The sequence below is a fragment of the Pseudomonas sp. CFBP2511 genome (assembly GCF_030209255.1).
Classification (GTDB): Bacteria; Pseudomonadota; Gammaproteobacteria; order Pseudomonadales; family Pseudomonadaceae; genus Aquipseudomonas; species Aquipseudomonas avellanae.
Window position 1 is genome coordinate 112,765 of sequence record NZ_JARVSI010000023.1, and the last position, 54,908, is coordinate 167,672.

Consider the following 54,908-nt stretch of genomic DNA (forward strand, 5'->3'; position numbering starts at 1 on the left):
CAAATCCGACAAAGGCATCGAAGCCCGCAAGGCGATCAACGCCAATACGTCGATCAGCCCCACCAAACCGCAGGCCGTCCCCAAAGGAGGACTGATGCAAAGCTTCCAGAACCAGAGCAACGCCATGAACCCTAACCAGCGCCCCGGCACCCACGTCGAGACCTTGAACATCAATACCTCCAAGCCGATGACCCCGCTGGAGCTGGAAAACATGATGGCCATGGCGGTGGGCGGCTGATGAGTGAATACGTTGATCTGTTGATCATGAACAACGACCTGGTACTCGATCCGGCCCGCCAGCCCCTGCTGGTGGATGACCGCGCCTCGATCGCCCAGGACATCGCGCACCTGATCCGCGAAAGCGGCCTGCTGATCACCCTGGTGGCCGAGCGCGACCGGCTGCGTCAGCGTGACTGCATTCAGCAGATGGAGCTGCTCGTCGAGGATGATGAACGCCTGGTACCAGGTACTGCGCAGATCGAGCAGACCCAGCCGGGTGTGTACCTGGTGACCGCCACGACCGTGAAGTTCGGCCAGGTGGAGATCACCCTATGACCGTCGACTTCAAAAAGGCGCTGGGTGATTCCGGCATTCCAACCACTGAGGCGCAGCTCAAACAGGCCTGGGAAAAGCTGGCCGTCGAGCAGGGCAGCACGCTGACCAATACCAGCGCGTACAGCCCTTTCTGGCGGATCATCACGGCGCTGGTCACCAAGCCGGTGCTGTGGCTGCTGGAGTTCGTCAGCGGTACGGTGCTGCCGAATTTCTTCGTCAAGACAGCCGGTGCGCATTGGCTGGACATGCTGGCCTGGGCGGTGAACATCGAGCGCAAGGCCGCGACGGTGGCCGTTGGTGAACTGCTCTTTACCCGCGCCAATACCGGTGGCGAGCTGGAAGTGCCGATCGGCACTGTCGTTCAGTCACCGACCCTCAATGGTCATATCTATCAGTTGGTGACCACCGAACCGCGCAGCTTTGAAGAGGGCCAGAGTCAGCTGGTGGTACCGGTTAAGGCCGTGGGAGCCGGCAGCGGCTACAATCTGGCACCTGGTTATTACGCCGTGCTGCCTCAGTCGGTACCGGGCGTTGTCCAGGTTGTGAACAATACCGACTGGCTGCAGACGCCTGGCGCGGATTCCGAGCATGACGACCAGTTGCGCCTGCGCGTGCGCAACCAGTTTTCGGCGGTCAACCAATGGCACACCGACGCGGTGTATCGGGCGATCATCACCGGGTTTCCTGGGGTTGCCGCTGACGGCGTGTACTTTGAACACGGCGCACCGCGTGGACCAGGCAGCGCCAATGCCTTCGTACTGTTCGACGCCGGCGTGCCCGCCGATACCTTCCTCGAGCAGATCAACACGCATATCCGCGACGGCGGTAACCATGGCCACGGCGACGATCTGCTGGCCATGGCCATGCCTGAAACCCTGCACGCGATCAGCGTCAACGTCTGGCCGGTGGCCAACCTCACCGTGCTGCAGCTGCAGACGCTGCAGGCCGAGATCGGGTTGTTCATCCGCGCCGCTTTTCGTGAAAGCACCCAGAGCGACTACGCACCGACCCGCACGTTCCCCCAGTCGCGTTTCAGTTTCAGCCGTCTGACCGAAGAGCTGCACATCCAGTTTCCGGACATCAGTTCGTTGCGGTTCGCCAACAGCGACATCGTCTCGGCCTTGGACATCCCGCGCATCAGCACCCTGGCGGTGGTCCTGCAATGATCAAGCTCAAGCTGCCGTTCTGGCTCGAAGGGCTGGAGCTGACCAAGCTGGTCACCACCGCCCAGCTCTGGTGGGAACAGGCCACCGAATGGCTGCGCTGGCCTTATCTGCAGTTCGACGCGGACACCTGCCACCTGTCCATTCTGGAGCTGTGGGCCTGGCAGCGCGACGTGACAAGGTTTCCCGCCGAACCGGAAAGCCTGTTCAGGTTGCGGGTCAAGTACGCCTTTATCAACTCCGTGGACGCCGGCAGCACTGCCGGTTTGAAACGCATCCTGGAGCGCCTGGGCGTCGGCTACGTCGAGATCCAGGAGCGTATGCCCGAGCGCGACTGGGACGTCGTGCTGCTCACTCTGAGCGATTCCCAACTGTCCGAGAACCCCGACCTGTTGCGCGTGCTTATCCGTCAGTACGGGCGCACGTGTCGCCGGTATGACTTCGTAACCATCACCCCGGTGCGGCTTGCTGTTGCCCTGGTGGATTTCAATGACGATCAGCAAACGCTGGTCGCCAGCCTTTAGGAGCCCTCATGGCTGCAAGTATCACCCTCGCCGGCGAGAAACTGATCGCCCAGAAACAAGCGGCCAACCTGCCGCTGACCGTGGCCCGCTTCGTGCTGGCCAACGTGCCCGGCCTAAATGTGAGCGGCCCGGTCAATCGCGCAGGCGTGAAGCCGCCAGCGGCCCAGATCGTCTACACCGCAAACATAAGCCAGCAGGGTTACGTGAACCCTAACCAGGTGGTGTACAGCCTGCTGATGGGCACCGATATCGGTGACTTCGACTGGAACTGGATCGGCATGGAGACCAGCGACGACGTGCTGCTGTCGGTCGCCTACGTTCCGGTGCAACAGAAGCGCAAGAACATCCTGCCCGACCAGATCGGCAACAACGTCACGCGCAACTTCCTGGTGGTGTTCGACGGTGCTCAGCAACTGACTGGCATCAAGATCGACGCCAGTACCTGGCAGTTCGATTACACCGCGCGCATGAAAGGCATCGATGAGCGCGAGCGCATCAGCAACCGGGACATGTTCGGGCGCGCCTGCTTTTTCGGCGCAGGCCTGCAGCTGCAGAAGGTGGGCAATGCCTACCAGCTCAATCCGGGCGTGGCTTATGTCGAAGGCGTTCGCCTGCAGCTCGATGCGGTGCTGCCTGTGACCGTGCCGGCAGTGCCGACCAAAGCGTGGCTGGATGTGGTGCTGCAGCGCGAGCTGAACGATGTCGTGGCCGCGTTCAAAGTTGTGTTCGGCCAGGAAGTGAAGGTCGACTACACCGACAGCGCCTCGGCCAGGCACTACCTGGTGCCGTTGGCCGACATCACCGGTACCAGCAGCTTGGTCGACCTGCGCCCGATCGAGGCGATCGACAGCGAGTTGGTGAAGCACTTCGCTGCTCGGGTTGGGGACTATCCAGATCTGCGCGCCCGTGCCACGACCAAGGAAGACGTGGACTTGGGCAACCTGCCCAACGCGATCAGCGACGATCCGAACAGCAACAGCAGTGCCGTGCTGGCCACCACCAGAATGGTCAATGCCGTGCGCACGGCAATCAACCAGGCGATCGCGTCAATTGTTGACGGCTCGACTACCGTTGGCAGGGCCGTGCGTCTTGTTACGCCGCGAGCCTTTCGATTCAACGGCGCAGCCAGCGGCATAGGGACCTATGACGGCGCGAGTGATACCAATATCACCCTGACGCTGGCCGATAGCGGTGTAGCGGCAGGTACGTACACAAAAGTAGCCGTCAACCTGAAAGGCCTAGTCACCAGCGGCAGTAACCCGACAACTTTGGCCGGCTACGGCATCACCGATGCCTACAGCAAGGATGACGCGAACAAAAGTTTCGTGAAGCAAGGCGGTGGGCCTGACCAGAAGGGCAATCAGATCAACATCGGCTGGACCGGCGCGACGCTCAAAGCGAGCGTCGACGGCAACGATCTGGGCAGGATCTGGACGGAAACCTCATTCAACCCCAACGACAAGGCCAACAAGGCTAATACGCTGGCCGGCTACGGTATCGGCGATGCCTACACCACCACTCAGGTCAACGACCTGGTGGGCAGACGGGTACTGGCCGACTCCATTGTTCACGCCGGTTTTGCCAGCAACAACACTGACTATCCGTATTTCCGTCGCATCTCTGATGACAAGGTCTATTACCTGCAGCCGCAGATCGGTTACACGCCATTGCAGCAGGGTGGTGGTGCCGGCCAGAAGACCAACAAGGTTTATATCGGTTGGTCAGACGTCGGTCTGAAATTGACGGTCGACGCCACAGATATGGGCCGAATCTGGACGGAACAGTCGTTCAACCCCAACGACAAGGCCAACAAGTCCAACTCGATCGCAGGCTATGGCATCACGGACTGTTACACGGTCACTCAGGTTAACTCTCTCGTGAACCAGCGCGTCGCAGGGGATGCCATCCAGACCGCCGGTTTCGCCAGTGACAACCCGGAGTTTCCCTATTTCCGTCGTACCTCTACCGGTGGCATTCATTACCTGCAGAACCGCCTGGGGTTCACGCCCGTGCAGCAAGGCGGCGGAGCCAACCAAGCCAGCAACCAACTGCGTCTGGGCTGGGCTACCAATGGCGCGGGTGTTAGGGCGCAAGTAGACGCTTCCGACCTGGGGCTTCTGTGGGGCGAACAGAATTTCTACCGCCCTGACAACAACAACTTTCTGGCGGTATCCATCACTGCGACTGAAGTGCGACTGCCCGCTGGCGGCACTTGGTGCTATTCGCTGATGCACTACTACTCGGGCGGTGCCGGCGTGATCGGTCGAAGTGGCCAGGCAGCTGGCGGCACCGTTATTTCATTCAGCGGCGGAAGCACCATTTACGGTTTCGCCTGGAGGTACGCAGCATGACAGACGTGAAACTTGAAACCCCTGAAGAGGTCCTGCCGCCGATTTTCGCGGCTCCCGAAGAGCCAGTGGCTTTGGGCGTGTCCTTCTCCGATGTGGCCACTAAAAACGATGGCTCGTTCGTGATAACCGTTGCTGGCAACCGTTGTCATGTTACCCAGGACTACAACCCGCCGCTTTACCAGGCTGTTGTCGACTATCTGGACGCCGGTGGCCACGCTACCGAGTACGCCGAGGACATCGTTGTCCAGGCCGACCCGGCGTTGCTGGCCAAGCTCTGGGTGGAGCTGCGTTTGAAAGTCTCGGACAACTTGGTATCGCAGTACCGCGATGCTCGCGATCTGGGCGGTGAACTGCCGATCACACCCGAGCAGTTCACCCAGTTGCTGACCTGGCGGCAGGCAGTGCGTGAATGGCCGCAGGTGCCTGGCTACCCAAAGGAAACCACGCAGCCGGTTACACCGGACTGGATCGAAGCGGTCTTGCTCGATGGCGAATGAATGGGCACCGATCAAACTGCAATGGCCGGTGCAGGCCACACAGTGGATGGATCAGATGGCGGACGCTCGGGAGTTGATCCAGAGTGAAATGGTCATCACCGGCCAGCGCGTATCGACGCTGGCCGATATCGCCAAGACCAGCCCTGGTCTGATAGCGGGTGCCGCGAAATCGGCGATCAGCGCCGGACGCGATGCGTTGGTCGCGCAGTTTGAAAACGTCCCGTCCTGCATCGTCGTGACGCCGTTTCAGCACGGTGTAGGGCAGGGCAGCGGTGGCCATCAGCGCTTTTTGTCTGCGCCGAACCTGCTGCAGCTGCTGGCCGACAAGCTGACTGACACCACCGACGCTGTGCGGCCCCAAGGTCAGCAAAGCGCCCTGGTACTGATATTCCTCGCCACACGACTGGACCAGCTCGCGGCGACGTTGGGTCGGTTCAACGTGGTGTTGCCTATGCCTGACCTGGTGCGCGCCGAGCGCCGTGCCGAACACCTGGCCAAGCTGGAAGTGGAAAAGTGGGTGATGCCGATCGCCGGGCAAATGCCGCTCTGGAGCCAGTTGCCGCTGCAGCGCTGCCCGATCACCAAGCTGGCCAGCCAGTCCATGGCCGGTCAACTGGCAGTACTTGAGGGCTATGCCGCCGACAGTTCGCCGATGGCGGACCTGGCCGATCTGCAGGCCCGAAAGAAGGCACAGGTACAGGAGCGCGAGCAGCAGCTGGCCGACCTGAAAGCCCAGTTCACCAACAGTGCCGACGATGTATCGATCCAGTCGAGGATGCTAGGACCGGGTGATGTGGGCCAACTGCGCCGCGAACTGCTCGAGGGCGAAGCACCAGGTCATGAGTGGCCGCTCTGTGCCGGCGCACTGTTGGTGGGCTCTGCAGAGAGCCTGAGCTTTGTTCAGGAACTGGTGGGCCTATGACGCTGCTACTCAACGGCGAACAGATCATTGGCCACCGGATGAAGCTCACGGCCAACCTCAAGATCGAGGCCGACGAGCTGGGCGGTCAAACATCGGGCACCGACAAGTCTCACAAGGGCTTCAAGCCCAAGACGCTGACTGTAGCGCTGACGATCCCCTACAAATCGCTCGAAAATCTGCGCACCATCATGCGTCTGGCCGAGGCGACTGCAGGCGGTGGCCAGCTGCAGACGTACCGGATCGTCAACGACACGGCCAAGGCCTTTGGCATCCGGCAGGTGACGTTCTCTGATGGGGTCAGCGCCCGTGAAGACGACACGCTGGCCCAATGGATCGTCCAGTTCACCCTGAGCGAGAAGCTATCCAACCCGGAGAAGGTCGAGAACCGTCGCGCCGGCAACGGCGTGACATCTCAGTCAGCGCCTGGCGATGGTGTGGCGGGCAGTGGGTCCGGATCGGGCGCAGCCGAAGAGCTGACCGGCTTTGAGGCCGTGCTCAAGAAAGTGGACACCTACCTGGGCGGCACGCCATGAGCATGAAACTGCACAAAGTGCTGACAATCGACGGCGTGGCTACGCCGCTTATCAATGACGATGTTCGACTGGACCTTAAGAGTCCGGGCCGCGCCACGTTCACGATCAAGACCGGCGCTACTGTCAAAGGTTTGGTCACGTTCGATATCGGCTACAACGAAGCGGTCCTGCAGCGTCATTTCATTGGCTATGTCGAACGATGCACTGCCACCAACGGCATCGAGCAGGTGGTGCTGTGCCGCGAGTTAGCCGCGGTGCTGGCCAACCCTTTGCCCATGAACCTGCGTCATGTGGATCTGCGCGCGGTGCTGGCCGATATCGGCAGCAAAACCGGGCTGCGTTTCCGGGTCCCGGATCAGGCCTACACACACATAAAGACGCCGTTTTTCTACAACCTGGCCGCTGGATACCAGGCGCTAGACAGCATGGCGCGGGTGTTCGGCATCAAGGACTTTATCTGGCAGCAACAGGGTGACGGCGAGATCTACGTCGGTGCCTGGGCTGACAGTTTCTTCGGCGCTCGGTCGCCGTTGCAGTTGCCGGTGAACCTCTTCGACGGTTACCAGGGCAGCCAGAGCGCAATGATCGCGGCCTTGCCAGGCCTGCGACCAGGCGTATCAATTAACCAAGGCGAGCGGATCACGAACGTGACGCTGGCCGGCACACAGATGGCCATCAAATGGACGACGCAATCAAGCGCAGCGTAGAACGACAATTCCCTGAACTCACCGGCGGCTATCACTTGCCGCGCTTCGCCAAGGTGGTGGCCGTGGCGGATGCGCCGGCCAGCGCCGGGCTGTGTGACGACTTCCGGCCGCGCTTCTCGGTCGACCTGCAGGTGATGGGGCCTGATGGCGAGATCGACACGACGTTGCCGGTACTGGCCGGCGTGCCGCTGCCCATGCCGGTGGGGGGCGATGAGATGGGCTTCTTTGCCTTTCCGGAGGAGGGCACCAGCGTGGTGGTGTGCTTCGCTTATGGCCTGCCGCACAAGCCCTACATCCAGACCATCCTGCCGCATGGCCTGACATTGCCGAAGGTGCCCAAGGGTGACCAGGTGTGGCAGCACAGTGACGCCGTGCAACAGCGCGTCGACGCGGACGGCAACTGGCTGCGCAAAACCGACGGCAAGATCCAGGACCAGGCGATCGAGCGCGAAGTCGACGCCATGACCAACACCGAAAGCTTTCAGAGCCACACCAGGACGGTGGACGACCATTCGACTGAATCAGTGGGTGGCGTGAAGAAGATCGAGGCCCTGGGCGCGCTCAAGCTGCTGTCAGGCGGATCCGCGAGCCTGGCGGCAGTGGACGACCTGCACCAGGCCACCGGGCGTGACCTGAACCTGGTGGTCGGACAGAAGCACAACGCCACGGTGGGTGGCGACATGCACGAACGGATTCAGGGGCTTCGTGAGAGCATCACCAGTAAGAGCCAGCGTTTGCAGGCTCCGAAAAACTGGGTTGGGTCGGGCGGTGTGAACATCTTTCAGGTGGTGTGCGACTTGCTGGATCTGGTCCAGGATATGAACACCCAGCTCGCTGCACACACTCATGGGCCGACGCCGGTGCCCGGCAACGCGGGTGCGTTTACAGCGGATGCGACCAAAGCAGAGTTATTGTCAGCTAAGCTCAAGCCAGTAACGCTCTGATCGATACATCACCCCTATGGTTTAGGATCTCGGGAAAGTTACTCAGATCCGTCATCATCTTTTTCTTCTCCCCAAACGACTTGCGATAAAACTGAAACTTAAAATCTTTGCAGGTTACAGCTATGTTCTGAATTTACGAAGAGCTTTAGCTGCCCCTTCGACAAGAAATGCTGATGGTACAAGCATTACGAATACTATCGTCGTGAGAACCATAAACTCTCCGTCCTCGCTACCGATTATGCCCAGGGCATTTGCAGCCGAAGCATAAGTATCTAGGCCTGTTTCAGTTTGAAGTAACCAGCCCATCAGGCCTAACGCAACAAGCCATTTAGTGAGTAGCGCAGCCAGCACTAAACTTAATACACCCTTTGAGATGGTCTTCGTTATTTTCTTCATTTTTTTTCGCTATTCACTAGAAGCAGATACATCAATTACACCATAATACCTTAAATTCGTTCCCGGGAGATTTTCGCCACGCTGACTGCGAAGGTGTTTCTTAAGCTCATCGAATCCAATCTGAGAGGTAAGGGTGATACATCCTTGGCTTATACCGCGTGGCCCAACGGGGTGGAGCCTAAAAGCGCCACGCCTGATGTTATCAATGGTTGTCTGATCATCCACCTCGCCATCATCTCTGTAAAGACCAAACCACTCCCCCCTATCCGTACCAGCTAAAAAGTCCTGTATGGGTTCTTTAATCCACCCAAGGGTACCCCCGCTCTGCCGATCGACAATAAAATATCGACCAGTTGGAATTGCACCCTTGCTTTCAACAGACTGATACTTCGGGCTGTTAATAAAAGGGGCGTCCATACCCGAAAACGCTTCATAGCTAGCTTGCCCGCAACGCAAATTGCTCACAGGTTTACTATTTAACGAAAAACTACAGTACGCAATATTAGGGTTGTTAGTGTTTTCAGACATGCCGCGCCCGTCCTTGGCCAAGATTAAGCGTAGATTTTATTTTTTATACCGTCCCACCCACCTGCAATTTGTCCGCCACCTTGACCGTCGGAGCGTTTCTGCTGTGTATAGAGAATTTTAATGCGCCCATAGTTAAGACGTACAGTTTCAGTCGGGAAACTATTTTCCATCGAGCCATTGCCGTTGAGGGATACTGATGAAATTATAACTTCTTCAAGCTTGATCTCTAGATATTTTATTTTGTCAGTTCCTGCACGATTTACCGCAATAGTAACCTCTTTAAAATGCTTCCCGCTACAGCAAGCCTCATGAAGTTTAGGTGTGGATTTATCCACCGTTTTGCGAAAGAAAAAATCACTCATGCTGGCTCGCCCGCTACATGCTCCGCCGGCACTTGTTGCAGTTGCTGATGCTGACTGGCTCGCACCAACATCAAAATCTAAAATTTCAATCCAATCTTTAAATAGTGCATCAAGAGACTCGCCTGGAATACCCTCAATCTGCATATAAGTGTCAAACGCCATAGTGTAAATCCCTTTCTAAAACGTAGGAAGCACTATGGTAGCTGAATTTTTAGTGTTGATGTATAGGAATCTTAATAACCTCTATGACGGCAGCAACGCTCCGCCGCTGAAGAAGATTGAGGTGCTGGGCGGGCTCAAGCTGCTGTTAGGCGGATCCGCGAGCTTGGCCGCTGTTGACGATCTGCGCCAAGCGACCGGGCGTGATCTGCACCTGATGGTCGGCCAGAAGCACAACGCCACAGTGGGTGGCGACATGGTGGAGAGGATTTGTCGCGCCCAAATTAACTTCGGAATAAAAAAGCTGAAAGAAAAGCACTTATCCCCCTCCCGCCGACGGGCTTCGCGTCCGTTTTTTTTGCAAATCTCGATGCAGTGCAATAGCCCTTCAAGCCCAAGCGGGCCGTGGGCCTCTGCGGCTGATCAGCCATTTCACAGAGTGCAAAGTTTTGCAGAGGAATGCAGTGGGATTGCACTGTGGACCTTGGAAAGGCATTCAGGAGCTCTGTGCAGAAGCCCCCGGTTTCTCTGGGTGAAAAACTAAAAAATACCCTGAGACCAGGGTTTTCGAAATCAGAGTCGATCAAATCGCACACCGATTTCGGTCATAGCCTCGTTCGTAGTGGATGGGCTGGAAGCCCTGAGCGACAAGGCTCGTAGGTCAGTTTGGAGATTTCACTGCGTTACACAGTTACTCACGGGCTTGAAAAACCATGCACCTGACTGTTTTCTTCAATAAAACACTGGCCACGTTCTTGTTGGCCTCGACGAATTTCGGCTTAACGGACTCGGTTAGAAATCTGCGGAGAGATGAGTCGATCTGTAGCCCGCAACCATGCTTGTCCAGACGTGATTGCAGATCTTTGAAGTTGATCGCGAGCAACGACTCGGGTGCCGCCGAATGGTTGTACTGTTCGCCTTTGCCATCCAGTAGGTCGAGTGCTGACCAGAAGGGAATCAATGCGTCCTCAGCTGATTGTTCGGGCAAGCCAATGGTATCGAGGGCAGGTATCGGTATGCAGAGCAGCGCAGAAAAATGGGCGAGCTGGTCATAGATCGCCGAACGAAGCGCCATGCTCCTGGTTCGATTCAACTCCCTCAGGAGGAAAACTCGATGGCGAGACAACGCGATCTGGTCAGTGACGCATAAATCCTCGGACATGTTGATCTCCTATGCCCCGACCGGGTCGATGGCGCTGAAACGTGACCGGAACGTGGGATTTCGTTCTGAAAATAGGGGTGGGGTAAAAAAAATAGCGATATTAGCTAGATGTGAGGAAAAAGGGGTTGGTGGCCCCGGTTTTGCTGGGTCCTTCATATAGCAGGGGATAGCGATATGGTAGCTATATGAATAGCGATATTTTACCAAACCCCCGGAATCATTGGGTTTTAAGGAAGGTAAATATTACTGTTCATAAAGGTAATATTATCGCCTTCATATCGCTTCAATATCGCTATTTCCCGAAAACGCTGAGAGCCTTGATTTACAAGGGCTGTAGCCGTTTCCAGCAACGCATATTACTAATATCGCTCTTTTTTTCTGCCCCAACAAATTTTGAGACGCTGCCCTTGGGTGGGCTGCTTGGGGAGGTGCGGACGTGTGTTGGCGTGTGCGCTTTTGCCGGCGCGAGTAATCACGTCTAAGGCCTGGTCAGGCGCAGTGAAAAGATGGCTTGTTACGTGGCTTGTTACGTGTACCGCAAAAAACAAGGGCCTGCATCGCTGCAAGCCCTTGATTTATATGGTGCCGGCACCAGGAGTCGAACCCGGGACCTACTGATTACAAGTCAGTTGCTCTACCAACTGAGCTATACCGGCGTAATGGGCTGCGAGTATATAGCTTCTGATGCGCTTGTAAACCCTAGCTGTCTGATTCAGTTGAAAAAAATTGACCGTTGGTGCTCCAGGTGGGATGTGGGCGGGTGGTGGTGCAGGACGTTTCCTTCGGTTTAGGGGGATTGGTCTGTTTGATGTGTGTGAGCTCTGCGCTTCTGGAGGCTGATTTTGCTTCTGCTGCGGGCGGCTTGAGCGTCAAGGAAGGCCGGATTTTTAACCTGGCCTTGCAAACCGATGCTTCCAGCGTTGATGGCTATCTGGCGCATGAAAAGGCGCTGAGCGGGGCTGGTGGTTTTGGGGGTGTTGCAGGGCGGGGGGGCTTTGCATAGGCTTGTTCTCAACGGCCCAGGCTACTGAGTCAGCAGCACAGGCCGTTAGCTTTTCAGCCATGCAGACAAAGGATTGTCTGGTGAGTGATGCGATGGATCGTAACCGGGCTTGGGGTGTTGTGTGCCGCAGGCGGGTCATTCGCTGAGGAGTTGTTGAAGAATAGGTGTCATTGCGTCTGGCCTGTTGGGTCTTGCGCAAGGTGGGGCCGAGGATTGCTGTCTGAATCGCATGAATGTGCGTCTGGATGGTGGCGAAGGTTTCATCGATGTTTCAAGAAATGCCCGAATCCTCTGGATTCGGGCATTTTCTTGTGGGCTGGTTCCTGTTGCGCGGCATTTGCACTGGAGCTATGGGCTTTTTGGCCGATATAGCTGTATCGAAAATGGCAGTCGGCCATGGACAGCAAGTGCAATGCAGAGAACGCCCACGCATTACGAGCTGCTGAGTGTTGCTCGCGATGCCTCTCCTGAGCAGATCAAGAAGGCTTATCGCAAGCTGGCGCAGAAGCTGCACCCGGACAGGAATCCCGATCCTTATGCCTCGGACATGATGGGCGTGGTCAACGCGTCTCATGATGTGCTGGCTGACCCCGGACGGCGGGCGGCTTATGACGCGCAGTTGGCTGCCGATGAGCACAAGGCCCGTATCGAGGCGCAGCGTCGCAAGCAGGCGCATGCGGCGAAAGGGCAGGCGGTTCATGTTTATGCTGCAACCTCTGCCGCTGCGACTGTGACGCCTGCTCGGGCGGCTCAGGCAGGCCCGGCTCCCAAGGCTTCTCCTTCCCCTGCTTCGCCTTCCAGTGGCAAGCGGCGTCGCAATGCGTGGCGCTGGGCGCTGGTGTTTGTGGTGTTCTGCGCAGGCGGGGCGTGGATGGGGTATGACCCGGAGGCGGGCAAGGCGTTTGTGCCGGCTGAACCGGTGCCTGTGGCGCAGACGTGGGCCAAGCCTGCGCCCGCCGCACCGGTTGAAGAGCCTGTGGTCAGCCAGGCAAAGCCTGTTGAGGCGGCGCCGTCGGAGTGTGAGGTGCCCGCGCTGGACCCGATGGGCGCGCCGTGGTCGGACAAGGCGGGGTATGTGAAGGACATGCCGTTGCTCAAGGACAATGGCTGGTCGCAGATCACTGTGGATAACTCGGCGGGTGAGTCGGCGGTGTATGCCAAGGTCACGGATGCGGTTGGGCGCAGGGCGTTTCGGCATGCGTTCGTGCCGGCCGGGGCGGTGTTCAGTTTCGCCAAGATGGACCCGGGGCTGTATCTGCTCAAGTACAAGATGCTCAATACCGGCTGCGCCTTTGCATCGGGGCGTATTTTGCTGGAGGAGACGCCGATGGGCAGTCAGATCAAGTCGAGTGCTTACAAGCTGACGTTGCGTAAGCTGCAGAATCGCAGCGTGCCGTTTACGCGGTTGAAGGATGATCAGTTTTAGAGGGCATTGTCTGTTTGTGGTCTGATGGCCGGAATCTGACGTAGAGTCACGGTGCTCCTATTTTGCTGTCGGTTCCCGACAGATCGTGGACAAGTCCACTCCCACTGCCTTCGGCCAGAATCCCAGGCATCGTGTGTGCCGGTATCATCTCCCACGGCCTTTGGTCAGCATCAAGAGCTGTGTACACGGAGATCATCTTTTGCAACGCTTTCAGGCCGGTTTTTGCAGGCATGGTCTCTTTCTTTTGAAGGACATTTCCGAGAGAATCCCCGACCGCTTGCGTCCCTCGATTTGTGCTTCTACTCTCCGCCCGTCGCTGCCCATCAGCGATCGGGTTTAGTAGCCCGCAGTGAGTTAAGGCGCAACACAGCCGTGTTTCATCAGGTTTTGTCCCGATGCTATGGCGACTGTGCGCTTGGCACCTTCGGGTGCGCCGGTTCTTAGCTCACCGGTCTACTAACTTGCGTACAGTTGCCGCCTTTCGTTTAGTAGCGAACAGGCAGCTACTTCATAGAAGGAGCTAAAACATGGTCAAAGTAACCCCCGATCCACCCAACACCACTCCGGTCTTCGACAAGGCCGTCGTCAAACGCGCCATGGCGTGCTACCTGCCAGTCCCTCGGTCTCCCCGAGAACCCCACGACAGCAAGTTCGACTTCATCAGCCTGGAAGCGACGTTGGTGCATGCGCTGGATTTCCTGCGTTGCGCATCGGCCACCGCTTACGAGCTCGGCGATGAATTGACCGGCTCACAACGCGATCTGGCCTTCGCCTCCATGCACATGGTGGAGATGGCCAAAGTGATGATCGAGCGCTCGGTGGAGTGTGTCGAAGAGGTCTGAAAACGCGCATCAGACAGGTCGTGCACAGGCAACTGCGTGTGCACGATCAAGACGTGTAAAAGGCTTGTGCCAGAGCCTTTACCAAATCTTTATGCACAATTTCGGAATAAAGAATTGCCCGCGTGACCAGATATGTGCAGTCAGGCGCATTGTGCCGCAAAGCACTGTTTTTAAGGGTTTAAGGACGTCTGGCGAGAAAAAATAAGGGGCTTCGTTAACTGGCGCGCCAAGCTTTAACGCACTCATCCACATTTTCATCAACAGACTTATCCACAGGTTGCTCTATTGTTTTGCGTCACGATTTTCGGGCCAGAATCAGCAGGTTGCGCGGTGTAAGCTGGCTCTCGCAAAAAGTACCGACGCTGACGCGATAACCCTGCTCTTGCACATACATCGCCCGGTCGAGCACCAGCCATACTTCCAGTGCGCGACGAAAAAGATTGCGCACCAGTTCCAGATTGCGAACGTGCGCCAGTCTTTCCCAGCCAGCGGCTTCAAGTGCTGCCCAGTCCTGCTTGCCCGGTGCAGGAAGACTCTTTAGTTTCGCCAGATGACAGCAATAGTCAGCGTAGGGTGCGTCCAGCCAGGACGTCGGCAGCGAAGGCGTGGGCAAGTAATCGTCAATGCCGCGCAGATTGCGCTGTAACAGATCGAAGCCAAGGCGCCGGGCCATCGACGTATCGCGCTGCCGGCGCACACGAGCGCCAGCGGTGACGGTTTCGCTCAGCGGCAGCCCGAGTTCGTCCCGCGAAAGCTTCAGGCCGGATGCCTTGCCTTCGCTGGACAACGGCTGGTAGTTGTCGTGGCGGGTGCGGTTGTAACAGCACGGCGCAACGGCCATGTGCTGGCAGCCGGTCTGGCTGGCCAATTCCATCAATTGAATGTGCAGATCGCCGCACGCGTGCAGCGCCACGGGCGTGTGCTGTGCCTGCAGACAGCGCCAGGCGTCATCGGCCATCACGTCCTGCTGCACATGCCGCGCCTCAATGCTTTGCCGGGCGCTGAGGGCCAGGCCCGCTTCGATCAGCGCCGGATCGTGCTCCAGGCAGGTCAGGCTTTGGCCACGCGCCGTCAGCCGACGGCCCAGATGGCCTTTGCCTGCGCACCAGTCCAGCCAGTGAGTGGTGCTGTCGCGCATGTCCAGATGAGCCGCAAAGGCTTCGATCTGCTGCCATTTACGCCCCGGCACATCGACGCTCATGCGCGCATCGACGGGCGCCAGAGGGAAGGCGGGCAGTTCGGCAACGTGGCTTAGCGCTACGGCTTCGGCAGCCAGTTGTGTGAAGGGGAAGGGCGCGTCGAGGTGTTGCGGGTGATTGTGTGCCGCTTCGGCCTGCTCCAGCGTACGGTGCCGAAGCCAGTGCGACAGCTGCGGGTATGTGTCTTCCCATGGCAGGTGCAGGTGGGTGAACGGCTTGGGCCGCCACAAGGCCTGATGCGCGAACAGAAAGCTGTCCAGTGCACGAAAGTGGCTGCCGAGGTGTGCGTCCTGCAAGCAGGGTTCAGAGGGCATATCGACGGCCTCGGTTGACTGGGTGCTGACTGGATCGACGCCAGCACCCTTCATATCAGCGCCCCTGACTTGCGTCTACACGCAGCAGCTTTTCCAGCAGACGGAAGCCTTGCACCAGCACGAACGTCATCACCAGGTAGAACATGCCGGCGGCGAAGAAGATCTCCACCGGCAAGTAAGTGCGGGCGATGATCGTACGCGCCATGCCGGTCAGTTCCAGCAGGGTAACGGTGCTGGCCAGCGCGCTGGCCTTGAGCATCAGGATCACTTCGTTGCTGTAGGCGGGCAGGCCGATGCGCGCGGCGCGCGGCAGGACGATGTAGAACAGCGCTTTCCATTTCGACATGCCCAGCGCCCGCGCAGCCTCGACTTCACCGACCGGCACGGCCTGAATTGCGCCGCGCAGGATTTCCGCGATATAGGCGGCGGTGTGCAGGGTCATGGTGACAACCGCACACCAGAACGGGTCGCGCAGGTACGGCCACAGCGGCCCCTGACGCACGGCATCGAACTGCGCCAGGCCGTAATAGACCAGAAACAACTGCACCAGCAGCGGCGTGCCACGGAAGAAAAAGATGTAGGCGTAAGGCAGGGCGCGCACTGGCCAGTGCCGCGACGCGCGAGCGATGCCCATCGGGATGGCGAGGATCAGACCGGCGATGACGGCAATGGCCACCAGCTCCAGGGTCAGGGTCGCGCCCTGCGCCAGTCGCGGCAACCATTTGATGATGACTTCCCAGTTCATGACGCGCTCCTCAGAAAGCCGCGGCCGGCATGTTTTTCAAGGAAATACATGCCGATCATGGCCAGCACGGTCAGGCCCAGGTACATGATGGCCGCGACCATGTAGAACGTGAACGCCTCTTTGGTGAAGCCCACGGCGATCTGCGCGTGGCGCATGATTTCTTCCAGGCCGATCACCGAGACCAGCGCGGTGTCTTTCATCAAAATCATGAACAGGTTGCCCAGGCCGGGCAGGGCGATGCGCCACATCTGCGGCAGCACCAGTTTGAACAGGATGCGCGACCGCGACATGCCCAGCGCCAGTCCGGCTTCGCGATGGCCTTTGGGAATAGCGAGAATTGCGCCGCGAAACACCTCGGTGGCGTACGCGCCAAAGCACAGCCCCAAGGCGATAACCCCGGCGGCGAAGGCGCTCAGGGCCAGGTTGGGAATACCGAGCAGTTCGCCCAAAGCGTGCATGCCGTTGACAGTGCCGAAGTAAATCAGCAGCACCCAGAGCAGTTCGGGAATGCCGCGTACCAGCGTCGAGTAGGTGCCGCCCAGCCATTGCAGTGGCTTGTAGGGCGAGGTCTTGGCCAAGGCGCCGAGCAGTCCGAGCACCAGCCCCAGGCACAGGGCCGAGAGCGCAAGCTGAACCGTCATCAGCGCGCCAGCCGCAAGGGCCGGGCCGAATCCGTGGAGATCAATGTTCATGGGCAGGCTTTGTCAGGACCAGTCGCCGCGCCTGGGTTCAAGGCAGCGGCGACGTGGTCGGGTGAATCAGAGAATGCTGAAAGGGAAATACTTGTCGTTGATCTTTTTATAGGTGCCGTCAGCGATGACTTCTTTCAGGGCAACGTTCAGACGCTCGCGCAACGGGTCGTCGCCTTTGCGCACGGCGATACCGATCCTGTCGTTTTCCACAACAGGCTCGCCCTTGAACTCGAAGTTTTGCCCGGCCTCGCTTTTCAGCCACTCGTAGCTGACGTACTTGTCGGCCAGCATGGCGTCAACGCGACCGGAGAGCAGATCAAGAAAAGCGTTTTCCTGAGTGTCGTAGAGCTTGGCGTCCATGATCTCGAGTTTGTCTTCCAGCCAGGTGGCGGCCAGTGTCGAGCGCTGTGCGCCCACTGATTTGCCGGTCAGGCTTTCCTTGGCTTTTTCAATGGACGAAACATCAATGGAGGATGTCTTCGGCGCCAGAAACTGCAGCTTGTTCGAGTAGTACGGGTCGGTGAAATCAACCACCTGCTTGCGCTCGTCGGTGATCGACAGCGACGAGATCAGGAAGTCGAACTTCTGCGCGTTGAGCGCCGGGATGATGCCGTCCCAGTCGGAGGTCACCACTTCGCATTCGACTTTCATCTTGGCGCACAGGGCCTGCCCGATTTCATAGTCGAAGCCGACCACCTGGCCGCTCGCATCCTTGTTATTGAACGGCGGATAAGCCCCTTCAATACCCATTTTCAGCTTTTCGGCAAAGGCACCGCTGCTAAACGCCAGCGTGGCCGCCGCAACCAGCAAGATCTTCTTATACGTCTTCATGGGGTGTTGCTCCGTTAGCGGTGACTCGACATGAATTGTTTGCACCTTGCCGACAGCGGGTTTTCGAACACTTGCTGTGGTGTGCCCTGTTCTTCGACCATTCCCTGATGCAAAAACACCACTTCACTTGATACCTGACGTGCAAAATTCATTTCGTGGGTCACCAGCAGCATGGTCCGGCCTTCTTCGGCCAGGGCGCGAATGACCCCGAGTACTTCCTGGACCATCTCCGGGTCGAGCGCCGAGGTTGGCTCGTCGAACAGAATGACCTTCGGCTGCATGGCCAGCGTACGCGCAATGGCGGCGCGTTGCTGTTGGCCACCGGAAAGCTGGGCGGGGTACGCGTGACGCTTGTCAGCGATACCGACTTTTGCCAGCAGCGCTTCGGCCACTTCAATGGCTTGGGCCTTGCTCTGGCCAAGAACACGACGCGGGGCTTCGATGATGTTATCGAGCACGCTCATGTGCGGCCACAGGTTGAAGTTCTGGAATACAAAGCCGATCTGGCTGCGCAGACGGTTGATCTGCCGGTTATCGGCGGCAATCAGGTCGCCGTTGCGCGCCGCCTTGAGTTTCAGTTCTTCACCGGCCACCAGGATCTGACCCTGATGCGGGTTTTCCAGCAGGTTGATGCAGCGCAGCAAGGTGGACTTGCCGGAGCCGGAAGAGCCGAGGATCGAAATGACGTCGCCATCGCGCGCGGTCAGCGAGATGCCTTTGAGCACCTCAAGCTGATCGTAGCGCTTGTGCAGGTTACGGATTTCCAGGGCGGGCGTGGCCTCAGCCATGTGGGGTCCTCATAAAAGTGTGCGCTCTTGCTGCCGGCGAACGCCAAGCTAGCACAGCGTTTGAAGGACAACCATCAGCGTTGAGCGCTCAATGTGACAGCGTTCGCCGGGTTGTCGCATCGCGGTAGCAGGCTGTCGCTGGAAGGCAAGCATGATGCCTGTTTCAGGCGAGCGTGCGCGAAAAAGGCGCGATGTTGCCAGCTTTGAACGGGTGTTGGAAGCAGCTTTTAGCGACCGGCGACCAAGAGCTTGCACTGTTTTTGCGCCTCTCGCTGGGTACGGGGCTTTTTTGGTGCGCGCGTGTAGGCGATTCTGAGGCGTTCGGTAACAAATCCTACAGACGGCGTAAACGATTCAACGTCCTGCACGCCCCGCAGACTATGCCACACGCCTTGCAATCTCTAAGCGACGTCGTTTTTGAAATATTTTGGCGTAATTCTTGCGTCAATAATAAAGAACGGCACCGTAGCTTTCTTTTTACGTGACGCTTCGGTGTGCCTCGCTCGTCTTGCACAGGTGGTTTTATGAGCAGTACCGCTAACTCTTCCGAGCTCGAACAAGGGCTGAAACCTCGACACATTACGATGCTGTCGATTGCCGGCGTCATTGGCGCTGGTCTGTTCGTCGGCTCCGGCCACGCGATTGCCGAGGCCGGGCCAGCAGTGCTGTTGGCCTACGCCGCAGCGGGTACGCTGGTGGTGCTGGTCATGCGCATGCTGGCCGAAATGGCCGTTGCCTCGCCGGATACCGGCTCGTTTTCGACCTACGCCGACCGGGCCATCGGGCATTGGGCCGGTTTTACCATCGGCTGGCTGTACTGGTGGTTCTGGGTGTTGGTGATTCCGCTGGAAGCCAACGCCGCTGCGACCATTCTGCACGCCTGGTTCCCCGACATCGCCATATGGATGTTCACCCTGGTCATCACATTGCTGCTGACCGCGACCAACCTGTTCAGCGTGAAGAACTACGGCGAATTCGAGTTCTGGTTTGCGCTCATCAAGGTTGTGGCGATTATCGCCTTCGTGGTGCTGGGTGTTGCGGCGATCTTTGGTTTGCTGCCGACCAGTAGCGTGAGTGGCGTCAGTCATTTGTTCGACACTGGTGGGTTCCTGCCTAACGGCATGGGCGCGGTGCTGGCGGCGATGCTGACTACCATGTTCTCGTTCATGGGCACCGAGATCGTGACCATTGCGGCAGCCGAGTCCAGGAACCCTGGCAAGCAGATCACCAAGGCCACCAATTCAGTGATCTGGAGGATCTTCCTGTTCTATCTGGTTTCGATCTTCATCGTTGTGTCGCTGGTGCCGTGGAATGATCCGCGCCTGGCCGAGGTGGGTTCGTATCAGACCGTGCTGGATGCGATGGGCATTCCGAACGCCAAGCTGATTGTCGATCTGGTGGTGTTGGTTGCCGTGACCAGTTGCCTGAACTCGGCGCTGTATACCGCTTCGCGCATGCTCTTCTCGCTCGGCAAGCGCGGCGATGCACCGGCGTTGTCCAAGCGCACCAGCAAGGGCGGTACGCCATACTGGGCGGTGATCATGTCGACTGCGGCAGCGTTCCTGACCGTATTCGCCAACTACGTCGCACCCGCTGCCGTGTTTGACTTCCTGCTCGCCAGCTCCGGTGCCATTGCGCTGCTGGTGTATCTGGTGATTGCCGTTTCGCAACTGCGGATGCGCCAGAAGCGCATTGCTGCAGGCGAGACCATCGACTTCAAGATGTGGCTGTTCCCATGGCTGACCTGGGCGGCGATTGCGTTCATCGTTGCCGTGCTGACCATCATGTTGATCCAGCAAGAGCACCGCGTCGAAATCATCGCCACCGGCGTGCTCAGCCTGCTGGTGATTGGCGCCGGCCTGATCGTCTCTCGTCGCCGCAAGTCCGGGCCCGTGGGCGCTGCTGCACTGGGCTGACTGGCCACTCGCTCCCGTGCTGACGCTCTGCGTCAGCACGTTCTCGATCAACGCAACGTCTTGCTGTCTCTTCGGGTCAGCAGATCCGACGCCAGCGTGTAATCCTTCTGGAACGCAGGGCTCTCTATCCATTCGATAGCGGTGTCTTCGTCTTCATCGTGGTACATGGCGCGGTACACGATCAGCAAGCCCATCATGAAGTCCGTGGCCGGGTCTTCGTCTTCTTCGGAAACCACCAGCGCCAGCACCGGGTATTGCAGGAAGACGACGCACAGCGCGAGCTGACTGATGTTTTCGGCGGCTTTCATGGCCACGAACAGGTCGTCATAGTCAGCCGGGTCGAAGCCGTTTTCCACGATGTCGTTGAAGTCGAACGTGTTGAGATCAAGTTCGACGTCATCAAATGGCAGATTGACCAGTGCCGAGGCAAACACCGGGTGCACGAGGCTGGTTGTACCCTTGCCCGAGCGGTTCTGTTTAGCCTTGATCTTTGCGCGCTTGGCGCGTTTTTGCTGCTTGTCTGGCGAGGCCATGGGCGGTCCTTTGGCTGGCGTGAGGTGCGAAGGCCGCTATTGAAGCGCAGACATGGCAAATAACCAAGGTTTTGCCAGGGTGGGTCTCACTCAGAATCGCTGCACTTACGCCGAACGCTGCTTTCATTTCGTGTTTCGAAGGGCCGGGTTGTCCGGGTCATAGCCATTGGCAGACAGTGATAGCTTCAATCTGGCCAGAAATGGCATCCCGTCCATCCTCAAGGCATCGCTGATCACTTCCGCTCGCGACATCCCATGGCCTCTGGTGTCGCCCAGGATGCTTTCTGCATAGGACAGACCTTTACTCAGGGATTGCATGCTCAAAGGGGTGTGCTCAACGAACGCATCCAGAGGAATGCCGCTCATCTGTTTCAGTTTCTCGCCCAGCTTTTCTGCTTTTGCAACATCACCGTTGATATACAAAACTGCCGAATCGGTCATTTGGCCGTGGCAGGCGGGGCCTATTACTTTGCCATGCGTGATTGCACTTTCTTTCCCTATCAGGGTTGCCATGGCGCGGGTCAGCTGTGCTGCATATTCGGGTTGCACGCCAATGGTCAATCGCCCTTGATGCTCATCTTCTCGGCGCTCATGTTTGGGGATAATTCGATAGAAAAACCTCTTTGCATTCGGGCTCTCTGCGATGTACTTGTCCAGGTTGCGGTCTTTTTTATTTCTGACGCTGTCGTGGTCCTGAGTGCGCACCTCAATGCCGTTTTTGCCATTCAATGCCTTTAGCGTGTGCAGGAACTCTTCTTGCTGCTCGTCGCTCATGGGGTGTGAGTGAGGTGCATCTTGTTTATAGATCTTGTAGATATCCATTCGAGACGGGTTTCGCATCGCCTCTGCCTGTTTGGCCCACTCATGAAAGCTGTTAAAAGTACTTTGCGCAGCCTGTTTGGCAGTGGGTTTGATGGCTGTTGTGGCTGAGCTGCTTTCGCCCCGCTCAAGGGTGTCCAAGCGTCCGCCCGTCACAGCGCCCTGGTGCAATACAGTGCGTGCCGATACGACTTTCTCGTTGAGCGCCTGGGCAATCTGCGCGCGCTGGCTGCTGCCACCTATCAACTGAGAAGCGCCCTTGAAAAAACTTTTCGCCTTGGACTGTTGCTCCGGTCGAAGGACCGAAATTGTTCCGTCATCGGCTGCACGAATCTCGTACCTCTTGCCGTCGACCTCCAGTTGGCCATTGGCTTTGAGCGCCGGAATATCAACGTTGGATCGTCTGAGCTCTTGCACACTGGAGAAGCGTGACTGAATGGGGTTCATGGGTTATTTCTCATGTAAAAAGTGCATCGAGAGTCTTAAGGCGTCTATTGGCTTGCTTCGCGCCAGCCCCTCATCCACTCCAGCAGACCTGCCATTTCGCGTTTGAGCGTCGGCACGCTGAGTTTTTCTCGAGGGATGCTTTGATACGCGTGATACAGGCCGCTTTTCTCATCCAGGCCAAGGCCTGGGCCTGCATTGAGGAGCGGATTGAGAGCGCCAGCCAAAAGGCACTGCTGAGGTGTGTCCTTGTGCGGCTCAAGCAAGCCGATCAACAGCAGGCGCTCGCGCGCGTAATCGCATGACAGTGTCAGCGCGAACGTATTGTCGATGATCATGTTGCACGTCCCGTGATCATCAAATACCAACGGTTGCATCTCGAGGGATCTGGAGAAGTCATCAAGCAGGGTTTTGTAGAAAAGGTTGCTCATCAGCCTGCTCATCAACGGGGGTTTTTCAATGAGTGGAGCCTCTGCTCGAGGCGGTTCCATGCATGCATAAAAAATGCTCAAGCGTTCCCGTGCCGAGCAAGCAACACAATGCAGGGCAATAAAAAACCCGCAGGGCGCGGGTTTTGATTTGCGGGTGTTACCAGACCGTCATCGCTTGCCCGGTTTTGCAAACGCTTCAGCTTCGTCCATGCGCGTGGCGAACATGTTAACGGCCTCGACGGCATCGCTCGCGCCGTCACGGATCTGCACGATGACCTGTCCGGCCTGATCGGCCAGTGTCACACCACGAATGGCACCTTCCTGTGTGGCACTCATGCTGGCCACGGCTTCGCGTGTTTCGGCGAGGATCTTGCCAATCATCTCGGCAATCTCGGTGGTAGAGCCGCTGGTACGGCCCGCCAGTTGCCGCACTTCGTCGGCTACCACGGCAAACCCGCGACCCTGATCACCGGCACGCGCTGCTTCGATGGCGGCGTTAAGCGCCAGCAGGTTGGTCTGGTCGGCGATGCCGCGGATGGTGTTGACGATGGCAGTGATCTGCTCGGAGCGATCCCCGAGTTGCCCCACCAGCTTCGCTGAGGCACCAATATTTTCGGCGATCTGACGCATTTCCCGCGCGGTTTCCTGAATCACCAGCGTGCCCTGTTCGGCCACTTTCTCGGTTTCCGCCGAGATGTGGTAAGCGCGTGAGGCACCGTGTGCGTCGGCCTCCTGCTTTTCGACCCGAGCGGTAATGTCGCTGGCGAACTTGACGATTTTGTAGAGCTTGCCGTCGACATCGAAGACCGGGTTGTAGGTGGCTTCAAGCCAGACGACCCGGCCATGCTTGCCAAGGCGCTTGAACTGATCGCCAATGAACTCGCCGTTGTTCAGCTTGCGCCAGAACTCGGAATACTCCGGGCTGTTGACCAGTGACGGTTCGCAGAACGACCTGTGATGCTTGCCTTTGATCTCGGCCAGCGCATAACCCATGACGTGCAGGAAGTTGGCGTTGGCGGTGATCACATTGCCGTTGGGCTCGAACTCGCAGACCGCCATGGCCCGGTCTACTGCAGCGAGCTTGCTGTTGGTCTCGTTCTCCAGCATCACGCGCCGTGTGACGTCCAGTGCGTACTTGACCACCTTGACGACTTTGCCCTGAGTGTCGGTCACCGGGTTGTAGCTGGCTTCAAGCCAGACACTGTGGCCGTTCTTGTTGATGCGCTTGAATGTCCCGGAGATGAACTTGCCGGCCTTGAGCGCTGCCCACAGATCAGCGTACTCACGGCTACGGAGTACTTCCGGTTCGCAGAAGTCGCGGTGCGTCTTGCTGGTCAGCTCATCGGCCCGGTAGCCCATCGTGGCGAGAAAGTTATCGTTGGCCCGAAGGATCTTGCCGTCGAGACCAAGCTCGACCACAGCCATTGATTTTTCCAGTGCGCTTGTCAGTCCTTTGAGTCCATCTACCTCGGCCTTCATGGCTGTCAGTTCAGCTTTGTTCTTGTTTCCGAACATAACCTGCCCCTTGGTGTGTTAGTGGACTTGCGTGATAAGGGTATCGACATGAAAGGCTGCGACATTAATTTGTCAGGATGAACGGTATCCGATAAACCAGACGGTTTATCAGCGTCAAAAATTTGCTTTTCCGCGAAGGGGTCAACTGTTCGATGGCGAATGCCGAGGACTGCCCCATACACACTGTTATCGGCCAAATTGCGGACAAAGAAAAGCCCGCGATGGGGGAGCGGGCTTAAGGATTCACACTTGGGAGCAGCTCTACAATGACCTGTCGGCTGTGAAAAGTTTGTGAAGGGTTTTCACTGTTTTCACTTTTTTTCCGGCTGAATGGTTTTGGTCACTTCGGAGGTCGGCACGAAGGTTTTCGACTCTTCAGCAGCGGCTTCTTTGGACGCAGCTTTGTCCTTGGCGGCTTCAGTGTTTTCTTTGGCAGCCTCGTTCACCTTGTCCTGAGCAGATTCCATCTTTTCCTGGGATTTTTCCTGATGAGCCTGAGCATCCTGTGCTTTCTGTTCGGACTTGCTGTCGCAGGCAGCCAGACCCAGCGTGGCGACGATGATGAGGGCGGAGGCGGTAAACTTGAGCACGGAATTTTCCTTGTGGAAGCAAATGTATGGCTTCGAGGGCGGGCGGGGAAAATTAGTTCAATGGGATGGAGGGGCTCATAGCTCTGGATGGCGCGTCTTGATGCCGAATTTAGTCTCGATCAGAGGCCCAATGGCTGTTCGGAAAGCATGTGGATTCAAACGATGGTGGTGTGAGGTTAGGCGTGCATGGCGCTGTCATGCGTGACCAGAGTAAGACCCTCTGCAAGAGCCTGAGCAACCATAATTCGGTCAAATGGATCGCGATGATGGTTTGGCAGGCTGGCAACGGCCAGTCCGTGAGTCGAGGTGATGGGTAGCTCCAGATAACCTGCATCTGTCAGTTCCTTGCGCAGCAGTGCGGGGTTCACGCCTGTGCGCTCTGCACCTTTTATCGTCAGTTCCAATATGCTCGCTGCACTGAAATGAAGGTGTTGGCCTCATCGTCAATAAGTTGGGCTGCCGCCGCGGGGAGCTTGGTATCGCCGGTTGCAGCCCATAATAGAATGTGCGTATCGAGCAGCAGCTTCATTCCTTGCCCTCAAAAAGCTCTGTAATTTCTGCGTCCATGGCATCCGAGGCTTCTGCGTCAAACATCACGTGGCTCAACATTCCTCTGCGCTTGGGTGCAGAAATGGGCACCAGCTTGGCAACCGGTATGCCTGCTTTGGCGATAATAATCGTTTCGCCACCCGCCGCTGCGTCGACCAGCTGCGAGAAGTGGGTTTTGGCTGCGTGGATGTTGTGGGTTTGCATGGTATAGCCTCCCGTTTAAGTAAGGTCTTATCTTGGTCCAGTGGGTGGACTAAGTAACGAGCGTTACATCCGAAGGCGATGGATTTATCGACTGGGGCCGGTCGCGTCAAGGAAGATTGCAGGGCTTAGCTCCAGACAACAAAAAGCCCGCACGAGGCGGGCTTCTTGTGTGCTTTCAGGTGTGCTTGGCATCACCTGAAAACGAAAGGTGGTGCCCAGAGACGGAATCGAACCGCCGACACGGGGATTTTCAATCCCCTGCTCTACCGACTGAGCTATCTGGGCAACGGGGCGCATTAAACGTGTTTTTCAGGAGGTCGTCAAGCGTGTTTTTTAAAAAAATTGAATTATTACCGACGCTTACGACCTTCACTGCGTGAAACGCTTTATTTTTCGGGGGGAACGTAGCCTTCGGCCTGAGCGTATTCTTCGCCGGAAAGGAACTTGTCCATCTCGGTCTGGAGGAATTTGCGGTCTTCGGCGTTCATCATGTTCAGGCGACGCTCGTTGATCAGCAGGGTCTGGTGTTTCTGCCAGTCGGCCCAGGCTTTCTGCGAGACGTGGTTGAAGATGTCTTCGCCCTTGGCGCCAGGGTACGGGGCGCGTTCCAGGCCGGGCAGTTCTTCTTTATATTTGCGGCACATTACGGTGCGGGTCATGACGACTCTCCTGCGTTCAATACGTCAGCTGCGCGTTTGAGCAGCTTTTTCACCGGGGCCGCAAGGCCCAGGCGTGGCGGGGTGGCGAGGTTATACCAGAGCCAGTCGGCCTCGGCCACGTGATCGGCGGACTCCTGGACCTTGACCAGCCAGGGTTCGATGCTCAACTGAAAGTGGCTGAAGGTGTGTACCAGCCCCGGCAGTTCGTGATGCTCGCCCAGTTGCAGCGCATGTTGCGTGGCCAAGTGTTGCAGGTCATCGAAGTCATCCAGCTCCGGCAGGCTCCACAAACCACCCCACAAGCCGCTGGAGGGGCGACGATAAAGCAGAATCGCGCCGTCTTCGTTGGCAAGCATGGGCATGAGCGTGCGTTTCTGTGGCACGGTCTTGCGCGGTTTGGGGATCGGGTAGCGGGTTTCCAGGCCCAGCATGTGCGCCTCGCAGGCTCGTTCCAGCGGGCAGAGCAGGCAACTGGGTTTGCTGCGGGTGCAGAGCGTGGCGCCGAGGTCCATCATCGCCTGGGTGTAGTGGTTGACCCGGCTGTGCGGCGTGAAGCGCTCGGCAGTGGCCCATAGCTGTTTGGCGACCTTGGGTTCGCCGGGGTAGCCCTCTTGCGCGGTAAAGCGCGCCAGCACGCGTTTGACGTTGCCGTCGAGGATCGGCGCGCGAAGGCCCATGCTCAGGCTGGCAATCGCGCCGGCGGTGGACAGGCCGATACCTGGCAGCAAAATCAGTTTTTCGACGTCGCGGGGAAACTCGCCATCGTGATCGGCGACCACGATTCTGGCGGTCTTCTGCAGGTTGCGGGCGCGGGTGTAGTAACCCAGCCCGGTCCACAGGTGCAGCACTTCGTCTTCCGGGGCTTCGGCGAGCGCCTGCACGGTCGGCAAGGCTTCCATGAAGCGGTCGAAGTAATTCAGGACGGTGCTGACCTGAGTCTGCTGCAGCATGATTTCCGATACCCAGACCCGGTAAGGCGTAATGCCTTGTTGCCAGGGCAGGTCATGCCGACCATGACGGTCGTACCAGTCCAGCACGGCGCTGGAGAATTGTTCGGGTTGCATGGCCGGGTGGGCTCTCATAGTCGGGATGTGAAAAGTTTTTTGCCAGTGCAGGAGCGCCAAAGAATGGCGCTCCTGTGCTGCGCCTCAGCGCTTGAACAATCCCTTGAGCGCGTCCTTGAGTTCAGGGCTGACCTTGTCGCCCAGTTTCTCGTCCAGCTTGCCCTCGAGCTTCTCGCTGATCCGGTCGCCGGCCAGCTTCGCGGCGATCTGGCCAACGCCTTCCTTGTCCAGACGGCAGGCCTTGGCTCCCAGTTCCAGGGGGCCACGGCACTGCACCGGCCACTCGATGCCGACAAAGCGCGGGTTGATCTCGCAGGCCGGGTCCGGCATGTCGCTTTTGTCGCCTTCGACGATGATGCCGACGCGGTAGTTCATGCCCAGTACGCGCAGGTCTACGTCACCGTTGCCGTTGACGGTCATGCCCGGAATGCGCATTTTCAGGTCGGGGTTGCTGGCGACGCCGTTGCGCATGACCAGCGTGCCATTGAGTTGCTGGAACGGTGTGTCCTTGGCGCGCGGTTCGCCGCTGAGCGTTTTACGGTTGAGGATCGAAATGCCTCTGCACAGTTGCTGCTCCAGGTTGGCATTGACCAGCACGCCGTTGTTGAGTGCAAAGCTGGCGGTGCCATTGAGGCTGTCGATCAGGGCTTTTTCGCTGTTGCCCTTGCCGGTCATGCTGCTGTCGAGGGTCAGCAGGCCGCGTACGGGAGGTGTCTGGCCCTGGCTTTCGAGAACGCGCTCGATCGGCACCTTGGCAACACGCGTTTGTACACTCGCAACCGGCACATCCGGACGTGCATCCAGGTCACCCTTGACCTCGAAGTTGCCGTTGTAGAGATCGCCACTCAAGGTGTCGAGCTTGATCACGCCACCGCTGGCCTGAGTCCTGAGCGCAGCATTGCCGATGGGCAGCTTGTTCAGGGTGAGTTTGCCGAAACTCAGGTCTGCCACGACATCCAGCGTGCGCAGACGCTCCAGTGGCAGCAGTTTTGCGCTGCTCCAGGCCGCCTTGGTCGGTTGCTCGGGCAGCGGCGAGTCGCCTGCAATGGCGGCGGCTTCGCCCGATTGCACTTCGGATTTGCGCGCAGCCTTGGCGCCTTTGCTTTCTTCGCTTTCAGCCGGGCGATAGCGGTCGGCGTCGAAGGTGTCAGCCTTGAGCTGGACGCGCAGCGCCTGTCTGGCGAAGTCGTCTACAGCAATGCGCCCGGTGAAGGTGCTGTCATCAACTTTCAGGTTGAGGTTTTCCAACGCAAGGCTGGTGGGCGTGCCGCTGAGGCGCGTGACCATTTCAACCTTGCTCAGCGCACCTTCTGCCATTGCTGGCAGCGGCTGACCGATGTTTTCGAAGAATGCGCGCAGATCAAGCGAGGCTATGGAGAGGCCGCCGCTGATCTGCGGGGTTTTGTCCAGGTCGCGGGCGCGCAATTCGCCCAGCGCGCGCAATTGGTTGGCCGAGATTTTGAGGCTGTTCCATTCGGCGATGTTCGCGGTGAGGTCCACCAGCAGTTGTCCCTGGGCCGAGAACGTTACCAATTTGCCCTGCAGCGGCTCGCCTGCGACTTCGCCGGACAGGCGCATGTCTTCGAACTGATAGCGCTTGAGCACGCGATCCATGCGCAACTGGCCGACCAGCTCGGTCTTGGTGCGCACAACCGGCTGGTTTGTGCTCAGGAACGCTGTCAGTTTGATCGGGATATCGGACGCTTCACGAATCGGCCCGGTGCTCAACTGGATACTCTCGGCCGTGAAGGTTCGGCCCTTTCGGGCGTCGCTGTAATCAACGCGAGCGTTATTGACGGTCAGGCTGTCGATGTCCAGCCTGATGGGCTGAGAAGGGCGATCGGGTTTTGCCGCGTCCGGCGCTGGCGCTGGCGCTGGCGCAGGGGTCGCTTCGCCGGGTGTGCCGGTGGTTGCGACAGCAGGCTTGCCGATGTCTTCCCAGTTGCCATGGCCATTTTCATCGCGGTGCAGCGTCAGGTTCAGACCTTCGACACGGATGTCGCTCATCTGTACCTGGCGGCGCAGCAGTGGCAGAACACGAACGGACAGGCCAAGCATCTGCACATCGGCAAACGGCTGATCGGGTGCGGTCAGGGTGGCGACATGGGCCTCGTGCAATTCCAGGCCGAGCCAGGGGAACAGGCTCCAGCCGATATCGCCGTCAAGCGTCAGCTCGACGTTTGCCTTGTCGCGTGCCAGCTGTCGAATCTCGTCTTTGTAGTCGTTGGGATCAAACAGGTGGGTCAGGGCGAAGCCCAGAGCCACGATGATCAGCAACAACCCGAGAATAAACAGCCCCAGGATTTTGCCGAACGCTTTCATGGGCGAGTCCTTGTGTCGATGTTCAAAAATAGCCCACGAGTATACCGCTCTGACGCACGGACCGGGCTGCGGATGCCGTTATTGCTCGTGGGTGTTCAGCTTGAACGGGTTGCGGTCCTCGATTCAGGTCCGGAGTGGACGAAAAACGAGGGGACGCTGTACGTGCCGCACTATCTTTCGAGCATCTTCCAGGGGTTAAGCAGACCCCAAAGTTAGTAGTCCGACTCAGCGCAGAACAGGGATTTTGATATTACTTAATTGAGTACATCTATGGGCTCATAGAGGGCGCGGATTAACCTTTTGATATTGATAATAAAAAGCCTGCAACAAGATGCTTATTTGCCATCAGACAGTGATAGTCTCCGTTTTTGCTGGGGTAGGGTGCGTCTTTTTGTCACGTATCCAGATCACCTGCCGATAAAACAGACATGGCCGCACGGCATGGAGTCTGTGGCGGACCAGCGGACCATCTGCGAGCTTCACACATTGGGGTAATTATAATGAGCACAAGTACAGCCTTGGGCGGCGAAGCCGCTCAGCCTGCGTTCTTGTCCAAAGAGCGCATTATCGCCAAGCCCGGTTTCAACCGTTGGCTTGTTCCACCAGCAGCATTGGCAATCCATCTTTGCATCGGCATGGCTTATGGCTTCTCGGTGTTCTGGTTGCCACTGTCGAAGGCAGTCGGTGTAACTGCACCTGTTGCTTGCACTCCGGACATGGGTTTCTTCGCGCAGATGTTCGCGTCGACCTGTGACTGGCAGATCTCCATGCTGGGCTGGATCTACACGCTGTTCTTCATCTTCCTGGGCTGCTCGGCTGCCATCTGGGGTGGCTGGCTGGAGCACGCAGGTCCACGCAAGGCAGGTGTTGTTTCGGCACTGTGCTGGTGTGGCGGTCTGCTGATTTCCGCGCTGGGTATCTACACGCACCAGATCTGGCTGATGTGGCTGGGCTCGGGCGTGATCGGCGGTATCGGTCTGGGGTTGGGCTATATCTCCCCGGTATCCACCCTGATCAAGTGGTTCCCGGACAAACGCGGCATGGCGACCGGCATGGCGATCATGGGCTTTGGTGGCGGCGCGATGGTGGGCGCACCCCTGGCCACTGCGTTGATGGGCCACTTCGCTTCGGCTGAGGGCGTGGGCGTCTGGCAGAGCTTCGTGGTGATGGCGGTGATTTACTTCATCTTCATGATCGGCGGCGCGCTGGGCTATCGTGTTCCGCCAACTGGCTGGAAACCTGAGGGCTGGACTGCTCCGGCTGCCAAGGCCAAGAACTCGATGATCACCAACCGTCACGTGCACGTCAGCGTGGCCTGGAAAACACCGCAATTCCGTCTGGTCTGGCTGGTGCTGTGCCTTAACGTGTCGGCCGGTATCGGTATCCTGGGCATGGCTTCGCCACTGTTGCAGGAAGTGTTCGCCGGCAAACTGCTGGGCAACGATCTGACATTCAGCGAACTCAATGCTGATCAACTGAAGGCCATTGCTGCCATTGCAGCCGGCTTCACCGGTCTGTTGAGCCTGTTCAACATTGGCGGTCGTTTCTTCTGGGCGTCGTGCTCGGACTACATTGGCCGTAAAGCGACTTACTTTGTGTTCTTCGCGCTGGGCTTCCTGCTTTACGCTTCGGTTCCGACACTGGGTCATATGGGCAGCATTGCGCTGTTCGTAGCGGCTTTCTGTGTGGTGCTGTCGATGTACGGTGGCGGTTTCGCGACGGTTCCGGCCTATCTGGCTGACTTGTTCGGTACGCAGATGGTGGGTGCGATCCACGGTCGTTTGCTGACTGCATGGGCTGCGGCAGGTGTGCTGGGTCCGGTATTGGTCAACTACCTGCGCGAGTATCAACTCAGCCACGGTGTTGCGCGTGCCGATGCCTACAACATCACCTTGTACATCCTCGCGGGTCTGCTGGTGCTGGGCTTTATCTGCAACCTGCTGATTCGTCCGGTTGCCGACAAGTACTTCATGACCGACGCCGAACTGGCTGCTGAACAGGCCATCGGTCGCGACAAGGGCGCTAGCGCCGCTACTTCGCTGGAGTGGAAAGCATCCTCCTCCAGCAAGCCGCTGGTGATCGCTGCCTGGCTGGCGGTCGGCATCCCGCTGGCATGGGGCGTCTGGATTACCCTGCAAAAGACCGCAGTGCTGTTTCACTAAAAGCCTGCAGGTAACCAAAAGCGCTTGCACCTCGGTGCCGGCGCTTTTTTTTGCCTGGGTTTTTGGTGCGCTGCACTTTTGACTATCGTGCCAGTGCTCCGCATGGGAACGATGACCACTGTGTTCGTCGCGATAGCGATATTCAGTTGACCCGATGTACTCGATGCACTGCCCGTTCCCCCGCAGACGCTGCTACATTAGCAACCCCTGTGTTTATTGCCTGAAGGAGTTGTTTGCATGCTAGCCCACGTGGAGTCGTACGCCGGTGATCCGATCCTTTCGCTGATGGAAGCCTTTGGCAAGGATCCACGCGCAGACAAGGTCAATCTGAGCATCGGTCTGTATTACGACGCGCAGGGTCGTATCCCGCAGTTGGCATGCGTGGCAACAGCGCAACAACAATTGGCCGAAGGCGAGCAGGCGGCTTCTGTCTATTTGCCGATGGAAGGCCTGGCGGCTTACCGGCAGGCGGTGCAAACCCTGTTGTTCGGCGCCGACCATCCGCTGGTGCAGTCCGGTCGCGTGGCGACTATCCAGACCGTGGGCGGCTCGGGCGCGCTTAAAGTGGGGGCCGACTTCCTCAAATATGCATTCCCCGATTCTCAGGTGTGGGTCAGTGATCCGACCTGGGAAAACCACCTTGCGCTGTTCGGCGGTGCGGGCTTCAAGGTCAATACTTACCCCTACTTCGATGCCCAGACTGGCGGCGTCAGGTTCGAGGCTATGCTCGACACCGTGCAGGGTCTGCCGGCGCAAAGCATCCTTTTGCTGCACCCGTGCTGCCACAACCCGACTGGCGCGGATTTGTCCGTCGAGCAGTGGGACCGGTTGATCGAAGTGATCAAGGATCGCCAGCTCATCGCGTTTCTGGATATCGCCTATCAGGGCTTCGGCAAAGGCATCGACGAAGACGCCTACGCTATCCGCGCGATGGCCGACGCGGGCATCACCACGCTGGTCAGCAACTCGTTCTCGAAAATCTTCTCGCTGTATGGCGAGCGGGTCGGCGGGCTATCGGTGGTCTGCGAAGACACCGCATCGGCCGCCAATGTATTCGGCCAGCTCAAGGCCACAGTACGTCGCAACTATTCCAGTCCGCCTGCGCATGGCGCGTTTCTGGTGTCCAGAGTGCTCAACACACCGCAACTGCGTGATCAGTGGCTGAGCGAGGTCGAAACCATGCGCCTGCGCATCATCGACATGCGCAGCCGTCTGGTTTCGGTGCTGGCGCAGAAAGTTGCCGGGCGCGATTTCAGCTTTATCCTCAGGCAGAGCGGCATGTTCAGCTACACCGGATTGACGCCGCAGCAGGTTGACGAGCTGAAAGATGTTCACGGTATTTACATGCTGCGCAGTGGCCGGGTGTGCATGGCGGGCTTGAATGAAAGAAATATCGACAAGGTGTGTGACGCGATTGCGAGCCTCTTTGCCCACTAAATGCCCTGCTGGTCGTCTGTTTGCTTCATGGCGAGCGCTTCTGAGCCTATAATGCTCGCCTTTTTTCGCCCAATGATTTTGCGGAGCTGGTGATGGCCGAACGTAAGGCGTACGTCGAGCGCAATACTCTGGAAACCCAGATCAAAGCCTCGATCAACCTGGATGGCACCGGAAAGGCCCGATTCGATATCGGTGTGCCTTTCCTTGAGCACATGCTCGACCAGATCGCCCGGCACGGGCTGATCGACCTGGACATCGAATGCAAGGGCGACCTGGCAATCGACGACCACCATACGGTAGAAGACGTCGGGATCACCGTCGGCCAGGCGTTCAGCCAGGCCATCGGCGACAAGAAGGGCATTCGTCGTTACGGCCACGCGTATGTGCCGCTCGACGAAGCGCTGTCGCGTGTGGTGATCGATTTTTCGGGTCGTCCGGGCCTGCAGATGCATGTGCCGTACACCCGCGCCACGGTTGGCGGCTTTGATGTGGACCTGTTTCAGGAGTTCTTTCAGGGCTTCGTCAATCACGCGAACGTGACACTGCACATCGACAACCTGCGTGGCACCAACACTCACCACCAGATCGAAACCGTGTTCAAGGCTTTTGGTCGTGCACTGCGCATGGCGGTCGAGCTGGATGAGCGCATGGCCGGGCAAATGCCATCCACCAAGGGTGTGCTCTGATGCAGACGGTTGCGGTCATCGATTACGGCATGGGCAACCTGCACTCGGTCGCCAAGGCGCTGGAACATGTGGGCGCAGGCCGTGTGCTGATTACCAGTGACGCCAAGGTGATTCGCGAAGCCGACCGTGTGGTGTTTCCGGGTGTGGGCGCGATTCGCGACTGCATGGCCGAGATCCGCCGTCTGGGTTTTGATTCGCTGGTCAGGGAGGTGAGCAAGGATCGCCCGTTTCTGGGCATCTGCGTCGGCATGCAGGCGTTGCTCGACAGAAGTGAAGAGAGCGGCGGCGTGGACTGCATTGGTTTGTTCCCCGGCCAGGTGAAGTTCTTCGGCAAGAACCTGCATGAAGAAGGCGAGCACCTGAAAGTGCCGCACATGGGCTGGAATCAGGTAACGCAGGCGGTCGATCACCCGCTGTGGCACGATATTCCGGACCTGGCGCGCTTCTACTTCGTGCACAGCTTCTACATCGATGCCGCCAACCAGCGTCAGGTGGTCGGGCGTGGTCACTATGGCCTCGATTTTGCCGCAGCACTGGCCGACGGTTCGCGTTTCGCCGTGCAGTTCCACCCGGAGAAGAGCCACACCCACGGCCTGCAATTGCTGCAGAACTTCGCCGCCTGGGATGGTCGCTGGTAAGCGCATGAGCAAAGCCAAGGGCAAGCCGCCCATTCTGACCCTCTCGCCCGAGCATGAGCAGCAGGCGATCGACAAGCTCAAGCGTCTGTTCGCCGACCGTTTCGAGCTGGACCTGGGTTCGTTTGAGGTGGCAGAGGTGCTTGAACTGTTCACTCGCGAGATCGCACCGCATTACTACAATCGCGCTATTTTCGATGTTCAGCAGCACCTCAAAGAGCGCTTCGAGAGCATCGAAAGTGATCTCTGGGCACTCGAAAAGAATTAGATAAAGCAGCTTCAAGCGTTGAGCTTCAAGCTGCAAGAATTGGTGAGTACGCATACTTGCAGCTAATCGCTTGCAGCTTGCCGCTCTTTTGACGAAGGAATAAGCATGCTGATTATCCCCGCTATCGACCTCAAGGACGGCGCCTGCGTACGTCTGCGTCAGGGCCGGATGGAAGATTCCACGGTGTTCTCCGACGACCCGGTGGCCATGGCTGCCAAGTGGGTCGACGGTGGCTGCCGCCGTCTGCATCTGGTCGACCTGAACGGCGCGTTCGAAGGTCAGCCGGTCAACGGTGATGTGGTTACCGCCATCGCCAAACGCTACCCGAACCTGCCGATCCAGATTGGTGGCGGCATCCGCTCGCTGGAAACTATCGAGCACTACATCAAGGCCGGTGTGAGCTACGTCATCATCGGTACCAAGGCCGTCAAAGATCCCGAGTTCGTGGCGCAAGCCTGCCGCGCGTTCCCCGGCAAGGTGATCGTGGGTCTGGACGCCAAGGACGGTTTTGTCGCCACCGACGGCTGGGCTGAAGTCAGCACTGTGCAGGTCATTGATCTGGCCAAGCGCTTTGAAGCCGACGGCGTGTCGGCCATCGTGTACACCGACATCGCCAAAGACGGCATGATGCAGGGCTGCAATATCCCGTTCACCGCAGCATTGGCGGCCGCCACGCGGATCCCGGTGATCGCTTCGGGCGGTATTCACAATCTGGGCGACATTCAGGCGCTGTTGAATGCGAAGGCTCCGGGCATCATCGGCGCAATCACCGGTCGTGCGATCTACGAAGGCACGCTGGATGTGGCTGAAGCCCAGGCGCTCTGCGACCGCGAACAACGCTGAATAGCTGGAGACTGACTCTGTGGCCCTAGCCAAACGCATCATTCCTTGCCTGGACGTCGACAACGGTCGAGTGGTCAAGGGCGTCAAGTTCGAGAACATCCGTGATGCTGGCGACCCGGTGGAAATCGCGCGTCGTTACGATGAGCAGGGTGCCGACGAAATCACCTTTCTCGACATCACCGCCAGCGTCGATGGCCGTGACACCACGCTGCATACCGTCGAGCGCATGGCCAGCCAGGTGTTCATTCCACTGACCGTGGGCGGCGGCGTGCGCACCGTGCAGGACATACGCAACCTGCTCAATGCAGGTGCCGACAAGGTCTCGATCAACACCGCCGCAGTCTTCAACCCGGAATTTGTCGGTGAAGCCGCCGCCCGTTTCGGCTCGCAGTGCATCGTGGTTGCTATCGACGCCAAGAAGGTCTCCGGCCCGGGTGAAACCCCGCGCTGGGAAATCTTTACCCACGGTGGACGCAAGCCTACCGGGCTGGATGCGGTGCTCTGGGCGAAGAAGATGGAAGACCTGGGCGCTGGCGAAATCCTGCTGACCAGCATGGATCAGGACGGTATGAAAAACGGCTTCGACCTGGGCGTCACCCGCGCCATCAGCGATGCGCTGGGCATCCCGGTCATCGCCTCGGGTGGTGTCGGAAACCTTGAGCATCTGGCTGCGGGCGTGATCGAAGGCCATGCCAGTGCAGTGCTGGCGGCGAGTATTTTCCACTTCGGCGAATACACCGTTCCTGAGGCCAAGGCGTACATGGCCAGTCGCGGGATTGTGGTGCGTTAAATCGTCCTGCAAAAAAGCGAGCGTCGCTTGTTTGAGCCCATAAGCTTGAAACGATCGATGCTCGTTTTCGTTTCAGGCCCTTCGCCCCGGTTTATTGTCTGTAAGCGACATCGCAAAGTACCGGGCTAGACAGTGCACCGGGTTCACGTCACTCTGCATGCGTCGTTCACGATCGAGTGCCGGAACATGTTCAAACGTTTTTTCCTTGCCCTGATCGGGGTCGGCATCCTGTTGAGCGAAAGCACCCAGGCCAGCGAGTCACCTCCTTATTCCATGGTCTTGCTGACCGAGAATTTCCCGCCGTTCAACATGGCGGTCGATGGCAAGAACTTCGCTCAGGAAAACAACATCGACGGCATTGCCGCTGAAGTGGTGCGCGAGATGTTCAAGCGCGCGAACATCGGCTACAGCATGACCCTGCGCTTTCCGTGGGATCGCGTTTACAAGCTTGCCCTCGACAAGTCTGGCTACGGCGTGTTCTCCACCACCCGCCTGCCCGAGCGGGAGAAGCTGTTCAAGTGGATCGGCCCGTTAGGTTCCTATGACTGGATCATGCTCGCCCGCGGTGACAGCCCCATCACGTTAGCGTCGCTGGAGCAGGCAAAGGATTACCGGATCGGTGCCTATAAGGGCGATGCTATCGGCGAGCGCCTGAACGCCATGGGGCTCAATCCGATCCTGATGCTGCGTGACCGGGACAACGTTAAAAAACTGGCCAATGGTCAGATCGACCTGTGGGCGGTGGGCGATCCTGTAGGTCGTTATCTGGCGAAGCTTGAAGGTGTCAGCGGGTTCAAGACAGCGCTGCGCTTCAACAGCGCCGAGTTGTACCTGGCCGTCAACAAAAGCACGCCTGACGAGATCGTCAACCGCTTGCAAGCGGCGCTTGACCAGATGCGCGCCGAAGGCTGGGTCGACGCCGTCAAGGCGCGCTATCAGTAACCGCTCAACCGGCTGCGGGAACGATGTCTTCGCGTAAGGCAGAAGGCTGCCCATTGATATCGTGGGCGTAGGTGCAGATCTTCAACGGCAGCGACTTCGCGCGCAATGTCAGGTCGCGGAGCTGGGTTTTGAAACCTTCAGGCTCCGAACAGTCAGTAGTATCCGGTGGACCCATCTTGACCGTGTAGTGGTCGATCAAGCGATGCTCATAGGACCAACTGACCGATAATGCGCCAAAGCGGTTTTTGCCGATCTTCACCTGCGGCTCAGGTGTAGGTCCCGCCGCTTGCAGCTCGATGGCAAGCGTCAGTGCATTGCGCATCAGACCGACAGTGGGAAGGTGCTCTGCCGAAGACACGCCGATCATGCACAACCAGTTGATTCCGATCTGCCGATCCACAGGATCATCAATGGCCGCATCCTGTGAGCTGATGGTGTGGCTGTAACCCACCGGGTCTTCGCACTGCATGGCCGAGTCGACCTTCTTGTAACGGTACAGCGGCGTATCGATCAGAAATCGCAGGTCCCAAAACGGATAGACATTCCTGCCTTCGGCATCCAGTTGCACCCTTGCAAGCTGCGCCGGCTGCCTGCCCAGCGTTTCAAAGTCGACCGAGAACGTTGGAAACAGGTCACAGATTGCCGGATCCGTACTCAACGTGCCGTCGACAAAGCATTTGTTCAGCAGCGTGACCGGGTTGCCATAGTTACTGTCGGCGACCATGGGTGGAAAGCCGGGTATTTCGTCACTGAAGTTTTCAGTTGCGTTATCCGACGAGGCTTGGTTGGTGAGGTTCAGGACCGCATAAACCTCGTTGTTGTCGCGGGTCAGAAGCGGGCTGCCGGAGGCCCCGGTATCGACATCCCGGCATTGATTGCGCACCGTGTGACGCCAGACCCAAGGCTGCTCCATGATCACTTCCGACGTCTTATGCACACACGCTGCCATGCGCAGATGCCCGGTATCCTTGTTGAGCGGGGCACCCACCCATAGAATTTCGCGGTCCTGCTCCGGCATTTCGCTGGCCAGTGCAAGCGGCTGTATGCCGTCGTCGATCAGCGACTTGAGCGTTGGCTGCAACTCGACAACGGCGAGGTCCACACCCTGCATGCTGCTCCAGTTGATGCGTTTCAGCGGATAGCTGCGCGCCGTGCTGTCAGTGAAGAAGTTGAACTGGATACTGCCTTCGACCTCACGGTCGGTGATGATCACGCCGTTCTGTCGGCTGATGCAGTGGCCACTGGTGACTACATAGGCCGGGGCGTCAGGCGTGCTGTCCGGGCTTCGGGTGTCGATCAGCGTAGCAGTGCAGCTCGACCCGCCCTTGCTCTTGATACGACCGATGCCGTTCCAGTGGTCGCGTGAGCTATCGGCATTGAGCAGGACTTTGGAGGGGGCAAGGGAAAGCAGTCCTTCGCCCAGGTCGGTGGCGGCAGCATGAATGGAAAAGGGCAGCAGTGCGGCGATACAGCACGCACCTGTAATCGTGGGTAATTTCATAATCATCCTTGATAGCAGTGTCTTGGCCTCCGTCATGGAGACACCTTCCTTTAAGCCGGAATCGACAGGGTTATCAAGGCTGAAACGGCGGTGGACATGGAAAACAGATTTGGCCTACTCCGCTTTTAGAAAGTGCTGACGCGAACCTGGGGAGTGTATCCGTTGGTTCGCGCTGTGTGACAAGTGTCGGTCTACAACCAGCCGCAACCGAACGCTGCTTAATCCCTATAAGGCCTGATCGCGGTCAGTCGCTGTGACGGGTAGGGAAAGCCAAGTGCGCTTACAGCGATCCACACTTCGGTGTCTGTGACTTTGAGCAAGCCCCAATCAGCGAAAAACTCAGTGAGGTTACGTTTAGCCGCAATGCACGCCGACAGCACAAAGTATTTTAGGCCTGGCGCCTCGCCTGGGTTTTCTCTGATGTAACGGTGCCATGCGGGCATAAAACCCTCACCCAGCCCCTTGCGCAGTTGTTCAAGCATTGCCAGCGGGTCAGATTCGGGCGCCCCGTAGGTTTTCGCAGTGCGTGGTAATGCCAGCCAATTCACAGTGCCAGACCAGCGATCAGGGAAGACGTATGTGTATTCGTTTATGTAGTGCAGACTGACTGCAAGGGCATATAAATTGACGGTGATTTCGCCAAAAGGACCGTACGAGTTGTAAGAGGTCTGATAATGATGGCCATATTCGTGCAATGTAACCCATCGCTCGGCTGCCAGCCCCCCAAGTAGGGCCTCGTTATACTGGCTGATATAGTCCGTGTGGGGCAGGACGATGCAACCTGTGGTTGCATGGGGGTTTGCAGTGCCTGAACCTTCCACTGCATAGATCAACAAAGCAGGCCTGGTATGAATAGGCGCAGAGCCATCCAGCCCGCTGACCTCTGCTTCCAGTCGCATCACTTCTTCATGAGAGCGCATCACCGCTTGAGCGCCGACACTCGAGAACTTGAGCGCCGTCTCTTTAAGCGCAGCAACGACTATGCGTGCACCCACCAACTCCACTTCGGGCGCTTCTGTCAGCAGCAGCATTAATAGCCATTGTAGTTGGGCAGTGGCACCACTGACATAGTAGGGCATCGGTATCGCCCCACGCATAAACACAATCCGCGCTGCGCCGGTCGTGCTTCCGATTAATTTACGGATGTGAATCGCACCTCCCAAGGGATCTCGGATAATGTTCTTTCCTTTGAATAGAGGTGTCTCCCGCATGTTTTCGGATTGCCTGAACGGGTTGTTTCGGTCCGCCATGCCTTGTGTGCCGACCAGCACGGTCAGGTTTTCAGTATTGCCCGATATCCATAGCTCAACGTCTGTTCCCGCCGGCGCAAAATATCCTGTTGGCTGATAATCGGCCCACCTTAATCGCCAAGACATCGCCGCCTGCTCTGCAGCGGCAGATTGCAGCGGTTGAATAAGCACCGACCGTGGATGAGGGAACTCAAGCGTTGAATCAAGCGCGCCGGAGGCTACAACTCCAACGTTGTAACGCACGCGAACCCGCATTGTATTAGCGTTATACAGATAGGTAGACGGAACTGCCGTGTTGGAGAAGACGCCTTCGGTGACGATACCGATGCCTTTCCAGGCATTGCCGGACAACGCTTCCACCAACCCTGACCGCATCGTAGTAGATCCGGTCACCGAGATACTGCCATCGTTGTTTTCGTGTGATGACAAGCGGGTCAGTATCGGATGGACGTAAAACGTAACCTGAGTGCCTGGAAAGCCGGCTATGCGTAGACTAATGCGCTCAGCGTCCATAAGATAGCTTGAAGGTACATCCGGGTTGGACAGCTGAGGCCCGACCACCGAGCCGATAGAGGCCCATATGCCGTCCGCTCTGAACGCCTCAACTATCGCCCCAGGCGCTGCTCCTCTGACGCCGACGATAACCTCGACCCGATCATCTGAAATGGCCGCTATGCTGGTTGCGGCAATTGAAATTATACGCGTTGATTGTTCTTCAGAGTATGAAGTGTCGGTGCCGCAGATAAATTCTTGCGCACCCTTTGCTCCTGCATTGACTGTCGTAAAATCGTCCATCGAATCATTACCTCTTGCTGCCCGAATACGTTGTATCCAGGAAAAAAAGTCGGGTAGGGTAAGCATCGCGGGTGAGACACCGTGCGCTCGCGCCTACAATCGTCTGGTACAGCAAGGGTGGGTGACGGGTGCAACAGGATGCTGCCTACCGCGCTGTTACGGCCATGTCCAAACCAGTTCAGCGCAGTATGAGTCGGCTCTTGGCGGAAGGTTACTAGCAGAACTGATAGGCACGTTTCGTTGTTAACGGGATCAGCGGTAAAGTCCATTCTTGCCATGCGCCGCACTCGCCTGATTGCCGCGTTCGCTGATCATGCTGCGCAGGTCGATCCATTCGACGCCCTGAGCCTTGAGCTTGGGCAGCTCGCGCTCCAGCACGTCCAGCGTGACCGGGTAGGGGTGACCGATAACCACCGCTGAACCGTGCTTTTGGGCCAGTTTGATTGCAGTCTGCAATTGGCGGGTGATGGCTTCGGCCGTGCGTTCGTCGTCCAGAAATACATCGCGCGAAACGCTGGCCAGACCGATGCGCTGCGCCTCGGCGGCGGCCACGGTTTTTGCGCTGGTGCGGCTGTCCACGAAAAACAGATGACGTCGCTGCAGTTCGGCCATCAGCCAGGTCATGGCGACCGGCTCGGCGGTCATGCGGCTGCCCATGTGGTTATTGATACCGGCGGCATACGGCACTTTCAGCAGCGCTGCATTCAGACGACTTTCCAGTTCCGGCAGAGGCAGCTCGGGGTGCCAGGCGTAAGGGCCGGTCGCGGGGTCCATCGGCATGTGCAGAATCACCGTTTTACCGGCGCGATGGGCCTCGCGGGCAAACTCGGTGGCGTGCGGGGTGTCGGGCATGATCGCCAGCGTGACCGGGCCTGGGAGCGCCAGAGTACGGCTGTCGCGCACCGGGTTCTGGCCCAGATCGTCGATGATCAGGGTGAAGTAGGCTTTCGAGGTTTTTTCAGCATGATCGACTGGCGCTGCATGCGCAGCGCCAGTGATCGAGAGTGCCAACAGAAGCGAGCCGAGAAAGCGCACCCGTCAGTTACCGCGGGTGATACTCAGCCCCTTCAGCAGGCTAAGCGCCTGGCTGAGCTGGAAGTCGTCATCCTGCGGACGCGCCTTGGCCGCTGCACTGCCTTTGACGGTCGGTTTGTCGGCGCCGCCATTGCCGTTGCCCAGGTGACCCATCAGGTCGGCTTCCTTGTAGTTCTCGCCGTCCGCTTCGCTGGTGACCTTGGCCCGACGTACCACAATGTCCGGGTTGATACCCTGCGCCTGAATAGAGCGACCGTTCGGCGTGTAATACAGCGCCGTAGTGATCTTCAGTGCGCGATCGTTGTTCAGCGGCAGAACGGTTTGCACCGAGCCTTTGCCGAAGGTATCGGTACCCATCAGGATGCCGCGTTTCTGGTCTTGCAGGGCACCGGCGACGATTTCCGACGCAGAGGCGCTGCCGCCGTTGATCAGCACCACCAGTGGCACGCCTTCGCTGGCGTCTGCCGGGTCGGCCGAGAAGCGCAGTTCGGAATTGGCGATGCGGCCTTTGGTGTAGACGATCAGGCCTTTGGTGAGGAAGTGGTCCGCCACCTGCACTGCCGATTGCAGCACGCCGCCAGGGTTGTTGCGCAGGTCGAGAATCAGGCCGCTCATCTTCTTGCCGTTGTCCTTGCGGAACTTGGCCAGCGCCTTGCCGACCTCGTCGCCGGTCTTGACCTGGAACTGGGTGATGCGGATGTAGCCGTAGCCGTTTTCCAGCATCTGCGCCTTGACGCTCTTGACCTGAATGGTCGCCCGCGCCAGCGTTACGTCAAACGGCGTGCCGCCATCGCGCACCAATGTCAGCGTTATTTTTTCGCCGATCTTGCCGCGCATCTTGTCGACTGCTTCCTGCATGTTCTGGCCCTGGGTCGGCGTGCCATTGATCTTCACGATCAGGTCGCCTGCCTCAATGCCAGCCTTGGAGGCGGGGGTATCGTCGATGGGCGAAACCACCTTGACCAGGCCGTCTTCGACGCCTACTTCGATGCCCAGACCACCGAATTCGCCGCTGGTGCTTTCCTGCAACTCCTGGAAGTCTTCCGGGCCGAGGTAGGCCGAGTGCGGATCAAGGTTGCTGAGCATGCCCTTGATCGCGTTTTCCAGCAGCGTTTTGTCGTCCACCGGCTCGACGTAGGCAGCCTTGACCCGATCCATGACCTCGGCAAAGGTCCGCAACTCGTCAAGCGGCAGCGGCGGCTTGGCGTTGGCATTGGGTTTGGCGGGTGCGACTGCTGCAGGCGTGGCTGGCGCGGTTTTTTCGGCAGCTTGCGCCAGGGGCGCGCCGATAACGATGGCAATTGCCAGGGCCAGCGAGGTGAGGCGGGACAAATGCAGCATGTCTAACGAACTCCTACAGATATTGGCGCCGGCTTATCCTTGAGTGCGGCACCATTGGGCCGGATCGCTGGGGCGACCCTGCTGACGAATAGCAAAGTACAACGCTGCCGTGTCCTGACCGCCACTATTGCCGACCGTGGAAATCGCTTCACCGGCTTTTACAATGTCACCTGCCGACTTGAGCAGGCTCTGGTTATGCCCGTATAGGGTCAAATAGCCATTGCCGTGGTCCAGAATGACCAGAAGCCCGGCACCGCGCAACCAGTCGGCAAACACCACTCGTCCGCCATGTACGGCATGGACCTGACTGCCGGCTGTGGCACTGATCATGACGCCGTCCCACTTGGTCCGCTCGTCATCACCGCGTGCTTCACCGAAACGCGCAAGCAGTCGACCATCGATTGGCCATGGAAGTTTTCCCCTGGCCTCTGCAAAAGGTCCGCCGTAGGACACACCGGCACTGGAAACGACTGCCCCGGGGGCTTTGACCGGGCGATGCGGTGCGGGTTCATCAGCGCTTTTACTGCGGCTGGCGCTGTTGTTGCGGGCGATGGCCTCAGCTTCGCGCTGACGTTTCTCTTCGGCCTCGCGCGCAGCAACCAGCGCCTTCTGGCGAGCCTCTTCGGCTTCACGTGCCTGACGCGCCAGGGTTTCTTCGATGGTCTTGAGGACTTTGGCCAGATCAGCCTGATCCTGCTGACGGGCCTGCAGTTTCTGATCGCGAGCTTTGTAGTCCTGATTCAGTTTGGCCAGTGCCTGTTGACGCTCCTGGCGGACTTTGGCCAGTTCTTCGCTCTGGCTGTCCAGGTTGCTCTTCTGCACCAGTAGCTGTGCTTGTTGCAGGTCGATTTCTTTTCCGACGTTGGCCAACTGGCGCAGGGTTTCATTGAAGTTGCGTAGCTGCTCCAGGCGCGCCTGGCTCAGGTAATCGTAATAGGTGAGGGTGCGGGCGAACTTCTCGGGGTGCTGCTGGTTGAGCAACAGCTTGAGGTATTCCTGGCGGCCGCTTTGATAGGCGGCACGGGCCTGGATGGCAATCAGGCGCTGTTGTTCGACGCGAGCGCTGTTGAGTTTTTTCTTCTCACTGTCGAGCTTTTGCAGCTCGGCTTCCGTCTTTTTTAGTTCCTTTTGCAGGACCTCGACCTGCTTTTCCAACTTGCCCATTTCGGTTTCAGTGGTGCGCAGGTCTTTCTGGACGCCTGTGCGTTCTTCCTGAAGCTTGCTCAGGACCTTTTGCAGCTCCGTCACATCCTGACGCGCAGCATCTATCTGTTTTTGGGTTTGCACACGCTCGTCTTCGGCAAACGCCGGATTGAGCAGGCAGATCAGAGCAAGGGCGATCAAGGCGCGAAGCATGTGGGTGGGCGATACCGGGCAATTGTGAGAAAAAATGTCAGGCCTAGTATGCCCGCCATGCGTTGCAAAAAAAACGCCCCGCAGCCACTGCTTTAGGGCTTGAAGCATAAAAACCCGGCCTTGCCTGATGGCTATAGGCCGGTTTTTAACGGTTACTCTTCCACAAGGATCGAGTGGCCGGTCATCTCTTGCGGTTTTTCCATGCCCAGCATTTGCAGCATGGTTGGCGCCACGTCGGCCAGAACGCCGCCTTCGCGGACCTTCAACTGACGTTTGCCGACGTACACAAAAGGTACAGGCTCGGACGTGTGCGCGGTGTGCGCCTGGCCTGTGGCGTCATCGGTCATCTGCTCGACGTTGCCGTGGTCGGCGGTGATCAGTGCTTCACCGCCGACTTTCTCCAGCGCATCGGTAATCCGTCCGACACACACGTCGAGGTATTCCACGGCCTTGATCGCCGCTTCCATGATGCCGCTATGGCCAACCATGTCGCCGTTTGCGTAGTTGACGATGATGACGTCGTAACGCTGATGCTCGATGGCGTCGACGATCTTGTCGGTCACTTCCGGCGCGCTCATTTCCGGCTGCAGGTCGTAGGTCGCGACTTTCGGCGACGGGATCAGAATGCGCTCTTCGCCCGGAAACGGTTCTTCACGACCGCCCGAGAAGAAGAAAGTGACGTGGGCGTATTTTTCAGTCTCGGCAATGCGCAGTTGAGTCTTGCCGTTGTCTGCCAGGTATTCGCCCAGCACGTTTTTCAGGCTGCCGGCGGCGAACGCCGAAGGCGCGGGGATGCTGGCCGCGTACTGGGTCAGCATCACGTAATTGACCTTGGGCTGGCGGGCGCGCTCAAAGTCCTTGAAATCGTCTTCGACGAAAACACGGGTCAGTTCACGGGCGCGGTCGGCGCGGAAGTTCATGAACACCACGGCGTCGCCGTCTTCTACGTTGGCTGGCTCGCCAATGCGGGTGGCCTTGACGAACTCGTCGTTCTCGTCCCGCGCGTAAGCAGCTTCAAGCCCGGCGACGCCGGTAGCTGCGTGAAATTCGGCGCTGCTGTCGACGATCAGGTTGTAGGCCGTCGATACACGGTCCCAGCGGTTATCGCGGTCCATGGCGAAGTAGCGGCCGATGATCGTGGCGATGCGGCCCTTGCCCAGGCTGGCGAAGGTTTCGTCCATCAGTTCGAGGGATTTCTTCGCGCTGCGCGGTGGTGTGTCGCGACCGTCGAGAAACGCATGCAGATAGATTTTATCGGCGCCACGTTTTACCGCCAGCTCGGCCATGGCCACCAGGTGATCCTGATGGCTGTGCACGCCGCCATCGGACAGCAAGCCCATGATGTGCACCGCCTTGCCGGCGCTCACGGCTTTATCCACCGCGGCGCAGATGGTCGGGTTCTCGAAGAACTCGCCGTCACGAATCGCCTTGGTCACCCGGGTGAAATCCTGATACACCACGCGACCGGCACCGAGGTTCATGTGCCCGACTTCGGAGTTGCCCATCTGCCCGTCCGGCAGACCGACGTCCATGCCCGACCCGGAAATCAGGCCGTTGGGCATGGTTTTGTAGAGGCGATCCATGACGGGCATTTTCGCCGCCAGGATGGCATTGCCTTCGTGGCTTTCGCTGTGTCCGAAGCCATCGAGGATGATAAGGACCAGAGGTTTTGGCGTGGCAGTCATAGAACCCACTCGATGCTGGTTGAATAAAGAGAGTAACAAAGTACAAGGGAACGGCATTTTAGGGACAAGTTCCAACGGCGTCACTGCCGTACGGACTTTGGCCGACCTTGGCTGCTGTGTATACTGGCCGACATTTTAACGCCCTGGAACCTACTGATGGTTGCTCACCTGCTTGAATTCGCCACTACCCACTATTTGATCACCGGTGCCTTCGTCATTCTGCTGGGCCTGCTGATTGCTTACGAACTGAGCAAGGGCGGCGCCAGCCTGAGCACTCGCGAGCTGACCGCACTGGTCAACAGCGATCAGGGCGTGGTCATCGACGTGCGCTCGAAAAAGGACTTCACCGCCGGCCACATCGTTGGCTCCCTGAATTTTCCGCAGGACAAGGTGCTGACCCGCACCGCCGAACTGCAGAAATACAAGGACAAGACGTTGATCATAGTCGATGCAATGGGGCAGCATGCGGGCTCTACCGCCCGCGAGCTGCTCAAAACCGGCTTCAAGGCGGCCAAGTTGTCCGGCGGGATTTCCAGCTGGCGCGGCGATAATCTTCCTCTGGTGAAATGAATATGGCTCAAGTCATCGTCTATTCCAGCGACTACTGCCCGTATTGCATACGTGCCAAGCAGCTGTTGCAGAGCAAGAGCGTAGCCTTCGAAGAAATCCGGGTCGACGGCAAGCCGCAACTGCGCGCCGAAATGACCAGGAAGGCCGGTCGTACTTCTGTACCGCAGATCTGGATCGGCCCGACCCACGTGGGCGGCTGCGATGACCTGTTTGCTCTGGAACGTGCCGGCAAGCTTGATGCCCTGCTGGCCTGATTCCCTTTAATCTTTCAGCCCTATCTGACAAGGATCCGAGATGACCGATCAACCGAACAACGGCGCTGTTGCCAACGAAGAAAACGGCCCGCAATTTTCCCTGCAGCGTATCTACGTTCGCGACCTGTCGTTTGAAGCGCCAAAAAGCCCGGCAATCTTCCGCCAAGAGTGGACGCCGACCGTCAGCCTGGACCTGAACACTCGTCAGAAGCCGCTGGAAGGTGATTTCTACGAAGTCGTGCTGACCCTGTCGGTGACCGTCAACAATGGCGAAGAAGTTGCGTTCATCGTTGAAGTGCAACAGGCCGGTATCTTCCTGATCAAGGGTCTGGACGACGCCGCAATGAGCCACACACTGGGCGCGTTCTGCCCTAACATCCTGTTCCCGTACGCTCGCGAAGCCATCGACAATCTGGTCGTACGTGGCTCGTTCCCTGCGCTGATGCTGGCCCCGGTGAACTTCGACGCCCTGTACGCGCAAGAGCTGCAACGCATGCAGGAAGCTGGCGAAACGCCAATGCCGACTGTGCAGTAAGCATTACGGCTATTACAGCGATGAAAAAGCGCCTTTCGGGGCGCTTTTTTGTGCCTGGCAGCTCGCGGTCAGGCAAACCCGTGCTGGCGCCACGCTTCATAGACGGCCACCGCCACGGTGTTGGACAGGTTCAGGCTGCGGCAGCCTTCGCGCATGGGCAGGCGCAGGCGATGTTCGCTGCTCAGCGAGTCGAGAATGTCGGCGGGCAGGCCACGGCTTTCAGGGCCGAACAGAAACGCATCGCCTGGCGTAAAGCTCGCATCATGAAAAGGCCGCGAGCCTTTGGTGGTGAAGGCGAACAACCGAGGGTTGCCGATCTTCTCCAGGCAGCTTGCCAGGTCTGCGTGCGTCTGCAGCGTGGCATACTCGTGGTAATCGAGACCGGCACGGCGCAGGCGCTTGTCGTCCAGCTCGAAACCCAGCGGCTCGATCAAATGCAGGGTGCAGCCACTGTTGGCGCACAGCCTGATGACATTGCCGGTATTCGGCGGAATTTCTGGTTGAAAAAGGATGACGTGAAACATGCACGGCTCCGGACAAAAGGACGGGATGCATTCTACCCCTGAAGAGGACCCGAGACCGAAGCTCTGGCCACGCGTTCTTGGCTCTATGGCGATTGTCGGCTTCACCGTGGGTACGATTATCGGTCGCTTGCAGCAGCCAGACCCCGTCGAGCTTGAGCAGATTGAGGAGTTACCCACCGGGCTGGCGCTGTGGTTCAACGAAGAGCCCAAGTATCAGGGGGCGACGGTCGATGGCGCTGTAGTGCTCAACGTCGATGCGTCGGGGCGGCCGTGGACGGGCCAGTTGAGGTTCGACAACAAGGTCGCACGCTGGAAAGTAGAGCAAGGGGAGAAGGGCTTGGTGCTGACGCTCCTGGCAGCCCGTCCGCTTCATGGCGACTGGCGCACTGAGAAGGTGGACGGGCGCTGGAGACTGGAGGTCAGTCTCCAGGAGGAATAAAAGAGGGGAATCCCCGGCCTGCCTGTACCAAGGTCCCCAAAACGGGTGATACAAGACTTATTGCAGAGTGCGTGCCAGTTTTGAGAATTAATCCGAAAGAACGCATTTTTATAGTCATATCGGATTACATATTGCTTGGTTGCGGTGTCTTTAAAATCCATAAGCCCTTGAGTAGGCTGGGTTTATTCCTAGGGGCTGCTGCCTGGGCAACATTTTTGAAAAACGCTTGGCACGCCTGTCACTTTAGCGTCTCGAATTCTGAGCGGTGCCTTTCGCTTGATTGCGCAGCCTCGGGAGATGCACTCAATGTGCGCACCGTCACGATGCAAACACCCATACTGATGCATTAATGATGCTGACCATGCCACGGCACCAGTTTGCGTTGCAGCGCGCGCAGGCCCAGTTCCATCGCAAAAGCGATGATGGCGATGACCAGAATCCCCAGTACCACCACATCAGTCACCAGAAACTGCGCAGCGGACTGGACCATGAAGCCAAGCCCGCTGGTCGCGGCGATGAGTTCTGCGGCGACCAGTGTCGACCAACCCACGCCCAGGCCGATGCGAATGCCGGTAAGAATGTCCGGTAACGCGCTGGGCACGATGACATGGCGAATCAGTTGCCAGCGCGTGGCCCCCAGCGATTGCGCAGCCCGCACCCGGGCAGGGTCCACGGTGCGCACTCCGGTGGCTGTGGCGATGGCAATCGGCGCGAAGATCGCCAGGTAGATCAACAGCACCTTGGAAAACTCGCCGATGCCGAACCAGATCACGATCAGCGGCAGGTAGGCCAATGGCGGTATGGGACGGTAGAACTCGATCAGCGGGTCGAAAATCCCGCGAGCGATGCGGTTCTGGCCGATGGCAATGCCGACCGGAATCGCGGTGAGAGTCGCTGCGCCCAAGGCCAGGCCGATACGTTGCAAGCTGGCACCCAGATGCTGCCAGAGCGTGGAGTCCATGTAGCCCTTGGTCATCAGTAGCCAGCCTTTGCCCAGTACATCCGCTGGCGGCGGCAGGAACAGTGGCTCGATCCAGCCTCCGGCCGTTACCGCCCACCACAGGGCCAGCAGCGTGACGAGGGTCAGAGCGCTGATGGCCCGGGTGCCCGGATAGACCCGCGGCCTGCGGGCGACAGGTGGTTTACCTGCAAGGTTGGCGATGCCTGTCAGTTCATGGCTGCTGATCGGCTCATGGCTGCTCATGCGCGCTGTTCTCCGGCACGTTGGGCAAACACGCTGGCCAGCACCTGTTCGCGGGTTTCGATAAAGCCTGGGTCAGACTTGATCGCACGAGCCGACTCGCCAGCGCTGTAGCGGCGGCCGAAGTCCAGTTGCAGGTGCTGCGCAATACGCCCGGGGTCGGGCGCCAGCAGAATCAGGTCAGTAGCGAGAAAAACCGCTTCTTCTATATCGTGGGTAATCAGAAACACCGGTTTGGCGGTGCGTTGCCAGACTTGCAGCAACAATTCCTGCATCTGTTCGCGGGTGAAAGCGTCCAGTGCGCCGAAGGGCTCGTCCATCAATAGAATGCGTGGGTCGGCTGCCAGCGCTCTGGCCAGACCCACGCGTTGCCGTTGCCCGCCGGACAGCTCCCAGATACGCCGCTGTTCAAAGCCGATCAGGTCCACCAGCGCCAGCATTTCCCGCGCCTTTGCTTCGCGTTCGCTGCGGCTGACGCCGGCCAGTTCCAGGCCAAATGCAACATTGGCCAGCACGTCCTGCCAGGGCAACAGTGCATTATCCTGAAACACCACGCCGCGCTCGGCACCTGGCCCTTCGACGGCGCTGCCGTCCAGCGTGATGCGCCCGCCGCTGGGTGTGACGAACCCGGCAATCAGATTCAGCAGCGAGGTCTTGCCGCTGCCTGACGGCCCGAGCGCCACCAGCAATTGCTGTGGCCCCAGACTCAGGTTGATGTTCTCCAGCACGGGTGCTGCTGCACCGGGGTAGTGAGCGCCGATGCCCTCCAGCTGCAACAAAGCCATGGGGATTTCCTCGCGATTTATTGCGGGATGAATGCGTTGCTGACGTACGGCGAGTAATCAGGCAGCACCGCGTCGACCTTGCCTTGTTCTTTAAGGAACGCCGCAGTTTTGGCTACCGCTTCGATGGTCGGTGTGCCCAGCAGTGAGCTCTGCTCGGTGGCCAGCGGATAGACATTGCCTTGCAGCAGTTCCGGTACGTCAGACGCCTTGGCGCCGGAAAGCCGGGTCAACTTGTCGACGTTCGCCGGGTTGGCGATCCACGCCGCAGGGTCCTGGCGATACTGGGCATAGGCATCCAGCGTCACTTTGGCGAACGCTTTGACGACTTCCGGGTGTTTGCTGGCGAAGTCCTTGCGTACGATCCAGGCGTCGAACGTCGGCGCGCCAACCTTGGCCAGTTCGCCGGAAGTGATCAGCACCTTGCCGGTTTCCTTGGCTACACCCAGCGCCGGGTCCCAGACGTAGGTCGCGTCGATGTCACCGCGTTTCCACGCGGCGGCAATGGCTGGCGGCGCGAGGTTCAGAATCGTGACCTTGGCCGGGTCGATGTTCCAGTGCTTGAGTGCCGCGAGCAGGCTGTAGTGGCCGGTGGAAACGAACGGCACGGCAATCTTCTTGCCGATCAGGTCCTGAGGCGAATTGATACCCGAGCCATTGCGCGCAACCAGTGCCTCGGCAGCGCCGATCTGAGTGGCGATCAGGAAGGTCTCGACCGGCAGTTTGCGCGTGGCGGCCGCAGTGAAAGGGCTCGAGCCTAGATACCCGATCTGTACGTCGCCCGAAGCGATGGCAGTGATGACGTCGGCCCCGTTGTCGAACTTGCGCCAGGCGATTTTCGAGTCAGTGGCTTTTTCGTAGGCATTGTCGGCCTGCGCCACCTTGGCTGGATCGACAGTGGTCTGGTAGGCAACCGTAAAATCGGCTGCTTGTGCGAGAAAGGTTGCGCCAGTCAACGACAGCGCTGTCAGCAGGCGCAGGGAAAAATGCATTTTCATGATGAAGCTCCGAATCAGACGGGCCGGGGACAGGCTGGAGATGGAGACTAAGTGATCTAAAAATCCTAAAATAAATAACTTTTAGGCATTAGCTTATGAGGTGTTCTGCTGCGTGCATGCACACGATCGCCAGGTTTCGCATCGGCCAATCGGCCCGAGCCAGTGGCGCACGACACTGAAATTGCTTTTTTGTTCATCTGGACTACAGTCGAATGCGTGTTTTGAGTGGTAAAAAGTGCCCAAAAAGCCTGTTTTGAGCGGATTTTCGAAATTATTTTGCGATGGCACAACGCCTGCCGTCAAAGTGGTGACAACTGTCACATTAACCGCTTAATCTCTTCGAAGTGCCCGTTTTACAAGGCTTTTGCTGGCTTGCCAGTAACGCAGTGCCGTGGGGGCCTGTGACTGGTCAGTCTCAATTTGGGCAGTCTGGTGCACAAAACCAAACGATCTGACGAATGGTCCAAAAATAAATTTTGGGAATTACACAATTAGGTCGATACACTCCGTGACGTCCTGGCTGACACGAGTTGTGACATATAGCTGAAGGTTCTTGATAACTGTGAAATGGTTATTTTTGAGCATGAAGAAAACACACTCCCGTGCGGCCATCGACATACGCGGTCTAGTCAAAAGTCGGGGTGTACAGAATCCATTGATCTCCAGGTCGGGACTGTCACCTTTCGCGAAATCCTTGGGTCAGGGCAAAGCCCGGCACCAAGGACATAAAAAATTAGATTCACGAGGAGCGTAGCAATGAAGAAGTCCACCCTGGCCTTGGCCGTAACCGTCGCGGCATTGGCTCAGCAGGCCGGTGCAGCTGGTTTCCTTGAAGACAGCAAAGCGTCCGTCAGTTCTCGTACTCTGTATTTCAACAACGACCTGCGTGAAGGCCGTCGTGCACCCGATCAGCGCGAAACCGCGACCGGTTTGAAATTTGACTACACCTCGGGCTTTACCCAGGGCACCGTTGGGTTTGGTCTTGATGCACAAGCCGTGATGGGTCTCCATCTGGGCGGCGGCATTCAGCACCATACTGTCAACACGGCCAACACCGTTGTTCCGACCGATACTGATGGTTCTTCGGTCAGCGACTGGTCCCGTGTAGGCGCCAACGCCAAGATGCGCTTCTCCAAAACTGAATTGAAGGTCGGTAACGCTCTGGCGCCTAACCTGCCAATTCTGGTCGCCAACGATGGTCGTCTGTTGCCTCAAGCTTTTGAGGGCGGCATCCTGACTTCGAAGGATCTGGACAACGTTACTTTCACTGCCGGTCAACTGAACAAGTCCATAGGCCGTGCTTCGAGCAACTGGACTGACCTGTCCGTTGCCGGTGCTACTCAGACCGCCGATCAGTTCCGTTTCGCGGGTGCTGACTGGAAAGTTACCAAAGACCTGACCTTGCAGTACTACTACGCCAACCTGGAAGACTTCTACAAGCAGCACTTCCTGGGCCTGGTTCATGTTTACCCGATCAGCGACAACCAGTCTTTCAAGACTGACCTGCGTTATTTCAACAGCAGCTCTGACGGTAAAAACAGCGAGGCCGCCGCAGGCTATCGCTTCAACAACAACGGTGGTTACGCCTCACACACCGGTGAAGTCGACAACCAGACCTGGTCTGCCATGTTCACCTACGCTTTGGGCGGTCACTCGTTCATGGTTGGTCACCAGCAAGTGGGTGACAGCGGCGGCATGGTCTTCCTTGGCCAGGGTAACGTAGTGGACGGTCGCGGCCGTCCTGAAGGCAACGGCGGTTCAAGCTTCTACCTGTTCACCGATTCGATGATCAACGGCTTCAACCGTGCTGGTGAAAACACCACATTCGGTCAGTACTCGTATGACTTCGCCAAGGTCGGTGTTCCAGGTTTGAAAGCCGCGATTGCTTACTTGAGCGGTGATGACATCCGTGACGTAAACCGCAATCTGGGTACTCACTCCGAGTGGGAACGCGATATGCGCGTTGACTACGTGATTCAAAGCGGCGTGTTGAAAGGCTTCGGCACCACTGTACGTCACGGCACCTTCCGCGGTGACGTTGCCACTACTGCTGATACCGATCAAACCCGTATTCTCTTCAACTACACCTACAACTTCTTGTAAGTGTACTGAAGCGTGAAGAAACCCCGCCGAGTGCGGGGTTTCTTTTGTCTGCTTTCTGATATTCCTTATCGGTATATATCTGTCGTTATTTATTCTTTTTAATTTCCTTTCACAGGGCGCACAGTCAGGCTATACCCAGATACACCCGAATATCACAAGGAGCAACACCATGACACTGCGACTTGGCGACATCGCCCCTGACTTCGAGCAGGAATCCAGCGAAGGTCGTATCCGTTTCCATGAATGGCTCGGCAACAGCTGGGGTGTGTTGTTTTCTCATCCGGCAGACTTCACGCCTGTCTGCACCACAGAGCTGGGCTTCACTGCCAAATTGAAAGATGAGTTCGCCAAGCGCGGCGTTCAAGCCATCGCGCTGTCCGTTGACCCGGTTGATTCGCACATCAAGTGGATCGACGACATCAACACCACGCAGAATACCCAGGTCAACTTTCCGATTCTGGCCGATGCCGACCGCAAGGTTTCCGACCTGTATGACTTGATTCACCCCAATGCCAACGACACGCTGACCGTGCGCTCGCTATTCGTGATTGACCCGAACAAGAAAGTGCGTCTGACCATCACCTATCCGGCCAGCACCGGGCGCAATTTCCACGAGATTCTACGGGTCATCGACTCCCTGCAACTGACCGACAACTATAAAGTCGCCACGCCTGCCAACTGGGTGGATGGTGATGATGTAGTGATCGTGCCGTCGATCAAGGACGAAGCCGAAATCAAAGAACGCTTTCCCAAAGGCTACAAGGCCGTCACGCCTTATCTGCGACTGACGCCACAGCCAAACCGCTGATTTTCGATCTACCAGGCGTGGGGTTATTCGGGCCGATTTATCGGCCCTTTTTTATGGCGCCCGAACCCCCCCGTTCACTTCAGTGCAGCGCTGGCAAGGCCGGACGCAGAGCGTCCAGAACGGCATGCGACGCGGAGCGTCGCACGATAGTCGAAAAATAGTATTTTTCTTTATATTCATTTATGGAATAACTAAATGAATAAATAAGATTTATAGATATAAAAATGTGCTGTTAAGGTCGTCCCTATTCCCGCCTTGTTCGTCTACGACTGGCCGAGC

Annotated in this window: 57 protein-coding genes, 2 tRNA genes and 2 pseudogenes (1 of these 61 running past the window's edge); 29 read left to right on the top strand and 32 right to left on the bottom strand. The window is 58.1% G+C overall.

All coding sequences use genetic code 11. The annotated features are described in order from the left end of the window. The 10 genes in view from QRN38_RS19470 to QRN38_RS19515 are tightly spaced (at most 8 nt apart) and all read left to right on the top strand, a layout consistent with a single transcriptional unit that may run on beyond the window. Positions 1-238, top strand: partial view of a phage tail tape measure protein gene (locus tag QRN38_RS19470; RefSeq protein WP_057419261.1) — the end only. It extends 2,132 nt beyond the left edge of the window; only the last 238 of its 2,370 coding nucleotides appear in the window; its start codon lies off the left edge, out of view; its stop codon occupies positions 236-238. Beyond that, positions 238-555 carry a DUF2590 family protein gene (locus QRN38_RS19475; RefSeq protein ID WP_003342289.1) on the top strand — a complete coding sequence of 106 codons (318 nt, stop codon included), beginning with the start codon at positions 238-240 and terminating at the stop codon, positions 553-555. The genes QRN38_RS19470 and QRN38_RS19475 overlap by 1 nt, the downstream gene beginning before the upstream one ends. Next, positions 552-1,721 carry a baseplate J/gp47 family protein gene (locus tag QRN38_RS19480; RefSeq protein ID WP_046270870.1) on the top strand — a complete coding sequence of 390 codons (1,170 nt, stop codon included), beginning with the start codon at positions 552-554 and terminating at the stop codon, positions 1,719-1,721. Before QRN38_RS19475 ends, QRN38_RS19480 begins: the two co-directional genes overlap by 4 nt. After that, positions 1,718-2,242 carry a phage tail protein gene (locus QRN38_RS19485; protein WP_011169814.1) on the top strand — a complete coding sequence of 175 codons (525 nt, stop codon included), beginning with the start codon at positions 1,718-1,720 and terminating at the stop codon, positions 2,240-2,242. Before QRN38_RS19480 ends, QRN38_RS19485 begins: the two co-directional genes overlap by 4 nt. An 8-nt stretch (positions 2,243-2,250) precedes the next feature. Then, positions 2,251-4,593 (top strand): phage tail protein, encoded by a 2,343-nt coding sequence (locus QRN38_RS19490; protein ID WP_057419262.1) that lies wholly within the window; start codon positions 2,251-2,253, stop codon positions 4,591-4,593. Continuing rightward, positions 4,590-5,090, top strand: coding sequence for a hypothetical protein (locus QRN38_RS19495; protein WP_057419263.1), 501 nt, complete (start codon positions 4,590-4,592; stop codon positions 5,088-5,090). The genes QRN38_RS19490 and QRN38_RS19495 overlap by 4 nt, the downstream gene beginning before the upstream one ends. Further along, positions 5,080-6,012: a hypothetical protein gene (locus QRN38_RS19500; protein ID WP_057419264.1), complete on the top strand. Its 933-nt coding sequence runs from the start codon at positions 5,080-5,082 to the stop codon at positions 6,010-6,012. The genes QRN38_RS19495 and QRN38_RS19500 overlap by 11 nt, the downstream gene beginning before the upstream one ends. Then, positions 6,009-6,545 carry a baseplate complex protein gene (locus tag QRN38_RS19505; RefSeq protein WP_010204621.1) on the top strand — a complete coding sequence of 179 codons (537 nt, stop codon included), beginning with the start codon at positions 6,009-6,011 and terminating at the stop codon, positions 6,543-6,545. The genes QRN38_RS19500 and QRN38_RS19505 overlap by 4 nt, the downstream gene beginning before the upstream one ends. Then, complete coding sequence (locus QRN38_RS19510; protein WP_057419265.1) at positions 6,542-7,252, top strand: hypothetical protein; 711 nt, start codon at positions 6,542-6,544, stop codon at positions 7,250-7,252. The genes QRN38_RS19505 and QRN38_RS19510 overlap by 4 nt, the downstream gene beginning before the upstream one ends. Continuing rightward, on the top strand, positions 7,225-8,196 hold the full coding sequence (locus QRN38_RS19515; RefSeq protein ID WP_057419266.1) for a hypothetical protein: 972 nt from the start codon (positions 7,225-7,227) through the stop codon (positions 8,194-8,196). Before QRN38_RS19510 ends, QRN38_RS19515 begins: the two co-directional genes overlap by 28 nt. Before the next feature lie 120 nt (positions 8,197-8,316). Here the strand turns inward: QRN38_RS19515 and QRN38_RS19520 are convergent, their stop codons facing one another. From QRN38_RS19520 to QRN38_RS19530, 3 genes are read right to left on the bottom strand one after another with little or no spacing between them, the layout of a single operon-like run. Then, positions 8,317-8,592 (bottom strand): hypothetical protein, encoded by a 276-nt coding sequence (locus tag QRN38_RS19520; protein ID WP_057419267.1) that lies wholly within the window; start codon positions 8,590-8,592, stop codon positions 8,317-8,319. A gap of 9 nt (positions 8,593-8,601) precedes the next feature. Continuing rightward, the gene (locus tag QRN38_RS19525) at positions 8,602-9,120 is read right to left on the bottom strand and encodes a DUF2778 domain-containing protein (RefSeq protein WP_057419268.1); all 519 of its coding nucleotides are present in this window, start codon (positions 9,118-9,120) and stop codon (positions 8,602-8,604) included. Between the two features lie 23 nt (positions 9,121-9,143). Then, positions 9,144-9,644 carry an Hcp family type VI secretion system effector gene (locus QRN38_RS19530; RefSeq protein ID WP_057419269.1) on the bottom strand — a complete coding sequence of 167 codons (501 nt, stop codon included), beginning with the start codon at positions 9,642-9,644 and terminating at the stop codon, positions 9,144-9,146. A gap of 34 nt (positions 9,645-9,678) precedes the next feature. On the opposite strand from QRN38_RS19530, the gene QRN38_RS28350 reads away from it, so the two are divergent. Then, positions 9,679-10,185: a hypothetical protein gene (locus QRN38_RS28350; protein ID WP_057419270.1), complete on the top strand. Its 507-nt coding sequence runs from the start codon at positions 9,679-9,681 to the stop codon at positions 10,183-10,185. 147 nt (positions 10,186-10,332) lie between these two features. Here the strand turns inward: QRN38_RS28350 and QRN38_RS19540 are convergent, their stop codons facing one another. Together QRN38_RS19540 and QRN38_RS19545 are read right to left on the bottom strand one after the other, a co-directional pair. Then, positions 10,333-10,803, bottom strand: a complete 471-nt coding sequence (locus QRN38_RS19540) for a hypothetical protein (protein WP_057419271.1) — start codon at positions 10,801-10,803, stop codon at positions 10,333-10,335. A gap of 580 nt (positions 10,804-11,383) precedes the next feature. Beyond that, a tRNA-Thr gene (locus QRN38_RS19545) sits at positions 11,384-11,459 on the bottom strand. A gap of 104 nt (positions 11,460-11,563) precedes the next feature. On the opposite strand from QRN38_RS19545, the gene QRN38_RS19550 reads away from it, so the two are divergent. The 3 genes from QRN38_RS19550 to QRN38_RS19560 all read left to right on the top strand — a co-directional run bounded on the left by QRN38_RS19550 (position 11,564) and on the right by QRN38_RS19560 (position 14,074). Further along, positions 11,564-11,806 (top strand): hypothetical protein, encoded by a 243-nt coding sequence (locus tag QRN38_RS19550; RefSeq protein ID WP_183143624.1) that lies wholly within the window; start codon positions 11,564-11,566, stop codon positions 11,804-11,806. 412 nt (positions 11,807-12,218) lie between these two features. Further along, the gene (locus tag QRN38_RS19555) at positions 12,219-13,232 is read left to right on the top strand and encodes a J domain-containing protein (RefSeq protein ID WP_057417494.1); all 1,014 of its coding nucleotides are present in this window, start codon (positions 12,219-12,221) and stop codon (positions 13,230-13,232) included. 527 nt (positions 13,233-13,759) lie between these two features. After that, the gene (locus tag QRN38_RS19560; RefSeq protein WP_005767187.1) at positions 13,760-14,074 is read left to right on the top strand and encodes a DUF6124 family protein; all 315 of its coding nucleotides are present in this window, start codon (positions 13,760-13,762) and stop codon (positions 14,072-14,074) included. Positions 14,075-14,369: 295 nt separating this feature from the next. Here the strand turns inward: QRN38_RS19560 and QRN38_RS19565 are convergent, their stop codons facing one another. From QRN38_RS19565 to QRN38_RS19585, 5 genes are all read right to left on the bottom strand, one after another. Beyond that, positions 14,370-15,641 (bottom strand): methyltransferase, encoded by a 1,272-nt coding sequence (locus QRN38_RS19565; RefSeq protein ID WP_057417492.1) that lies wholly within the window; start codon positions 15,639-15,641, stop codon positions 14,370-14,372. Between the two features lies 1 nt (position 15,642). Beyond that, on the bottom strand, positions 15,643-16,332 hold the full coding sequence (locus QRN38_RS19570; RefSeq protein WP_003383265.1) for an ABC transporter permease: 690 nt from the start codon (positions 16,330-16,332) through the stop codon (positions 15,643-15,645). Continuing rightward, positions 16,329-17,024: an ABC transporter permease gene (locus QRN38_RS19575; protein WP_057417491.1), complete on the bottom strand. Its 696-nt coding sequence runs from the start codon at positions 17,022-17,024 to the stop codon at positions 16,329-16,331. Before QRN38_RS19575 ends, QRN38_RS19570 begins: the two co-directional genes overlap by 4 nt. Before the next feature lie 66 nt (positions 17,025-17,090). After that, entirely contained in the window at positions 17,091-17,855 is a 765-nt protein-coding gene (locus QRN38_RS19580; RefSeq protein WP_005767177.1) for an ABC transporter substrate-binding protein, read from the bottom strand. Positions 17,856-17,869: 14 nt separating this feature from the next. Further along, on the bottom strand, positions 17,870-18,643 hold the full coding sequence (locus QRN38_RS19585; RefSeq protein WP_005737152.1) for an ABC transporter ATP-binding protein: 774 nt from the start codon (positions 18,641-18,643) through the stop codon (positions 17,870-17,872). 524 nt (positions 18,644-19,167) lie between these two features. Here QRN38_RS19585 and gabP point away from each other — a divergent pair. Then, positions 19,168-20,559 carry a GABA permease gene (gene gabP / locus QRN38_RS19590; protein WP_007246858.1) on the top strand — a complete coding sequence of 464 codons (1,392 nt, stop codon included), beginning with the start codon at positions 19,168-19,170 and terminating at the stop codon, positions 20,557-20,559. 47 nt (positions 20,560-20,606) lie between these two features. Here gabP and QRN38_RS19595 read toward each other — a convergent pair whose 3' ends face one another. The 12 genes and pseudogenes from QRN38_RS19595 to QRN38_RS19645 form a co-directional block, all read right to left on the bottom strand. Continuing rightward, positions 20,607-21,092: a hypothetical protein gene (locus QRN38_RS19595; protein WP_005737150.1), complete on the bottom strand. Its 486-nt coding sequence runs from the start codon at positions 21,090-21,092 to the stop codon at positions 20,607-20,609. Positions 21,093-21,215: 123 nt separating this feature from the next. Beyond that, complete coding sequence (gene hopA1 / locus QRN38_RS19600) at positions 21,216-22,358, bottom strand: type III secretion system effector HopA1 (RefSeq protein ID WP_057417490.1); 1,143 nt, start codon at positions 22,356-22,358, stop codon at positions 21,216-21,218. 44 nt (positions 22,359-22,402) lie between these two features. Next, positions 22,403-22,798 (bottom strand): type III secretion system chaperone, encoded by a 396-nt coding sequence (locus QRN38_RS19605; RefSeq protein WP_010203792.1) that lies wholly within the window; start codon positions 22,796-22,798, stop codon positions 22,403-22,405. A 156-nt stretch (positions 22,799-22,954) separates the two neighbouring features. Then, entirely contained in the window at positions 22,955-23,461 is a 507-nt protein-coding gene (locus QRN38_RS28355) for a methyl-accepting chemotaxis protein (protein ID WP_230678169.1), read from the bottom strand. A gap of 63 nt (positions 23,462-23,524) precedes the next feature. Next, a pseudogene (locus QRN38_RS28360) lies at positions 23,525-24,301 on the bottom strand (PAS domain-containing protein); the annotation flags it as partial. Positions 24,302-24,612: 311 nt separating this feature from the next. Continuing rightward, positions 24,613-24,891, bottom strand: a complete 279-nt coding sequence (locus tag QRN38_RS19615) for a hypothetical protein (RefSeq protein WP_005767164.1) — start codon at positions 24,889-24,891, stop codon at positions 24,613-24,615. A 176-nt stretch (positions 24,892-25,067) separates the two neighbouring features. Then, positions 25,068-25,420, bottom strand: a pseudogene (locus tag QRN38_RS19620) (type II toxin-antitoxin system VapC family toxin). Next, positions 25,417-25,644, bottom strand: a complete 228-nt coding sequence (locus QRN38_RS19625; protein ID WP_005767161.1) for a type II toxin-antitoxin system Phd/YefM family antitoxin — start codon at positions 25,642-25,644, stop codon at positions 25,417-25,419. Before QRN38_RS19625 ends, QRN38_RS19620 begins: the two are co-directional and overlap by 4 nt. Before the next feature lie 209 nt (positions 25,645-25,853). After that, positions 25,854-25,929: transfer RNA gene (locus QRN38_RS19630), tRNA-Phe, on the bottom strand. Between the two features lie 101 nt (positions 25,930-26,030). Further along, positions 26,031-26,303: an oxidative damage protection protein gene (locus QRN38_RS19635; RefSeq protein ID WP_002555777.1), complete on the bottom strand. Its 273-nt coding sequence runs from the start codon at positions 26,301-26,303 to the stop codon at positions 26,031-26,033. After that, positions 26,300-27,367, bottom strand: a complete 1,068-nt coding sequence (gene mutY, locus QRN38_RS19640) for an A/G-specific adenine glycosylase (protein ID WP_024667774.1) — start codon at positions 27,365-27,367, stop codon at positions 26,300-26,302. The genes QRN38_RS19635 and mutY overlap by 4 nt, the downstream gene beginning before the upstream one ends. An 84-nt stretch (positions 27,368-27,451) precedes the next feature. After that, complete coding sequence (locus QRN38_RS19645; protein WP_057417488.1) at positions 27,452-29,689, bottom strand: AsmA family protein; 2,238 nt, start codon at positions 29,687-29,689, stop codon at positions 27,452-27,454. Between the two features lie 500 nt (positions 29,690-30,189). On the opposite strand from QRN38_RS19645, the gene QRN38_RS19650 reads away from it, so the two are divergent. The 8 genes from QRN38_RS19650 to QRN38_RS19685 all read left to right on the top strand — a co-directional run bounded on the left by QRN38_RS19650 (position 30,190) and on the right by QRN38_RS19685 (position 37,452). Then, positions 30,190-31,851, top strand: a complete 1,662-nt coding sequence (locus tag QRN38_RS19650; protein ID WP_011105432.1) for an OFA family MFS transporter — start codon at positions 30,190-30,192, stop codon at positions 31,849-31,851. 237 nt (positions 31,852-32,088) lie between these two features. Continuing rightward, a complete protein-coding gene (locus tag QRN38_RS19655; RefSeq protein WP_007246851.1) occupies positions 32,089-33,288 on the top strand; it encodes an amino acid aminotransferase in 1,200 nt (399 codons plus the stop codon). A 92-nt stretch (positions 33,289-33,380) separates the two neighbouring features. Further along, positions 33,381-33,974 carry an imidazoleglycerol-phosphate dehydratase HisB gene (gene hisB, locus QRN38_RS19660; protein WP_002551454.1) on the top strand — a complete coding sequence of 198 codons (594 nt, stop codon included), beginning with the start codon at positions 33,381-33,383 and terminating at the stop codon, positions 33,972-33,974. Beyond that, positions 33,974-34,612: an imidazole glycerol phosphate synthase subunit HisH gene (hisH, locus tag QRN38_RS19665; RefSeq protein ID WP_007246850.1), complete on the top strand. Its 639-nt coding sequence runs from the start codon at positions 33,974-33,976 to the stop codon at positions 34,610-34,612. Before hisB ends, hisH begins: the two co-directional genes overlap by 1 nt. A 4-nt stretch (positions 34,613-34,616) precedes the next feature. Continuing rightward, positions 34,617-34,877 (top strand): DUF2164 domain-containing protein, encoded by a 261-nt coding sequence (locus QRN38_RS19670; protein WP_010201070.1) that lies wholly within the window; start codon positions 34,617-34,619, stop codon positions 34,875-34,877. 105 nt (positions 34,878-34,982) lie between these two features. Beyond that, a complete protein-coding gene (gene hisA / locus QRN38_RS19675; RefSeq protein ID WP_007246848.1) occupies positions 34,983-35,720 on the top strand; it encodes a 1-(5-phosphoribosyl)-5-[(5-phosphoribosylamino)methylideneamino]imidazole-4-carboxamide isomerase in 738 nt (245 codons plus the stop codon). 19 nt (positions 35,721-35,739) lie between these two features. Beyond that, complete coding sequence (gene hisF, locus QRN38_RS19680) at positions 35,740-36,510, top strand: imidazole glycerol phosphate synthase subunit HisF (RefSeq protein ID WP_002551458.1); 771 nt, start codon at positions 35,740-35,742, stop codon at positions 36,508-36,510. 186 nt (positions 36,511-36,696) lie between these two features. Continuing rightward, on the top strand, positions 36,697-37,452 hold the full coding sequence (locus QRN38_RS19685; RefSeq protein ID WP_057417487.1) for a substrate-binding periplasmic protein: 756 nt from the start codon (positions 36,697-36,699) through the stop codon (positions 37,450-37,452). 4 nt (positions 37,453-37,456) lie between these two features. On the opposite strand, the gene QRN38_RS19690 is transcribed toward QRN38_RS19685, so the two are convergent. The 6 genes from QRN38_RS19690 to gpmI form a co-directional block, all read right to left on the bottom strand. Beyond that, a complete protein-coding gene (locus QRN38_RS19690; protein ID WP_057417486.1) occupies positions 37,457-38,953 on the bottom strand; it encodes a trypsin-like serine peptidase in 1,497 nt (498 codons plus the stop codon). Positions 38,954-39,171: 218 nt separating this feature from the next. Continuing rightward, positions 39,172-40,998 (bottom strand): M60 family metallopeptidase, encoded by a 1,827-nt coding sequence (locus QRN38_RS19695; protein WP_057417485.1) that lies wholly within the window; start codon positions 40,996-40,998, stop codon positions 39,172-39,174. Positions 40,999-41,250: 252 nt separating this feature from the next. Next, on the bottom strand, positions 41,251-42,033 hold the full coding sequence (locus QRN38_RS19700) for a divergent polysaccharide deacetylase family protein (protein ID WP_007246844.1): 783 nt from the start codon (positions 42,031-42,033) through the stop codon (positions 41,251-41,253). A gap of 3 nt (positions 42,034-42,036) precedes the next feature. Then, a complete protein-coding gene (locus tag QRN38_RS19705; RefSeq protein ID WP_005767110.1) occupies positions 42,037-43,374 on the bottom strand; it encodes a S41 family peptidase in 1,338 nt (445 codons plus the stop codon). A gap of 33 nt (positions 43,375-43,407) precedes the next feature. Further along, the gene (locus QRN38_RS19710; RefSeq protein ID WP_007246843.1) at positions 43,408-44,730 is read right to left on the bottom strand and encodes a murein hydrolase activator EnvC family protein; all 1,323 of its coding nucleotides are present in this window, start codon (positions 44,728-44,730) and stop codon (positions 43,408-43,410) included. A gap of 152 nt (positions 44,731-44,882) precedes the next feature. After that, positions 44,883-46,415: a 2,3-bisphosphoglycerate-independent phosphoglycerate mutase gene (gene gpmI, locus QRN38_RS19715; protein ID WP_057417484.1), complete on the bottom strand. Its 1,533-nt coding sequence runs from the start codon at positions 46,413-46,415 to the stop codon at positions 44,883-44,885. A gap of 156 nt (positions 46,416-46,571) precedes the next feature. Here gpmI and QRN38_RS19720 point away from each other — a divergent pair, with 156 nt between their 5' ends. Genes QRN38_RS19720 through secB form a run of 3 tightly spaced genes read left to right on the top strand, consistent with a single transcriptional unit; the run spans position 46,572 to position 47,774 of the window. Further along, positions 46,572-46,985 (top strand): rhodanese-like domain-containing protein, encoded by a 414-nt coding sequence (locus QRN38_RS19720; protein WP_004397172.1) that lies wholly within the window; start codon positions 46,572-46,574, stop codon positions 46,983-46,985. A gap of 2 nt (positions 46,986-46,987) precedes the next feature. After that, positions 46,988-47,239: a glutaredoxin 3 gene (gene grxC / locus QRN38_RS19725; protein ID WP_024677928.1), complete on the top strand. Its 252-nt coding sequence runs from the start codon at positions 46,988-46,990 to the stop codon at positions 47,237-47,239. A 40-nt stretch (positions 47,240-47,279) separates the two neighbouring features. Next, positions 47,280-47,774 (top strand): protein-export chaperone SecB, encoded by a 495-nt coding sequence (secB, locus tag QRN38_RS19730; RefSeq protein WP_005621582.1) that lies wholly within the window; start codon positions 47,280-47,282, stop codon positions 47,772-47,774. A gap of 68 nt (positions 47,775-47,842) precedes the next feature. On the opposite strand, the gene trmL is transcribed toward secB, so the two are convergent. Further along, entirely contained in the window at positions 47,843-48,298 is a 456-nt protein-coding gene (gene trmL / locus QRN38_RS19735) for a tRNA (uridine(34)/cytosine(34)/5-carboxymethylaminomethyluridine(34)-2'-O)-methyltransferase TrmL (protein ID WP_007246841.1), read from the bottom strand. Between trmL and QRN38_RS19740 the strand changes: the two genes are divergently transcribed. Beyond that, positions 48,297-48,737, top strand: coding sequence for a hypothetical protein (locus QRN38_RS19740; protein ID WP_057417483.1), 441 nt, complete (start codon positions 48,297-48,299; stop codon positions 48,735-48,737). The two genes, trmL and QRN38_RS19740, sit on opposite strands and share 2 nt — an antisense overlap. Positions 48,738-49,083: 346 nt before the next feature. Here QRN38_RS19740 and tauC read toward each other — a convergent pair whose 3' ends face one another. Genes tauC through tauA form a run of 3 tightly spaced genes read right to left on the bottom strand, consistent with a single transcriptional unit; the run spans position 49,084 to position 51,718 of the window. After that, positions 49,084-49,923 carry a taurine ABC transporter permease TauC gene (tauC, locus tag QRN38_RS19745; protein WP_122287199.1) on the bottom strand — a complete coding sequence of 280 codons (840 nt, stop codon included), beginning with the start codon at positions 49,921-49,923 and terminating at the stop codon, positions 49,084-49,086. 14 nt (positions 49,924-49,937) lie between these two features. Next, on the bottom strand, positions 49,938-50,723 hold the full coding sequence (tauB, locus tag QRN38_RS19750) for a taurine ABC transporter ATP-binding subunit (protein ID WP_005767098.1): 786 nt from the start codon (positions 50,721-50,723) through the stop codon (positions 49,938-49,940). Between the two features lie 17 nt (positions 50,724-50,740). Beyond that, complete coding sequence (gene tauA / locus QRN38_RS19755; protein WP_057417482.1) at positions 50,741-51,718, bottom strand: taurine ABC transporter substrate-binding protein; 978 nt, start codon at positions 51,716-51,718, stop codon at positions 50,741-50,743. Positions 51,719-52,474: 756 nt separating this feature from the next. Between tauA and QRN38_RS19760 the strand changes: the two genes are divergently transcribed. Both QRN38_RS19760 and QRN38_RS19765 read left to right on the top strand, forming a co-directional pair. Continuing rightward, entirely contained in the window at positions 52,475-53,821 is a 1,347-nt protein-coding gene (locus tag QRN38_RS19760) for an OprD family outer membrane porin (RefSeq protein WP_007246835.1), read from the top strand. 169 nt (positions 53,822-53,990) lie between these two features. Then, positions 53,991-54,629, top strand: coding sequence for a peroxiredoxin (locus QRN38_RS19765; RefSeq protein ID WP_057417481.1), 639 nt, complete (start codon positions 53,991-53,993; stop codon positions 54,627-54,629). Positions 54,630-54,908: the final 279 nt, after the last annotated feature.

Coding starts and splice junctions, on each gene's coding strand:
- hisB (WP_002551454.1), top strand. CDS start 33,381: ATGGCCGAACGTAAGGCGTACGTCGAGCGCAATACTCTGGAAACCCAG.
- mutY (WP_024667774.1), bottom strand. CDS start 27,367: ATGCAACCCGAACAATTCTCCAGCGCCGTGCTGGACTGGTACGACCGT.
- QRN38_RS19555 (WP_057417494.1), top strand. CDS start 12,219: ATGCAGAGAACGCCCACGCATTACGAGCTGCTGAGTGTTGCTCGCGAT.
- QRN38_RS19525 (WP_057419268.1), bottom strand. CDS start 9,120: ATGTCTGAAAACACTAACAACCCTAATATTGCGTACTGTAGTTTTTCG.
- QRN38_RS19540 (WP_057419271.1), bottom strand. CDS start 10,803: ATGTCCGAGGATTTATGCGTCACTGACCAGATCGCGTTGTCTCGCCAT.
- QRN38_RS19480 (WP_046270870.1), top strand. CDS start 552: ATGACCGTCGACTTCAAAAAGGCGCTGGGTGATTCCGGCATTCCAACC.
- gabP (WP_007246858.1), top strand. CDS start 19,168: ATGAGCAGTACCGCTAACTCTTCCGAGCTCGAACAAGGGCTGAAACCT.
- QRN38_RS19510 (WP_057419265.1), top strand. CDS start 6,542: ATGAGCATGAAACTGCACAAAGTGCTGACAATCGACGGCGTGGCTACG.
- tauA (WP_057417482.1), bottom strand. CDS start 51,718: ATGAAAATGCATTTTTCCCTGCGCCTGCTGACAGCGCTGTCGTTGACT.
- QRN38_RS19605 (WP_010203792.1), bottom strand. CDS start 22,798: ATGAGCAGGCTGATGAGCAACCTTTTCTACAAAACCCTGCTTGATGAC.
- trmL (WP_007246841.1), bottom strand. CDS start 48,298: ATGTTTCACGTCATCCTTTTTCAACCAGAAATTCCGCCGAATACCGGC.
- QRN38_RS19515 (WP_057419266.1), top strand. CDS start 7,225: ATGGACGACGCAATCAAGCGCAGCGTAGAACGACAATTCCCTGAACTC.
- gpmI (WP_057417484.1), bottom strand. CDS start 46,415: ATGACTGCCACGCCAAAACCTCTGGTCCTTATCATCCTCGATGGCTTC.
- QRN38_RS19765 (WP_057417481.1), top strand. CDS start 53,991: ATGACACTGCGACTTGGCGACATCGCCCCTGACTTCGAGCAGGAATCC.
- tauB (WP_005767098.1), bottom strand. CDS start 50,723: ATGGCTTTGTTGCAGCTGGAGGGCATCGGCGCTCACTACCCCGGTGCA.
- QRN38_RS19565 (WP_057417492.1), bottom strand. CDS start 15,641: ATGAAGGGTGCTGGCGTCGATCCAGTCAGCACCCAGTCAACCGAGGCC.
- QRN38_RS19560 (WP_005767187.1), top strand. CDS start 13,760: ATGGTCAAAGTAACCCCCGATCCACCCAACACCACTCCGGTCTTCGAC.
- hisA (WP_007246848.1), top strand. CDS start 34,983: ATGCTGATTATCCCCGCTATCGACCTCAAGGACGGCGCCTGCGTACGT.
- QRN38_RS19585 (WP_005737152.1), bottom strand. CDS start 18,643: ATGGCTGAGGCCACGCCCGCCCTGGAAATCCGTAACCTGCACAAGCGC.
- grxC (WP_024677928.1), top strand. CDS start 46,988: ATGGCTCAAGTCATCGTCTATTCCAGCGACTACTGCCCGTATTGCATA.
- QRN38_RS19595 (WP_005737150.1), bottom strand. CDS start 21,092: ATGGCCTCGCCAGACAAGCAGCAAAAACGCGCCAAGCGCGCAAAGATC.
- QRN38_RS19485 (WP_011169814.1), top strand. CDS start 1,718: ATGATCAAGCTCAAGCTGCCGTTCTGGCTCGAAGGGCTGGAGCTGACC.
- QRN38_RS19655 (WP_007246851.1), top strand. CDS start 32,089: ATGCTAGCCCACGTGGAGTCGTACGCCGGTGATCCGATCCTTTCGCTG.
- QRN38_RS19705 (WP_005767110.1), bottom strand. CDS start 43,374: ATGCTGCATTTGTCCCGCCTCACCTCGCTGGCCCTGGCAATTGCCATC.
- QRN38_RS19575 (WP_057417491.1), bottom strand. CDS start 17,024: ATGAACATTGATCTCCACGGATTCGGCCCGGCCCTTGCGGCTGGCGCG.
- hopA1 (WP_057417490.1), bottom strand. CDS start 22,358: ATGAACCCCATTCAGTCACGCTTCTCCAGTGTGCAAGAGCTCAGACGA.
- QRN38_RS19670 (WP_010201070.1), top strand. CDS start 34,617: ATGAGCAAAGCCAAGGGCAAGCCGCCCATTCTGACCCTCTCGCCCGAG.
- QRN38_RS19720 (WP_004397172.1), top strand. CDS start 46,572: ATGGTTGCTCACCTGCTTGAATTCGCCACTACCCACTATTTGATCACC.
- QRN38_RS19625 (WP_005767161.1), bottom strand. CDS start 25,644: ATGCAAACCCACAACATCCACGCAGCCAAAACCCACTTCTCGCAGCTG.
- QRN38_RS19740 (WP_057417483.1), top strand. CDS start 48,297: ATGCACGGCTCCGGACAAAAGGACGGGATGCATTCTACCCCTGAAGAG.
- QRN38_RS19520 (WP_057419267.1), bottom strand. CDS start 8,592: ATGAAGAAAATAACGAAGACCATCTCAAAGGGTGTATTAAGTTTAGTG.
- QRN38_RS19475 (WP_003342289.1), top strand. CDS start 238: ATGAGTGAATACGTTGATCTGTTGATCATGAACAACGACCTGGTACTC.
- QRN38_RS19685 (WP_057417487.1), top strand. CDS start 36,697: ATGTTCAAACGTTTTTTCCTTGCCCTGATCGGGGTCGGCATCCTGTTG.
- QRN38_RS19530 (WP_057419269.1), bottom strand. CDS start 9,644: ATGGCGTTTGACACTTATATGCAGATTGAGGGTATTCCAGGCGAGTCT.
- QRN38_RS28350 (WP_057419270.1), top strand. CDS start 9,679: ATGGTAGCTGAATTTTTAGTGTTGATGTATAGGAATCTTAATAACCTC.
- QRN38_RS19505 (WP_010204621.1), top strand. CDS start 6,009: ATGACGCTGCTACTCAACGGCGAACAGATCATTGGCCACCGGATGAAG.
- QRN38_RS19760 (WP_007246835.1), top strand. CDS start 52,475: ATGAAGAAGTCCACCCTGGCCTTGGCCGTAACCGTCGCGGCATTGGCT.
- QRN38_RS19690 (WP_057417486.1), bottom strand. CDS start 38,953: ATGAAATTACCCACGATTACAGGTGCGTGCTGTATCGCCGCACTGCTG.
- QRN38_RS19500 (WP_057419264.1), top strand. CDS start 5,080: ATGGCGAATGAATGGGCACCGATCAAACTGCAATGGCCGGTGCAGGCC.
- QRN38_RS19570 (WP_003383265.1), bottom strand. CDS start 16,332: ATGAACTGGGAAGTCATCATCAAATGGTTGCCGCGACTGGCGCAGGGC.
- QRN38_RS19490 (WP_057419262.1), top strand. CDS start 2,251: ATGGCTGCAAGTATCACCCTCGCCGGCGAGAAACTGATCGCCCAGAAA.
- QRN38_RS19650 (WP_011105432.1), top strand. CDS start 30,190: ATGAGCACAAGTACAGCCTTGGGCGGCGAAGCCGCTCAGCCTGCGTTC.
- QRN38_RS19495 (WP_057419263.1), top strand. CDS start 4,590: ATGACAGACGTGAAACTTGAAACCCCTGAAGAGGTCCTGCCGCCGATT.
- QRN38_RS19710 (WP_007246843.1), bottom strand. CDS start 44,730: ATGCTTCGCGCCTTGATCGCCCTTGCTCTGATCTGCCTGCTCAATCCG.
- secB (WP_005621582.1), top strand. CDS start 47,280: ATGACCGATCAACCGAACAACGGCGCTGTTGCCAACGAAGAAAACGGC.
- QRN38_RS19635 (WP_002555777.1), bottom strand. CDS start 26,303: ATGACCCGCACCGTAATGTGCCGCAAATATAAAGAAGAACTGCCCGGC.
- QRN38_RS19645 (WP_057417488.1), bottom strand. CDS start 29,689: ATGAAAGCGTTCGGCAAAATCCTGGGGCTGTTTATTCTCGGGTTGTTG.
- QRN38_RS19695 (WP_057417485.1), bottom strand. CDS start 40,998: ATGGACGATTTTACGACAGTCAATGCAGGAGCAAAGGGTGCGCAAGAA.
- hisH (WP_007246850.1), top strand. CDS start 33,974: ATGCAGACGGTTGCGGTCATCGATTACGGCATGGGCAACCTGCACTCG.
- QRN38_RS19580 (WP_005767177.1), bottom strand. CDS start 17,855: ATGAAGACGTATAAGAAGATCTTGCTGGTTGCGGCGGCCACGCTGGCG.